Here is a 57,671-nt window from a genome sequence, read left to right as displayed (position 1 = left end):
CCATGCTCGTTCCGCCAGCGGTAATAAGCGTGGATAAATCATATATTCCATTTGTTCATCGGTACGCACGGTTTCACTCCATGATAGCCCTGACATCCCATAAGCCCCCGGCCAATGTTTATTACTATGGGTATTAAAACGGTTGCCATCACGATCCACCGAGGTCTCAGCATTTTGTGGCATGTTATTCGGAGCAAAGCTGAAAATTTTCGCTTCATCATTAAAGCGAGTTGCCCAATAGTAGCCCCGCTCTTTCGGATTAACTTCATATGGCATATCCAGATAGACATAATCAGGGCTGGAAACAATGACTGGATATCCCTTATTCGCCCAATCATTGGCGGAATCATAGCCTCCCCAATAAAGGGTATCCCAGAAATTCACTGCAACATGTTTAGTAGCAAAATCCTTTGCCGATTTAGCGTGTTTCAAACCATCCTGCCATGCCTGCATGGTGCTGATACCGTGGGCATTGACGATTTTGCTGACTTCCATGGCAAAATAACTGGCAAGTTCATCAACATCTTTAATGACGCCTTGCGTTATCATCTTTTGGCAAACCTGAGATTTGGCCCACGGTTTATCCTCAATTTTTTGGTTGATAATCCCCTTGCCCGGCACAATCGGTCCATCTTTGTCTTGATATCCTGCGCCCAAACGGATATTTTTCGCTTCATCACCACCAAAATGCCATGTATCTAACGGCAGTCCGGCTTCTTTATGCATGGCAATGACTTCGCTGATAACTTTATCAATAAACCGTTTTGAGGAATCCATGCACGGATTAAGATAACTATGGCGATCATAGAACTGCACAGATGTTGTATTCGAGGTATCTGTCGGATCAAGCAAACGATATTCATTAGCTTCCTGCTCTTTGCCCTGTGCCATGAGTTTCTTATAACGCGCTTCCATCGACACAACGGCAGCACGAGCATGGGCGGGTATATCAATTTCTGGGATAACTTCTATTTGGCGGGCTTTGGCATAATTCAGAATATCAATGTAATCCTGACGGCTAAAATAGCCACTTCCCATATTATTGCTATCCGGCCCTGATCCCAATTGTGGCAACAAACACTGAGTTTCACTTAAATCATGACAACGTTGACTGCCGATTTCTGTCAATTCCGGTAAACCGGGTATATCCAAACGCCAGCCCTCATCGTCACTCAAATGGAAATGGAATTTGTTCAGCTTATAGTTGGACATTTGATCGAGCAGGCGCAGAACAGCTTCTTTGCTATGAAAATTTCGCCCAACATCAAGGAACACGCCACGATATTCAAACCTTGGCGCATCTTTTGCCGTCAATGTAGCAATTTTTGGAGTGTCATTAGCAGAAAGTAAGGAAAACAGTGATTGCAGACCATAGAATACGCCAGATTGATCAAACGCGACGATTTGTGTTCCCTTAGTGGTAATCTGCAACGAATACGCCCCCTTGACTCGCCAAGGTCCCGTAAATTGGTTTGCGTTTATTTGCGTTGCTATACGATAACCGCTATCTGTTAAATTAATATCATGAGCTTTGAAACGTTCCTTGATCACTTTAATAGATTCGCTGCTCAATCCTCCCAACTCTAGTTTCACTCCGCGGGATAAATCCACATCCTGTGAATGAATGGAAAGTTCTTTCGGTGTCGGAATAATCTGTCCACGGAGTTTATCCTCGTGGATTATTGCCACCTGCTGGTTTTTTACAAAACGGTTTTCAGGTGTCATCAGGATATTGTTATCTGTTGTAGTACGTTTCCACTGTTCACCTTCCAGATCAAATAAAAATTCACTGATGTTTTCAGTATCAGTATTCACCAATACTTTGGGTGTAGCATCACCGGAAGTCGCATACCAACGTGGCATAAAATCAGTACTGAAAATCTGCCAATATTCACCAATAATCGGTAGCACGACCTTTTCATTGGCCTTGATGCCTTTGAATTTCTCGGTCGGTTCTAGCTTATGTAAATCCCCCGTGATATGGGTGATTTTGTACTGATCATTATCCAGTTTAAGGATTTGACGAATACTGTGAAAATAGAGTGCCCAATCAGAAGAATCGATCGCCTGATTGCCATTGCTCAAGATAATGTTAACCCGATTACAGACAGCCGAATCCGCACCAAGAATGGCGCAATCTATACCATGTGAACCAGCTTGATTATCAATGACTTTGAAATTGACCTTTAACTGACTCAATAAATCCACAGTCTGTTGTGGTGACATTGATTGCTGCAATGGCACTAATGATGCTGTTTCTGCATAGATACTGCCTATAAATCCAACTGTCGTGATAAGTGCTGCCAAGGTACGTAATTTAATGATTTTCATAAATTACCTCGTCTGAATTTATTATTTTTTCGATGGGCAAATTCTTGGGTGAATAATGTACAGATTTGGCCAGCCAATAACCCTACACAATATGTGACTATAAGGCAATTTCTAATCTTAGCTGTAAGAGTTAATTTTCATTACGATTCTATTAAGCATAAAAAAAGCGTGAAGATAATCACGCTTTTTAGTGTATGAATTAATAACGTATGGGTTAAATAACCTGAGTCACATTATCTTTATGAGCTTGTTATTCTTGTGAGATCTTTGCCCAGGTATCACGCAGACCAACTGTACGGTTAAAGACCAGACTTTCAGCACTTGAGAGGCGGCTGTCAGCACAGAAATAACCTTCACGCTCAAACTGATAGGTTTTTTCTGGCAAGGCATTTGCCAACCCTGGTTCTACAAACCCTTTACGAATCACCAGCGACTCTGGATTGATCGTAGACAAAAAGTCATCTTCTGCCCCCGGATTTGCCCCGCTGAACAGACGGTCATACAGATAAAATTCTGCTGATACACCGTGTGCAGCACTTACCCAGTGAATGACACCCTTAACCTTGCGGCCATCGGCTGGATCTTTGTTCAGGGTTTGCTCGTCATACTGGCAATAAATCGTAATAATATTGTCTTCCGCGTCTTTTTCAACACGATCAGCTTTAATCACATAGGCATTGCGCAGACGTACTTCTTTGCCCAAAACCAAACGCTTATATTGACGGTTTGCTTCTTCACGGAAATCAGCACGGTCAATATACAGTTCGCGACTGAACGGTACTTCACGGCTGCCCATTTCTGGTTTATTCGGATGATTAGGCATCGTCAGAATAACTTCACCTTCCGGCATGTTTTCAATCACCAGTTTTACTGGATCAAGAACCGCCATAGCGCGCGGTGCATTTTCATTCAAGTCATCACGGATACAGGATTCCAATGCCGCCATTTCAACATTGTTATCCTGTTTAGTCACTCCAATGCGACGGCAGAATTCGCGGATAGAAGCTGCGGTATAACCACGACGACGTAACCCCGAAATAGTTGGCATACGTGGGTCATCCCAACCATCAACGATGTTTTCTACCACCAGCTGGTTAAGTTTACGCTTTGACATCACCGCATATTCCAGGTTCAGACGAGAAAACTCGTACTGACGCGGATGGCAATCAATTGTAATGTTATCCAATACCCAATCGTACAAACGACGGTTATCCTGGAACTCCAGCGTACAGATGGAATGGGTGATCCCTTCCAGCGCATCGGAAATGCAGTGGGTAAAATCGTACATCGGGTAGATGCACCATTTATTGCCTGACTGGTGATGCTCTGCAAATTTGATGCGGTAGATTACCGGATCACGCATAACAATGAATGGGGATGCCATATCAATTTTGGCACGCAGACATGCCTTACCTTCAGCAAATTCACCGGCACGCATTTTTTCAAACAGAGCCAGGTTTTCTTCTACGCTGCGATCACGATACGGGCTGTTTTTACCTGGCTCTTTTAAAGTGCCGCGATATACACGAATCTCTTCAGGACACAGTTCATCTACATACGCCAGACCTTTATTGATTAATTCAATGGCATATTGATACAAGGTATCGAAATAATCAGAAGAGTAGCGAATATTCCCACTCCACTGGAAGCCCAACCACTGTACGTCAGTTTTAATCGACTCAACGTACTCAATATCTTCCTTGACCGGGTTTGTATCGTCAAAACGTAGGTTGCATTGTCCCTGATAGTCTTGAGCGATGCCGAAATTCAAGCAGATCGACTTAGCATGACCGATATGCAGATAACCGTTAGGTTCAGGTGGGAAACGGGTATGTACGGATGTATGTTTACCCGTTGCCAGATCTTCGTCAATAATCTGACGAATAAAGTTTGTCGGGCGGGCATCTGCCTCACTCATCGTTTTTTTCCTCAATGCAAAAAATGCTTCAACATAACCTTCTATAATCCAATAAGCTGAACCGAGAAACAATACTTTGTTAGCGGGAAATGGTGGAATGGGTAAAGATAGTGCGGAAAAGCGGGAAACAGCTTTAATCTTATCCAACTGAAGAAATCAAATAAAAACATGCTCCAACAAAGCTAGAGCTATCCCAGTAAGCCACTATCAAAATAAGTCACTATCAAAGTAAGCACAAACGCAATTGGCTAATACACTGGAAGGCCTACAAATGGCAGGTTGAATTTGTCCTCGCTATTGAATGTAAGGCTATAAATTAACCGATATTGAAAATCTATAATCGTAAAGACTGGCATATTGCTTGCGATTATGCAGATGCCATAAAACCTCATACCAAACAAGAAGATTGAACATTGACTTCACTCTCATGATCCCGAAAAGTAAGTTACTTATAAAAGATAACATACTCTTTATATATAATATTATTTAATTTTATTGATTACATGAGTATATATTAAAGACATCAGATCCCCGAGCACATAATGAATAGTGTAGAGAGTTGATTAAAGAGAAAAGATCATTATCTGGTTTAACTTCATTCAGAAAATGAAGAGCGACTACTTGATTCTTATACCTTTCAGCATACCCACACGACTGGAAATTTTGCCTTTTCTATTATCACCACATCAATATCAAAATATATCTTATATATCAACAGAGAATGAAAATGAATAATCTATCATCAGACAATAAAAAGATGATTATAGCAATAGTCATTAATGAAAAATATATATCAAATCACTATACAGACGGATTTAAGGTAGGAGCAACATCATTCACATTAAAAATGGCTAACTACTTTATCAAACAGCAGATTTTTGCTGGATTTATCTTATATAAAAGAGATGAATCACTATTGGCTCCCAAAATTGAACAATTAGAAACAAATGAAATAAAATATATAAAAATTTTCTTTAATTTTTCAATGAATCCAGAAGATACCAGAGAAGCCTTAGCTAAAAGTTTATCATTACTTTCTATAAATAACAACCAAAAATACAATATTTTCGCTTATTATCAAACAGATACACTCCTGTCTTATCATCCATCAAACATCCCATGTGCTGTAACACACCATGGACCTTTTGTTGAAGATTTTCAGAGAAATTATTCACAAGAAGGGGCTTATCAAGCATTTGAAAATAAAGATAAAGCGATTCATCTTTATAAGCAACAATCTATAGGAATTAATACCTTGATTAATAAAGGGTATTTTGTTATACAACACTCTAAACTACAAGGTGATTATCTAGTAAGCAAAGGCGTCCACCGAGAAAAAATAAAACAGGTTAATCCACCTATGTTTTCCTGTGAAAATCACGAATGCAGTTCATTAAATTCCAATATAAGTAATTTTATAAACACGAATAAAGATGAAATCTTGTTATTCACTGCTGTTGCTAGATTAGATTACTTTAAAAATATCGAATTATTAATTAATTCTTCAATTAGTTTATTAGAAAAAGGCATTCCAATAAAAACATTAATTTTAGGTGATGAAGAAAAACATGACCACAGAAGAGATATATTAAATTTCATGATCCCTGTGGAATATAGAAAATACTTTTTGATCTCATGTAAACTATCGCACACTGAACTATTTATAATTTTTAATGAGATGAAGAAAAAAGCTATTTTTGTATGTACGTCACGTTATGAAACATTAGGAATTACTCCTTTAGAGGCAGCACTAAATGGGATCTATACAATTGTTCCAAATTTAAGCTCAGTAGAAGCTTCAACTTATTTTTCCTCGGAAGATAAGTTTAATTATGACATAGCGTCACTGACGAAAAAAATAATTTCCATATATGATAAAAATTTATTTATATCCGATACACAACAACAAAAACTCAGAACGCTACTGTCAAAAGATATTTTCGAAGAAAGTGTCAACAAAATTTATAATGAAATTTCAGAAAGTTACATACTTCCACTTCCATCCGCTATCTAAATAGCGTTTATAATAACATATATAAATAATTTCAAGTAAATGAGTACAGCAATGTACTCATTTTAATTCTATCAATATCGTTACAATGATCACAATTACTTATTTAACTGTGGCTTTTTCTTATTTTTCAATTAAAAATAAGTCATGTCAATCGTGAAAAGTCTCCAATAATATTTACTACAATAGGTGAGTGCCATGGATATATTTAATTATTTACAGCGTTTGGGAAAAGCACTCATGCTTCCGATCGCTTCGCTTCCAGTCGCCGCGTTACTACTGCGGCTCGGTCAACCAGATGTATTCAATATCGCTTTTATTGCCAGTGCAGGTGGAGGAATTTTTGAAAATTTGCCTTTATTATTTGCACTGGGAATCTCTATCGGCTTGGCAAAAGATAATGGCGGAGCCGCGGCACTCGCTGGTGTTGTTGGTTTTTTCATTCTGACAAAAGCAACCGCCGTTATTGATCCTAAAATCAATATGTCATTTTTTGCAGGTATTATTTCGGGGATCGTTGCCGGCCACTGCTATAACCGCTTTTCTGAAACCCAATTACCCGAATTTTTAGCATTTTTCGCTGGTAAGCGTTTAGTACCCATTATAACCGGAATTATTTGCCTTTTCCTTGCATGGGTTTGTGGGCATATCTGGCCATATATACAGCATGGCATTGATAATTTCAGCCTTTTGGTATCAAAAAGTGGTATGGCTGGATGGTTTACTTATGGTGTTCTTAATCGTGCCCTGATTCCGTTCGGCCTACACTATATCCTGCATTCCGTTTTCTGGTTCAGCTTAGGTGATTGTATAAAAATTACTTATGATCTGGCAGGATCAATACATAATATCTGTTTGGCTCCTGATGTAGCGCGTTCTCTCACTATTGGAGTAGCTATACCCGGAATAGAAGGTTCAAACATTACTCAAATAGCGAGTGACCTCGCTCGTGGTGATCTAAATCGCTTCTTTGCTGGTGATCCCAACGCAGGGGTCTATATGGCATGGGCCTATCCAATCTTTATGGGTGGTCTACCTGGCGCTGCTTTAGCCATGTATTTGGCTGCACCAAAATCACGTCGTTCTCAAATTGGTGGGATGTTATTTTCTGTCGCCTTAACATCATTCCTGACAGGTATCACTGAACCAATAGAATTTTCATTCTTGTTTTTAGCACCCGCATTATATGTTTTACATGCAATTCTTGCGGGCGTTAGCATGGTAATTACTAACTCTTTAGGTGTCTTACACGGTTTTGGCTTCTCTGCTGGTCTTATCGATTTAGGATTAAGCTGGGGATTGGCAACAAAACCATGGATATTGATCCCACTTATTATTCTATTCTTTATTATCTATTTCGTTGCCTTTACCTTAATAATTCGCATTTTCAATCTGAATACGATAGGCAGAGAAGAGACAAATTCAGACAAAGCAACTTCTGCATCTCAAGATAAAGAAGCTATTATACATTATATCAGTGCTCTCGGCGGACCTAACAATATTCGTACAGTTGATGCTTGCATCACTCGGCTCCGTTTGACTGTAGAAGACAATACCCAATTAAATGAGGCTCAATTGAAGAAATTAGGAGCTAAAGGAGTCCTAAAAATAGGTAAACAGAGTATTCAAGTCATCCTCGGCCCACAAGCTGAAAGCATCGCTGAACAAGTAAAAGCTCAGTTGAAATTAAGTCACGCAGATAAAACTGAATAATTTAGACTGCTCAAGATAAAAAGGAACGTAATTACGTTCCTTTTTAATTAAAACAAAAATCATATCTATCTATTTTTAAACAAAAAAACCGCAAAAAACTTATTTAGAAATATAAAAAAACATCTTTTAACATACTATTTTTTAGCTATAAAATGCACTAATTTAGCTAAAAAACTAGCCATTACACCAATCTTATTTTAGAATTAAAAATATCTTCCTGTATGAAATGGAACGAAGCCCCATGCAGGACAAGTATAATGCGCAATTTTACCCTACTGCTTTCACGTATCACATTGAGATATCAGGCATCGCATATACGTGAATAGCCTTACATAATTAAATTATTGAATGATTTTTAAGAGGTAATCATGAGGCTGATCCCCCTAACTACAGCAAGTGATGTCGGTCGATGGTCTGCTCACTATATTGTGAGTAAGATCAAAAAGTTCAATCCAACTATTGATCGCCCTTTCGTGTTGGGGCTTCCTACCGGTGGCACACCACTGGCAACCTATAAGGAACTTATTTCGCTATACCAAGCTGGAAAAGTAAGCTTCAAGCATGTGGTGACATTTAATATGGATGAATACGTCGGTCTGCCGGAAGTTCATCCTCAAAGCTATCATTCATTTATGTACCAAAATTTCTTTAATTACATTGATATTCCAAAAGAAAATATCAATTTGCTAAACGGAAATGCAGAAGATATTGATGTTGAGTGCCAACGTTATGAAAATAAGATTAAGGCATATGGCAAGATCCATTTATTTATGGGAGGTGTCGGTAATGACGGACATATTGCCTTTAATGAGCCGGCATCTTCTCTTTCTTCACGCACGCGAATCAAGACACTGACCATTGAAACACGGACTGCTAATTCCCGTTTTTTCAATAATGATGTGGAACAAGTTCCCAAATATGCGTTAACCGTTGGTGTAGGTACTTTAATGGATGCTGAAGAAGTCATGATTCTGGCAACCGGAATGAATAAAGCACAAGCTCTGCAAGCTGCCATAGAAGGAAACATCAACCATATGTGGACAGTAAGTTGCCTCCAGATGCATCCAAAAGCACTCATCATTTGTGATGAGCCTGCTACCATGGAATTGAAAGTGAAAACAGTGAAGTATTTCCGCCAGTTAGAGGCCGGCATTATCAATGAATTTGCCAGCTAAACTGATTTAGGAGTTAAGATCTCAATGTATGCATTAACCAATGGAACTATTTATACAGGATATGACAGGCTCGATAACCATGCAGTCATCATTGCAGATGGTTTGATTAAACAAGTTTGTCCGATAAGCGAGTTGCCAGAAAAAATTGAAAAACACGATTTACACGGCACAAACCTCGCACCAGGGTTTATTGATCTACAAGTCAATGGTTGCGGTGGAGTTCAGTTTAATGAACGATTGGAAGATATTTCAGAAGAGACTCTGCATACCATGCAGAAAACCAATCAGCGCTATGGTTGTACCAGTTTCCTGCCTACCCTCATCACCAGTCCCGATGAATTAATGATAAAAGCTATTGAAGTGATGCGCACCTACCTGAAAAAAAATCCCAATCAGGCATTAGGATTGCATCTGGAAGGGCCTTATATCAACCCAATAAAAAAAGGGACTCACAATACAGCTTATATCCGTAAACCTACTCCCGAAATGGTTAATTACCTGTGCCTGAATGCTGATGTCATAACCAAGATCACCCTCGCTCCTGAAATGGTAGAAAGCAAATATATTCAGCAATTGGCCGAAGCGGGTATTACTGTTTCTGCTGGTCATTCCAATGCTACTTATGAAGAAGCTCGCCATAGCTTCCAAAATGGCATTACATTCTCTACCCACTTATATAATGCCATGCCTCCGATTTCAGGCCGCCAGCCCGGGCTGGTCAGTGCCATTTATGATTCATCAGAAGTCTATGCCGGCATTATTTGTGATGGAATGCATGTATCATGGCCAAATGTCCGTAACTCAAAGAGATTAAAAAATGAAAAACTTATCTTGGTAACGGATGCTATTGTTCCTGCCGGTCTTTCCCCCGATGCTATAGAGCAATTTACCTTTGCTAATAAAACAATATATTATCGAAACGGTTTATGTGTTGATGAAAATGGAACACTGAGCGGCTCATCAATCACAATGATTGATTGTGTTAAAAATAGTGTGGAACATGTTGGTATTGCTTTGGATGAAACGTTGCGAATGGTGACGCTTTACCCAGCCAGAGCAATCGGTGTTGATAAATACCTCGGCACGATTGAATCCGGCAAGGTAGCGAATCTGACCGCATTTACTCACGATTTCAAAATCTGCAAAACCATTGTTAACGGGAATGACGTCAAACTATCGTGAGTATACAGACTGATGAGTAATGAGAACGCACAGAAGCAAATTGGTAATATTGATCTAGTCAAACAGCTAAATAGTGCTGTGGTCTATCGGTTGATTGATCAGCATGGGCCAATATCACGTATCCAGATTGCAGAAGAGAGCCAGCTTGCTCCTGCTAGTGTAACCAAAATTACTCGCCAGCTGTTGGAACGTGGCCTGATAAAAGAAGTCGAATATCAGGCTTCCACCGGAGGAAGGCGCGCAATCTCCATCATTACCGAAACACGCCATTTCCATACGATTGGAATCCGGCTTGGGCGCCATGATGCAACCGTGGCACTGTTCGATATGAGCGGCAAAACGTTAGTGGAATCGCACTATCCCGTGCCGGAAAATACTCAGCAGGAAGTCGAGAAACGGATTATTGACGCCATTGAAAGCTTTATCGACAAAAACCAGCGTCGAATCCGTGAATTAATCGCAATTTCAGTCATTCTTCCCGGTCTGGTTGATCCTGACCAAGGCGTCATCCACTATATGCCACACATTAAGGTGGATAACTGGCCTCTGGTTAAGAATCTCAAAGAACATTTCAATACCTTCTGTTTTATCGGGCATGATATTCGCAGCCTTGCATTGGCTGAAAATTATTTCGGGACTACTCGCGATTGTGAAGATTCTATTCTGGTACGTATCCATCGCGGTACAGGGGCTGGTGTCATCGTTAGCAACAATATCCTGCTCAATAAACGGGGCAATCTGGGTGAAATAGGTCACATCCAAATCGATCCTCTGGGTGAACGCTGCCATTGCGGTAATTTTGGTTGTCTGGAGACCATTTCTTCCAATTCAGCCATAGAAGCCCGAGTACAACATCAGCTACGTCAAGGTTTCCCAAGCCAACTTGCTTTGAACAATTGCAATATCCATGCAATTTGCCTTGCAGCCAATGCGGGCGATCCTCTTGCAACAGAAGTCATCAGGCAAGTAGGACACTATCTTGGTAAAGCTATTTCAATAGCAATTAACTTATTTAATCCTCAGAAAATAGTTATTGCAGGAGAAATCACAGAAGCAGAACAGGTATTACTGCCTACTATTAAGAGTAGCATCAATACCCAAGTACTACAGGCATTCCGCGAAGATCTCCCTGTAGTAGTTTCAGAGTTAAATCACTGCTCAGCGATTGGCGCATTCGCACTAACGAAACGGGCAATGCTTAATGGTGTACTGTTGCAACATCTTCTTGGAGGATAATTCCAACTATTTTTGCCGAGTTTGTCGACAAAATGATTACGAGACGAACAAACAAACGATTTTGTGCATATTTATTTAAAAAAGCAGTTGACGCATCTGTCTGATATACGCATAATGCGCCCCGCACCGCCGATGAAGGCAAAGCGAAAAAAGATGGCTACGTAGCTCAGCTGGTTAGAGCACAGCACTCATAATGCTGGGGTCACAGGTTCGATTCCCGTCGTAGCCACCATCTTTGCGGGAGTGGCGAAATTGGTAGACGCACCAGATTTAGGTTCTGGCGCCGCAAGGTGTGCGAGTTCAAGTCTCGCCTCCCGCACCATTTTATTTATCGGGTTGTACTTAGAATGTGTTTTAGTGACGATTTTAAGTTTTAGTATGTTATTTCAGGTGGGGTATCGCCAAGCGGTAAGGCACCAGGTTTTGATCCTGGCATGCCCTGGTTCGAATCCAGGTACCCCAGCCATTTAACTGAAACAATAAGTTAAAACGATATAAATTTAACTAAGCATTCTCAGGATAACAAAGGTCGCAATGGTAACACTCAGTTGGGGTATCGCCAAGCGGTAAGGCACCAGGTTTTGATCCTGGCATGCCCTGGTTCGAATCCAGGTACCCCAGCCATATCACTGAAAGTTATCACACTTCTTACGCTTATCGTAAATGGCTACGTAGCTCAGCTGGTTAGAGCACAGCACTCATAATGCTGGGGTCACAGGTTCGATTCCCGTCGTAGCCACCATTTACAAATCCAGTTGGGGTATCGCCAAGCGGTAAGGCACCGGATTCTGATTCCGGCATTCCCAGGTTCGAATCCTGGTACCCCAGCCATATTTGTCAATGTGTTATATAAAGTGTAGAAGAATGGAAAAAGAATATACAGGAAGAATATTCCTGATTAAAGGCCACCAAAAGGTGGTTTTTTTGTTTTCGGAATATCCAAAATATCCCCATAAAAACCATGCCAACGATTACCAAGCAAGCATTCGGTCATCTACATTTCCAATTAAACGACATTAGTTGGATGAAAATAATACTCTTACTTGTATAAGTCCCAAATCGGAACACCTGAATTTGATTACATGGAACAATCAGGGTTAACCATGCAACCAAACTACACAAACAACAGGGCATTGCTCTATACCCAATAATTGCACCTACCCAATAGAAGGAAACTTCAATCACAATCCCAATGCATATTTCAGAGCAAGATTTTTCATCACTCCTGAGCGTTGCGCGGCCATCAATGCCAGATTTCGTACCGCCTTCAATCCCGGCAAATCGTTACTGAATGCAGTATGGAAAAGATCCATTCCCGCTTGCATCACCAAATTATCCGGCATCCTGCGACGCTGATAACGCATCAGGACTGTCAAAGAATCCCACTCCTCCAATAACTCTTCAGCATTGATCAATACCTTGAGTAAAACATCAACATCCCGATAGCCTAAATTCACCCCCTGCCCTGCCAATGGGTTGATGGTATGAGCTGCATCCCCTAACAGAACCATTCCTTCTTGCACATAACGGCTGGCATGATGACGAGCCAGTGGGAACGAACCTACGGCAATCGGAGTAACTTTCCCCAAACGAGTGGGAAATGCCTGAAAAATTTCTCGTTCAAGCTGTGTCATTGTCATCGACTGCAATTGGCGAATGCGAGCAGGAGAATCATACCAAACCAATGAAGCCCATTGATCAAACAACGGCAGGAAAGCCCTGGGACCAGAAGGAAAAAATTGTTGCCATGTTATATCTTGTTGAGACTGGTTAGTCTTAACGGTTATCAGCATACACGATTGTCGATATTGCCACCCTTTACTGCCAATACCTGCCAATTGGCGAACTTGAGAACGGGCACCATCTGCACCAATAATCAGCCGAGTATCAATTTCCGTGCCATCAGCCAATGCCACCAGCCATGTTTTATCCTCATGCTGACGCTGCATAGATTTCAATGTGGTAGGACAAAACAAGGTCAGGTTTGGATAACGCTCAAACTCCTGCCACAATGCCAGTTGCAAGACACGATTTTCAATCATGTACCCTAACTCTGGCACTCCCAAGCTTTCAGCGTCGAAAATGACGTTAGAATCATTTTGCTCCCATGTTTCTAACTTCCGATAAGGGGCACTACGCATCCGTAGTACGTTTTCCCATGCCCCCAATTGTTTCAATAAATCCACCGAAGCGCAGCTGATAGCAGAAATGCGAACATCGGGTTCACTATCCGCATCGTAAGGTGCAGGAAGCTGATGCTCCAATAATGCAACTCGCCAACCTTCTTGTGCTAATCCCAATGCTGTCGCTGCGCCAATCATACCCGCTCCAACAACAACAATATCGAATTTTTGTTGTGAATTATTCATATTCATCATGTCATTAACTTATTGATTAAAATAGTGTACCGGAATTTTCCCTTTCCGGCTGTGAATATCCGGTGTTACAGTCTGGTCACTGGTGCCTCAAATGACTACAATAGCCAACAATATTATGCTAAATACACTATGTGCAATACATTGCGCTTTTCAGTGTTGAAGCATCATTCCACTGGAAACACCGGATACACAAAAAATGTCGACGATAAAAAAACTGTACATCAAAACCTGGGGCTGTCAGATGAACGAATACGATTCATCCAAGATGGCCGACTTGCTGGAAACCACACACGGTTATCAGTTAACCGATGTCGCCGAAGAAGCAGATATCTTACTCCTGAATACTTGTTCAATCCGTGAAAAGGCTCAGGAAAAAGTCTTTCATCAACTTGGTCGCTGGAAAGGTCTGAAAGATAAAAACCCTGAAATCATAATTGGTGTAGGTGGTTGTGTTGCTTCTCAGGAAGGGGATTACATTCGCCGGCGCGCGCCTACTGTCGATATTATTTTCGGGCCACAAACCCTGCACCGCCTGCCCGAAATGATTAATCATGTAAAAGGCACCCACAGCCCAGTCGTTGACATCAGTTTCCCTGAAATTGAAAAATTCGACCGGCTGCCAGCCCCTCGTGCAGAAGGCCCAACAGCCTTCGTTTCCATTATGGAAGGCTGCAATAAGTACTGCACATTCTGCGTTGTACCTTACACCCGCGGAGAAGAAGTCAGCCGCCCTTGTGACGATATTTTATTCGAAATTGCTCAACTTGCTGCACAAGGTGTACGTGAAGTTAATCTGCTCGGTCAAAACGTTAATGCTTATCGTGGTGCAACGTTTGATGGAGATATTTGTACATTTGCAGAACTGTTGCGTCTGGTTGCGGCTATCGACGGCATCGACCGAGTCCGCTTCACTACCAGCCATCCAATTGAGTTTACTGACGATATTATTGCAGTCTACGAAGATACGCCTGAATTGGTCAGCTTCCTGCATCTGCCAGTCCAGAGTGGTTCTGATCGTATTCTTACCCTGATGAAACGTGCCCATACTGCGCTGGAATACAAAGGTATTATTCGCCGTTTGCGCAAGGCTCGCCCTGATATTTTGATCAGCTCTGACTTCATCATAGGTTTCCCGGGTGAAACACAGGATGACTTTGAAAAAACCATGAAACTGATTGCCGATGTTAACTTCGACATGAGTTTTAGCTTCATCTATTCAGCGCGTCCAGGAACACCAGCAGCCGATTTGCCAGATGATGTAAGTGAAGAAGAGAAAAAACAGCGTTTGTACCTGCTCCAACAGCGTATTAACCAACAAGCCATGAGCTTTAGTCGCGCAATGCTTGGCAGCACACAACGTATTCTGGTTGAAGGTCCATCACGTAAAAATATCATGGAACTCTCTGGCCGTACTGAAAATAACCGCGTGGTTAACTTTGAGGGAACGCCTGACATGATTGGCAAATTTGTGGATGTCGAAATTGTTGACGTATACGCCAACTCCCTGCGTGGAAAAGTCATCCGTACTGAAGATGATATGGATCTGCGTGTCCATGAGTCACCTGAATCAGTCATTGCCCGTACTCGCAAGGAAGATGAAATCGGCGTTGGCTTTTATCAGCCTTAACAGGCCCTAACATAGAGATAATCAGTGATACAAATAAACCAACAAGTAGCAACACAAGAGATTTTTCTGGAACCCGCAGATAATCAACGTCTGATGAGCCTGTGTGGACCACTTGATGACAATCTGAAACAACTTGAGCGTCGTTTGGGTATTGAGATCAACCGCCGCGATAACCGTTTCAAACTGGTAGGTAAACCACTATGTGTTAGTGCGGCAGCAGGAATTTTACGTCACCTTTATGTCGATACTACCCCTGTACGCGGCGTGATACCTGATCTTGAGCCTGAACAGATTCATCTCGCCATTACCGAAAGCCGGGTATTGGAACAAGCAGCAGAAAGCGTTCCAGAATACGGGAAGGCCGTGAATATCAAAACCAAACGGGGTGTTGTAAAGCCCCGTACTCCCAATCAGGCACAATATATTGCCAATATCCTCGATCACGATATTACATTCGGGGTTGGGCCTGCGGGTACAGGAAAAACTTATTTGGCCGTTGCCGCTGCGGTTGATGCACTAGAGCGCCAAGAGATCCGCCGGATCCTGCTGACCCGCCCTGCGGTCGAAGCCGGCGAAAAGCTGGGCTTCCTGCCCGGCGACCTAAGCCAGAAAGTCGACCCTTATCTACGTCCGCTTTATGATGCCCTGTTTGAGATGATGGGATTTGAAAAAGTTGAGAAGCTGATCGAAAGAAACGTTATTGAAGTGGCACCACTGGCTTATATGCGTGGACGTACTCTCAATGACTCTTTTATTATTCTTGACGAAAGCCAGAATACCACCATCGAACAGATGAAAATGTTCCTGACCCGCATTGGTTTTAATTCGAAAGCAGTCATTACGGGTGATGTGACTCAGATTGACCTGCCAAGAGGCCAAAAATCTGGTCTGAGTCATGCAGTAGAAGTTTTATCTGATGTTGATGAGCTAAGTTTTAACTTCCTATATAGTGAAGACGTTGTTCGCCATCCGGTGGTTGCAAAAGTCGTTATCGCCTATGAAGCATGGGAAGTAGCAGAGCAAAAACGTAAAAAAACGCTCAATGAGAAACGCGGACAGGAAGTAAAATGAGTTCAGTTATATTAGATTTGCAAATTGCATGTGAAAACCCCGAAGGGCTTCCCGAGGAAGCCTTTTTCCAACGCTGGCTGGAAGGTGTTTTGCCACAATTTCAGGCAGAAAGTGAAGTCACCATTCGCTTGGTCGATGAAGCAGAAAGCCATGATTTAAACCTCACTTATCGTGGGAAAGATAAACCAACCAATGTGTTATCCTTTCCATTTGAAGCTCCACCCGAAGTTGAATTACCCTTACTCGGTGATTTAATTATCTGTCGTCAAGTTGTTGAAAAAGAAGCCGAGGAGCAACAAAAAACTGTCGAGGAACACTGGGCACACATGGTGGTTCACGGTAGCCTCCATCTTCTGGGATATGATCATATCGAAGACGATGAAGCGGAAGAAATGGAATCTTTGGAAACAGAGATTCTAGAAAAAATGGGTTATCCTGATCCCTACCTAATGGAAAAAGAATAACCGTTGCCAACATTTTTATGTTAAACATAACAATCTACGATTTTATTAATGGGGAATTTTCATTAAAACGCCATGAGCGACGACCATCCTTCAAGTAACGATAGCCCTGGCCCTAAGAAAGGCTTCTTTGCGCTTCTTAATCAGCTTTTTCACGGTGAACCGAAAAACCGTGATGATTTGGTTGAACTGATCCGTGATTCTGAGCAGAACGACTTAATCGATCCCGATACCCGAGAAATGCTCGAAGGTGTAATGGATATAGCTGATCAACGCGTGCGTGACATCATGATTCCACGCTCACAGATCGTTACCTTAAAACGCAACCAATCTCTGGACGAATGTCTGGATGTTATTATTGAATCGGCTCATTCACGCTTTCCTGTGATCAGCGAAGACAAAGATCACATTGAAGGCATATTAATGGCGAAAGATCTGCTGCCTTTTATGCGTACAAATGCAGAGCCTTTCAGCATTGATAAAGTACTTCGTCAGGCCGTTGTAGTGCCGGAAAGTAAACGTGTTGACCGTCTGCTGAAAGAGTTCCGTTCCCAACGCTACCATATGGCGATTGTGATCGACGAATTTGGCGGTGTTTCAGGGTTGGTCACCATTGAGGATATTCTTGAACTGATTGTGGGTGAAATCGAGGACGAATACGATGACGATGACGATAACGATGTTCGTGCTTTAAGTCGCCACTCCTATTCAGTGCGGGCATTGACTCAAATTGAGGATTTCAATGACATTTTTGGCACCAACTTCAGCGATGAAGAGGTTGATACCATTGGTGGGCTAGTCATGCAGGCATTTGGGCATCTGCCTTCCCGTGGGGAATCCATCACTATTGATGGTTACCTTTTCAAAGTGGCAATGTCTGATAGCCGTAAAATCATTCAGGTGCATGTAAAAATACCTGATAATGCTGACGTTCCTAGCCTTGATAAACCATAATAGGATCTAGATGAACAAAGCCTCATTCATGAGTTGCCAGCGGCTGCGTGCTGTGCTGGCACTTTTCTTCGGAGCCAGTGGAACGCTGGCTTTTTCACCTTTTGATTTCTGGCCAGCAGCACTTGTTTCTCTTTTCGGCCTGCAAATCCTTTCCTTGCACAGAACAACCCGTCAGGCTTGCTTTATCGGTTTCTGCTGGGGTCTTGGCTTGTTCGGCAGTGGCGCAAACTGGGTTTATGTCAGTATCGCCGACTTTGGAGGTATGCCTACCACCATTAACATCTTTTTGGTGATTTTGCTTTCTGCCTATCTTGCTCTTTATCCTGCGCTATTTGCCGGTTTATTAAACCGCTTTTTCCCAAGTACCAACAGCATCAGACTGGTTATTGTCAGCCCGGCACTATGGCAAGTCACCGAATTCTTGCGTGGTTGGGTACTAACAGGATTTCCTTGGTTACAATTCGGCTATAGCCAGATTGATGGTCCGATGAAAGCCATTGCGCCCATTCTGGGTGTAGAAGGCATTACCTTCCTGCTTATGATGATTAGCGGGTTACTGGTGATTGCCACTGTTCACAAGAAGCTATCAACTCACAAAAAATTATCAGCTCACAAAAAACTGTCAGCGGCCATTATTGCCATTCTTCTGCTGCTGTCACCGTGGACAATGAGACACTACCAGTGGTACACCTTACAGCCGGAAAAAACGACCGATATCGCACTGGTTCAAGGCAATATTCCCCAGTCCATGAAATGGGACCCCGCCGTTCTTGATAAGACACTGGATATCTATTTAGATAACAGCCGCCCTTTCATTGGTAAAGCGCCAATCATCATCTGGCCGGAATCTGCCATTCCTGATAACGAACATAATCAAAGTTATTTCCTGACTCAATTGGACACTCTGCTAAGGAAGCACAATACTAGCTTGATCACTGGCATTGTAGATGTCCGACCAACGTTGGAAGGTTATAAATTCTATAACAGCATTATCGTCTTAGGGGATAAGACACCTTACCAATATCCAGCCCTCACCCGTTATGACAAACACCATCTTGTACCTTTTGGTGAATTTGTTCCGCTGGAATCGATATTGCGCCCATTGGCACCTCTCTTCAATTTGCCGATGTCTTCTTTTAGTCGTGGGGCTTACATCCAGCCGCAGCTTTCTGTTGCAGGGCACAATATTACCGCTGCTATCTGCTATGAAATTATTCTGGGTGAGCAAGTACGTGATAATTTCAAGCCTGATACAGAATTCCTCCTAACCGTTTCTAATGATGCTTGGTTTGGGCGTTCCATTGGTCCGTGGCAGCATTTCCAAATGGCTCGAATGCGCTCTCTTGAACTGGGTCGCCCTCTACTAAGAGGAACAAATAATGGTATTACAGCGGTAATCAACCCAGACGGTTCTATTCAGGCGGAACTTCCACAATTTACTCGTCAGGTATTAGAAGCCAAAGTAACACCAGCCACAGGAGTAACACCTTATTTTCACTTCGGAAATTGGCCAATATGGGGAACCAGCGCTCTGTTTTTCATCTTTGCTTTTATGAGAAAGCATCAAAAAACTTAATTCCCCATAATTGATAAGATATTGATAAGAGTCAGGATATATTATTTATACCCTGACTTTTTATATCTTTTATCTAATCCCATAGACAAGTTCAGTAATCCCCCTTAATCATCGCCTTCATCACTAAAATAAAGAAAATTTACAATATATATAACCAAGGACAGAGCAAGATAATAGAGAATCACTCCAAAAAGTGCAAAGTGTGAACAGCGCTCAATATTATTCACTCTTTGATCACACATAAATGAAGTTGTTTATTTATAGTGCGATGCAAGTCCCGAAATTGAAACATTATGGTTTCAAAAAAGTAACATTTTGAATTATTTTTTTACGACATATAAACAAAACAACTCAGAAAATCGTTTCTACAGACAGTTTTTTTCATCCAAGTAGAAATATAATTCTCTGTAAAAAATCTAATTTCACAAATAACAACCAGATACAGGAGCTGTATATGCGTAAGTTACTATTAACCATGATGTTGCTTAGCGCGGTTGGAGCTGCCCATGCTGAGGAATGGACTGGAACACTGAAAAAAATTAAAGATAATGGCATTATCGTTGTTGGACACAGAGAATCTTCTGTTCCATTCTCTTACTACGATAATCAACAAAACGTCGTTGGTTATTCTCAAGATTATTCCAACTTGATTGTCGATGCTATCAAGAAAAAACTGGATATGCCTAACCTACAGGTCAAGTTGATTCCAATTACTTCCCAGAACCGCATTCCCCTGCTGCAAAACGGTACATTCGATTTTGAATGTGGATCTACAACCAATAATCATGAACGGCAGAAACAGGCAGCATTCTCCAATACCATCTTTGCCGTCGGCACTCGTCTTTTGACCAAAAAAGATTCAGGTATCAAGGGATTTGATGATTTGGCAGGAAAAAATGTCGTTGTCACTTCTGGCACAACTTCTGAAATCTTGTTGAATAAGCTCAATGATGAGAAGCAAATGAAAATGCGTATCATCAGTGCCAAAGACCATGGCGACTCATTCCGTACTCTGGAATCAGGCCGCGCTGTCGCCTTTATGATGGACGATGCCCTGCTCGCTGGTGAACGCGCAAAAGCGAAAAAACCCGATCAATGGATCATTGTTGGTAAACCACAATCAGAAGAGGCGTATGGCTGTATGCTGCGCAAAGATGATTCCCAATTCAAGACATTGATTGATGACGCCATTGTCAAAGTACAGACCTCCGGTGAAGCAGAAAAAATGTTTGATCGCTGGTTCAAAGAACCAATTCCACCTAAAAACCTGAATTTGAACTTTGCCATATCAGATGAGATGAGAGCCTTGTTTAAATCGCCAAACGATAAGGCATTGAACTAAGCAAGGAGCTAAAAAATCCCGGTTTTATTGGCACGACGGGTATGAGGTAGTCGTTCCCTACCTCATTTTTTTAGATCGTTTTGGATTCAATAAATTACAACAAATGAATCATTTTTAAGTATTACCGACAACCCCATTTCAGGGAGCATGTTTATGTCTGTTGATTGGAATTGGGGCATCTTTTTACAAGCTGCCCCTTTTGGTAATACCACCTATCTGGGGTGGCTTATTTCTGGCTTTCAAGTAACGGTTGCCCTTTCCGTCTGTGCATGGATCATTGCTCTCGTTGCCGGTTCATTGTTCGGTATTCTCCGTACCGTCCCGAATAAATTCCTTTCTGGGCTTGGAACCTGTTATGTCGAGTTATTTCGTAATGTTCCTCTCATTGTCCAATTTTTTACATGGTATCTGGTGGCTCCCGAATTCCTGCCTAAAAACCTGAGCAATTGGTTCAAAATGGATCTGGATCCCAACATCCAATTTTTTATTTCCTCCGTCATTTGCTTAGGGCTATTCACTGCTGCCCGTGTATGCGAACAAGTTCGTGCAGCAATCCAGTCACTCCCAAGAGGGCAAAAAGCCGCAGGACTGGCAATGGGCTTAACCCTGCCACAAACCTACCGCTACATTCTGCTGCCAAATGCTTATCGAGTGATAATTCCCCCAATGACTTCGGAAATGCTCAATTTGGTAAAAAACTCTGCCATTGCTTCCACAATCGGGCTGGTTGATATGGCTGCCCAAGCAGGTAAATTGCTGGATTATTCCGCACACGCCTATGAATCATTCACAGCAATCACGTTGGCTTATGTGGGCATTAACCTCGTGATCATGATTGCCATGAGCATATTGGAGAAAAAAGTACGTTTACCGGGCAATATGGGAGGGCGATAAAAAATGTATCAATTTGACTGGAGTTCGATTATACCAAGTTTGCCCTTTCTTCTGAACGGGTTGATGATAACGGCAAAAATTACCGTGATAGCCATTATCATCGGCATTGTCTGGGGAACCATTCTGGCGATTATGCGCCTCTCATCCATCAAGGTATTGAGTTGGTTTGCGGCCCTGTATGTTAACCTTTTTCGCTCAGTTCCATTAGTGATGGTATTACTGTGGTTTTATCTGATTGTGCCTAACTTATTACAAAATGTTCTAGGTATATCACCAAAAACCGATATCCGTTTGATTTCTGCAATGGTAGCGTTCTCGCTCTTTGAAGCAGCTTACTATTCCGAGATAATTCGAGCAGGTATCCAGAGCATTTCCCGTGGGCAGTCCTCTGCTGCGCTGGCATTGGGTATGACTCATACACAAAGTATGCGTCTGATCATACTGCCACAAGCATTTCGGGCAATGATCCCATTGCTGCTGACACAAGGCATTGTATTATTCCAAGATACTTCTCTGGTATATGTACTTAGTCTGACGGATTTTTTCCGTACAGCGACGAATATTGGTGAGCGCGACGGAACTCAGGTTGAAATGGTTCTGTTTGCCGGCTTTGTTTATTTTGTGATTAGTTTTTCCGCTTCTATGCTGGTTAACTATTTGAAGAAAAGGACTGTTTGATGATTTCCCTGAAAAATGTATCCAAGTGGTATGGCCAATTTCAGGTTCTTACTGACTGCTCGACTGAAGTCAAAAAAGGCGAAGTAGTCGTGGTCTGTGGGCCTTCTGGTTCCGGCAAATCCACACTGATAAAAACGGTCAATGGCCTTGAACCTGTCCAGCAAGGTGAAATTCGGGTAAACGACACAAAAGTCAATGACAAGAGCACCAATCTGGCACAATTGCGTTCCAAAGTGGGAATGGTGTTTCAGCACTTTGAGCTTTTTCCTCATCTATCCATCATTGAGAACCTGACGCTGGCTCAAATTAAGGTACTAAAGCGCAATAAGAAAGAAGCTACCGAAAAAGGCGTGAAACTTCTGGAGCGAGTTGGGTTATCCAGCCATGCTGATAAATTCCCCTCACAACTTTCTGGTGGCCAGCAACAACGTGTCGCCATCGCCCGCGCACTCTGTATGGACCCTATCGCCATGCTGTTTGATGAACCCACTTCCGCACTTGATCCCGAAATGATTAATGAAGTGCTGGATGTCATGGTTAAACTGGCGAACGAAGGGATGACCATGATGGTTGTAACCCATGAGATGGGATTTGCCAAAAAAGTGGCACACCGGGTTATTTTCATGGATGAAGGCAAAATTGTCGAAGACAGTAAGAAAGAAGATTTCTTTGCCAACCCAAAATCAGAACGTGCACGTGATTTCCTAGCTAAAATCCTGCATTGATTTCTTTTCGTCGGCGGATGGCAAAACTACCGCCGACCTTAAATTTCTCCTTAAAAAGAAGTAATTTTCCATATTCCTCCTTTAACAAGAGTTGTTGCGCCTATCCCTTATCAGCTATGCTATGGAATCTTTGATTTCATAAACAAACTATGCACGCTAAAGGCGTAGCTTTATTACTCACCATAGGATTATCGGTGCCATGCAAGAACAATATCGTCCAGAAGACATAGAACAACAAGTCCAGCTTCACTGGCAAGAGAAGCAAACGTTCAAAGTGACAGAAGACAGCAGCAAAGAAAAATATTATTGCCTGTCCATGCTACCTTATCCTTCTGGCCGACTACATATGGGCCATGTCCGTAACTACACCATTGGTGATGTGATTTCCCGTTATCAGCGCATGCTGGGTAAAAACGTACTCCAACCTATCGGCTGGGATGCATTTGGCCTGCCAGCAGAAGGGGCTGCGGTCAAGAATAATACCGCTCCTGCTCCATGGACTTACTCCAATATCGAGTACATGAAAAACCAGCTAAAAACACTGGGCTTTGGCTATGACTGGGATCGTGAAGTCACTACCTGTGCGCCAGAGTATTATCGCTGGGAACAGTGGTTTTTCACTAAACTGTATGAAAAAGGTCTGGTATACAAAAAAACTTCCGCAGTTAACTGGTGTCCACATGACCTGACTGTTCTGGCTAATGAGCAAGTTATTGATGGCTGCTGCTGGCGTTGTGATACCCAAGTTGAACGTAAAGAGATCCCTCAGTGGTTTATTAAGATCACGGATTACGCAGAAGAACTGCTGAACGATCTGGATAAACTGGAAGACTGGCCTGAGCAGGTCAAAATCATGCAACGTAACTGGATTGGCCGTTCTGAAGGTGTCGAAATCACGTTCAATGTTGCCGACAGTCAAGAAAAACTCACCGTTTACACTACTCGCCCAGATACATTCATGGGAGCAACCTATGTCGCTGTAGCGGCTGGTCATCCTCTGGCACAACAAGCCTCGGAAAATAATCCGGAATTGGCAGGATTTATCAACGAATGCCGCAATACCAAAGTTGCCGAAGCTGAGATGGCAACTATGGAGAAAAAAGGCATGCCAACAGGCATGTTTGTTATTCATCCATTAACCAACGAAAAGATCGCTATCTGGGTTGCTAACTTTGTCCTGATGGAATACGGCACAGGTGCTGTGATGGCTGTTCCTGCACACGATCAACGTGATTGGGAATTTGCTACCAAGTACAACCTGCCAATAAAAGCCGTTATTCTCGACAACGATGGCAATGTACCAAGCGTTCAGGAAGCTGCTGTCACAGATAAAAATGCACTGGTTAATTCCGGTGAATTCAGCGGCCTTAGCCATGAAGAAGGTTTCAATGCTATCGCTGACAAGCTGGTTGCAATGGGTGTCGGTCAACGTAAAGTCAATTACCGCCTACGTGACTGGGGGGTTTCCCGTCAACGTTATTGGGGCGCTCCAATTCCAATGGCAACATTGGAAGACGGTACTGTAGTTCCTGTTCCAGAAGATCAATTGCCGGTTATTTTGCCAGAAGATGTCGTGATGGATGGGATCACCAGTCCAATCAAAGCTGATCCTGAATGGGCAAAAACAACTATCAATGGTCAGCCTGCACTGCTTGAAACGGATACCTTTGATACCTTCATGGAATCTTCATGGTATTACTCACGCTATACCTGCCCGGATTATGATAAAGGCATGCTAGATCCGGCTGCGGCCAACTATTGGCTGCCTGTGGATCAATACATCGGTGGTATTGAACACGCTATCATGCACCTGATGTATTTCCGTTTCTTCCACAAATTGATGCGCGATGCTGGCATGGTCAACTCTGATGAACCCGCCAAGCGCCTGCTGTGCCAAGGCATGGTTCTGGCTGACGCCTTCTATTACACTGGCAATAGTGGTGAGAAAGTCTGGGTATCTCCAGCTGATGCTATTATTGAGCGTGACGAAAAAGGCCGCATTGTGAAAGCGACGGGTCAAGACGGTCATGAACTGGTTTATACCGGCATGAGCAAAATGTCGAAATCCAAGAATAACGGTATCGACCCACAAGTTATGGTCGATAAATATGGCGCTGATACTGTTCGTCTGTTCATGATGTTCGCAGCACCACCAGAACTGACACTGGAATGGCAAGAATCTGGTGTGGAAGGTGCAAACCGCTTCCTGAAGCGTATTTGGCGTCTGGTTTACGAGCACAGTAACAAAGGTGCAACCCAGCCACTGGATGCCAGCAGCCTGACCACTGAACAAAAAGATCTGCGCCGTGACTTGCACAAAACCATAGCAAAAGTCACTGATGATATTGGCCGCCGCCAAGCGTTCAATACCGCCGTTGCAGCAATCATGGAACTGATGAATAAACTGACTCGCGCTCCACAGGAAACTGAGCAGGATCGTGCCCTGATGCAAGAAGCAGTCACTGCGGTTGTACGTATGCTGTCACCTATCACGCCACATGCTTGCTTCGTCATGTGGAAAGCGCTTGGCAATGAGAACGACATTGATACTGCGGCATGGCCACAAGCTGATGAGCAGGCAATGGTAGACGATACTAAACTGGTAATTATCCAGATTAACGGTAAGGTTCGTGGTCGCATTACTGTACCGGCAGATGCAACAAAAGAGTATGTCCAAGAGATGGCGACACAAGAGTACAGCGTGACGAAATATCTTGAAGGTGTCAGTATCCGCAAGGTCATCTACGTTCCGGGTAAATTACTGAATCTGGTTGTAGGTTAATAACAGTAGACTGATAATAGGAGACCATGTTTGTGGTAAAACGTGTAGCAAGAAGTGTGGTAGGAAATAATCTACGACATCGTATTTTCACGTTGTTGCTCGGGTTAGCGGTGCTAGTCACCGCTGGCTGCGGTTTTCATCTTCGGGGCACAACACAAGTACCAAAAGAGCTTCAAACATTGCAGTTAAGTTCTGGTGACCCATATGGGCCTCTGGCACGGGCAGTACGTCAACAACTTCGTCTGAATGATGTCAAAATTATTGAACATGGCGATGCTTCAATCCCTATCCTGAAACTTGTTGGTTCTGATGAAAACAAAGAAACAGTTTCTGTCTTCCAGGATGGTAAATCAGCTGAACGCCTGTTAGTACTGAACGTGGATGCTCAAATTCTGATGCCAGATGGTAGTATCTATCCATTGCGGGCAAAGGTTGATCGTTCTTTCTTCGACAACCCATTGGAAGCACTGGCAAAAGATGCAGAAAATGAACTTGTTCAACAGGAAATGCGTGAACAGGCTGCCCAGCAGCTTATGCGCCAATTGCTGACCGTTCATAGTGCAGAACTCCAGAAAGCCGAAGAAAAACAAAAAACTGCGGCTATACAGAAGCAATGATCCGACTTTATCCTGAACAACTTCTCTCGCAACTTAATGACGGGCTGCGAGGCAGCTACCTGTTATGGGGCAACGAACCATTACTATTGCAGGAAAGTCAGGACAGCATCCGCAAAGTGGCTGAACAACATGAATTTCTGGAGCATTTCACCTTCACATTGGATAACCATACCGATTGGGATGAAATCTTTAGTCTGTGTCAGTCACTTAGCCTGTTTGCCAGCCGTCAGACTCTTATCCTGCTGCTTCCAGAAAATGGCCCAAATGCCGCAATGGCAGAACGGCTGACCAAGCTGTCGGGGTTACTGCATTCAGATATCTTGCTGATATTGCGTGGACATAAACTCACCAAAGCACAGGAAAATAGCCCTTGGTTCAAAGCGATTGGGCAAAATGGGGTATATGTCAGTTGTTTGACACCTGAGCAAAATCGTCTGCCACAATGGGTGGCACAACGCGCTAAAAATATGGGCCTATCACTGGAAGATGAAGCCAATCAATTACTGTGCTATTGCTATGAAGGAAACTTATTGGCACTGGCTCAGGCTCTGGAGCGTCTTTCCCTACTTCATCCCGATAACCGATTAACACTTCATCGCGTAGAAGAAGCCGTTAACGATGCGGCTCATTTCTCTCCCTACCATTGGATTGATGCTTTGCTGGCAGGAAAAATAAAGCGGGCATGGCATATACTGAAACAGCTTCGGCAAGAAGATATCGAGACCGTGATTTTGCTTCGTACTATACAGAGGGAGTTGATGCTGCTTCTGGTATTTAAGCGCCAATATACGACGGTCCCTTTGAAGACCTTGTTTGATCAGCACAAGGTTTGGCAAAATCGCAGATCATTGCTATCAACCGCACTACAGCGTCTGTCACAGCGAGAACTGCAATCTGCTATACATTTATTGACCCAGATGGAGCTGCGTGTCAAACAGGATTATAGCCAATCCATTTGGGCTGACCTGGAAACGCTTTCCATGCTGTTATGCGGAAAACCATTACCAGAGAGCTTCTTAAATGCGTGATTCTATTGTTCCAACCAATATTGATCTCCAAGACATTGATAACAAAGAGATTGATCTCAAAGGCATTAATCTTCAAAATATTGGCTCAGAAAATACGGCTCCGATAAATGCCATTGATTCTGCAACCAATGTGGACTCTCCGGTTATTCAGGCTCTATTTGGTGGTACATTCGATCCTATCCATTATGGTCATTTGCGTCCTGTAGAAGCATTGGCTCAATTAGTGGGACTCAAGCAGGTTATCTTATTGCCTAATCACGTTCCCCCGCATCGCCCTCAACCAGAAGCAAGCGCCCAGCAACGGCTGGAGATGGTTCGTCTGGCTGTACAGGATAACCCTCTGTTTACCGTGGATACCCGCGAACTGGAACGGCAAACGCCATCTTACACAGTAGAAACACTCAAATCCTTTCGTCAGGAAATCGGTGAGCAATACCCGTTAGCATTTATCATTGGACAGGATTCATTACAAACTATCCATACATGGTATAAATGGAAAGAATTGCTCGATATTTGTCACTTGTTGGTCTGCTCCCGTCCGGGTTATCAAAGTCAGCTTTCCGCCCCAGGAATGCAACAATGGCTTGAAAAATACCAGATTGTTTCTCCACTCCCATTGAGCCAAAAATCACACGGTTATATTTACTTGGCTGCTACTCCGCTATTAAACATTTCGGCAACAGATATTCGTCAACGCCACCAGCAAGGGATAAGCTGTGATGATTTACTTCCTCCAACGATAAAAAAATATATCGATTCACATAGGCTATATAAGAAATAGCGAAATCATGTGGTTATTTGCAGCTAACTCGCTTACTTTTATAGAGATTGGCGTGCTATTATTCTGCGTTACTTAACCAATTTTATGAAATAAAGGTGATCCTTTTGCAAGGCACAGAACTACAACAATTTGTTATTGATAAACTTGAAGATTCCAAAGCACAGGATATTGTTTCTATCGATGTTCGCGGAAAATCCAGCATTACTGACTGCATGGTTATCTGCACCGGAACATCAAACCGCCACTTGATGTCTGTGGCAGATAACCTGGTAGATGATTGCCGCCAAGCAGGCATCATGCCTCTAGGCGTTGAAGGGCAAGGTATTTCAGACTGGATAGTCGTGGATCTCGGCGAAATCATGGTCCATGTTATGCAAGAAGACAGCCGCCGTATGTACGAACTGGAAAAACTCTGGAGCTGAGTTTGAAGTTACAACTGGTTGCTGTAGGAACAAAAATGCCGGACTGGGTACAGACCGGCTTCATGGATTATTTGAACCGTTTTCCCAAGGATATGCCTTTTGAGCTCATTGAAATTCCAGCGGGAAAACGAGGCAAAAATGCTGACATCAAGCGAATTCTGGAAAAAGAAGGTGAACAGATGCTAGCCACGGTTGGTAAAGGCAACCGTATTGTGACATTGGATATTCCAGGCTCTCGCTGGGATACTCCGCAGTTGGCACAACAGCTTGAACGCTGGAAGCTGGATGGCAGAAATGTCAGTCTGTTGATTGGTGGCCCTGAAGGTTTGGCACCAGCCTGCAAAGCAGCAGCGGAACAAAGCTGGTCACTTTCTCCTTTAACCATGCCACATCCTCTTGTCCGGGTTCTGGTTGCGGAGAGCCTTTATCGAGCATGGAGCATCACTACTAACCACCCTTATCATCGGGAATAAATTGGGTAATCTAATACCGTGAATTCTGGTAATGGGATGAAGAATAAACGAACGCCTTTTCGCGATCACTCGGCTGAATCGGCTCTATTTATACGCCGCGCACTCGTGGCGTTTATAGGCATTATTATTTTGACCGGCATCTTAATTGCCAATCTCTATAATCTCCAGATCATACGCCACGAAGATTACCAGACTCGATCGAATGGAAATCGCATTAAGATCGTTTCCATAGCCCCAAGCCGGGGCATCATTTATGACCGCAATGGCACAGCACTGGCAACTAACCGAACCATTTATCAGTTAGAAATTGTGCCACAAAAAGTTGCTGATCTTGATAAGACATTAAATGAACTGCGCTCTATCGTTGGACTCACTGATGAAGACATTGAAACTTTCAAAAAAGAACGTCAACGCGCACGTCGTTTTGCTGCTGTTCCTCTTAAAACTTCACTGACCCCAGTTCAGGTTGCTCGGTTTTCAGTCAATCAATACCGCTTTACAGGGCTGGAAATCAAAGGTTACCAACGTCGCTATTATCCTTATGGTTCCGCCCTCACCCATGTGATCGGCTACGTTGCCAAAATCAACGATAAGGATGTAGAACGATTGGAAAAAGAAGGAATTTTTTCAAACTACAAAGCTACCCATGATATCGGGAAACTGGGCATTGAACGTTATTATGAATCTATCCTGCATGGTAAACCGGGTTATGAAGAGGTCGAAGTCAACAACCGAGGTAAAGTGATCCGCCAACTACAAGAACAATCACCACAGGCCGGAAAAGATATTTACTTGTCAATCGATTTAGAACTGCAAAACTATATTGAAGAGATACTGACAACCAGCCGTGCAGGTGTTGTTGTTACCGATCCCCGTACCGGAGAGGTTTTAGCTATGGTATCCAACCCAAGCTACGATCCGAATCTATTTGTCGATGGTATTTCGAGCAAGGACTATAAATTCCTGCTCAACGACCCAAATCGCCCCTTAATTAACCGGGCTACGCAAGGTGCTTATCCACCTGCATCAACAGTGAAGCCTTTTATTGCCGTTGCAGCTCTCAGCAGTGATGTCATTACAAAGAACACCACGACAAATAATCCCGGTTGGTGGCAGCTACCAAACTCAGAGAAACGTTACCGTGATTGGAAACGCTGGGGACATGGCAAGCTGAATGTACATAAAGCGATTGTCGAATCAGCGGATACTTTTTTCTATCAAGTCGCCTATGAGATGGGCATCGATAAAATGTCCGAATGGATGACAAAATTTGGTTATGGTCAATTTACAGGTATTGATTTAAAAGAAGAAAATCAGGGCAATATGCCCACCCGTGAATGGAAGTCCAAACGCTATAAAAAACCATGGTATCAAGGTGATACGATCTCCGTTGGTATCGGTCAAGGATACTGGACTGCAACTCCGATGCAGATGGTAAAAGCCCTAATGATCCTGATTAATGATGGCGAGGTGAAAACACCCCATTTCTTGCTGAATACTCGCGTAAATGGCGAAATGCAACCTTATCATCCCCCAGTCAGTGAACCTATCGGAGATATTCACTCTGGGCATTGGGAAATTGCTAAAGATGGCATGTATGGGGTTGCCAATGCCCCAAATGGTACAGCTCGCAGGTCCTTTGCTGGTACACCTTATAAAGCAGCCGCGAAATCAGGTACTGCTCAGGTTTTCAGTTATGAAACCTATAATGCAAGCAAACTTGCTGAGCACTTACGTGACCATAAGCTGATGATTGCCTTTGCGCCTTATGATAACCCGACAGTTGCCATTTCTATTATTCTTGAAAATGGTGGTTCCGGGCCGCCTGTCGGCACTATCGTTCGTCAAATTTTGGATCATATTTTGCTCAGGGATAACAAAAATATCTCCCCTGCCGCAACAGGAGTAAACACGATCCGAACACAAGCCATTAGGACACCAGCTAATTGAATAAAGCCATGACAGACTCACAAAATAAGGTTCCTTTCTGGACCCGACTACATATAGATATTCCATTACTACTGTGCGTTCTGGCATTACTGGCTTACAGTCTTTTCATTATGTGGAGTGCCAGTGGTCAAGACATTGATATGATGGAACGTAAAATCGGACAGGTCATCATAGGCCTCATAGTGATGTTCGTTTTGGCTCAGATTCCTCCACGCATATACGAAAATTGGGCACCTTATCTCTATATTGGCTGCGTCATCCTGCTAATCCTCGTTGATGTTTTTGGGCAGATTAGTAAAGGCGCGCAACGCTGGCTGGATTTGGGTATTGTTCGCTTCCAGCCATCAGAAATTGCCAAAATCGCCGTTCCCTTGATGGTGGCTCGTTTTATGAATCGGGATCTCTGCCCACCTTCACTGAAAAACACGGGTATTGCGCTGGTTTTGATCTTTGTCCCTACTCTATTGGTAGCAGCACAACCCGATTTAGGAACATCTATTCTGGTTGCCGCTTCTGGGTTATTCATCCTGTTTTTGGCAGGAATGAACTGGAAGTTAATTGGCGTTGCCGTTTTACTGCTTGCCTGTTTCATTCCAATATTATGGTTCTTCCTGATGCATGACTACCAACGCGCCCGCGTTATGATGCTATTAGATCCAGAAAGTGACCCATTGGGTAAAGGCTACCATATCATTCAATCTAAAATTGCCATTGGCTCAGGTGGGATATCTGGAAAAGGCTGGCTACAAGGCACTCAGTCACAGTTAGAATTCCTGCCGGAGCGACATACCGACTTTATTTTTGCTGTTCTGTCTGAAGAATTAGGGATGATAGGCATTCTGGTGTTGCTCGGACTCTACTTACTGATCATTATGCGTGGTTTGTTTATTGCAGCCAAAGCGCAAAATACCTTTGGCCGGGTAATAGTCGGAGGGCTGATACTGATTTTATTTGTTTATATCTTTGTAAATATCGGCATGGTAAGCGGTATCCTACCAGTAGTCGGCGTTCCCCTGCCATTGATTAGTTATGGGGGCTCAGCACTAATTGTCTTAATGGCGGGGTTCGGCATTATTATGTCAATACACACGCATCGTAAGTTATTGTCCAAAAGTTTATGAGGAAGAAGTTTCATGCGTCAACAGTGGCTTATACTTAGCATCGTAGCAATACTGATTTCAGGTTGTACTACAACAGGCAATAATCAGACATCTTCTCTTCCCCCAATTCCAACTCGTGATGTTTTGGGTGCAGAGCCTCAATATGAACCTTATCATCCAAGCGCCAATCAAGACTATCAGCGGGATGGGCAAACATATCACATAGTGCAAAACCCTGCTCACTTTACCCAGACAGGTTATGCCAGTTGGTTCAGTGAAGAGTCCAATGGAAAACTGACAACAATTGGTGAACAAGCCAGTCCTTATGCTTTAACCGCCGCACACCCGACGTTACCTATTCCAAGTTATGTTCGTGTCACCAATTTAAGCAATGGACGCATGATGGTTGTCAGAATCAATGATCGGGGCCCTTACAATAAGCAAGGAAAAATCATTGAATTATCTCGTGCAGCAGCAGAACGACTCAATTTGATGCCACAAAGTAAAGTGAAATTGGATGGTATTCTGATTTCACCTGATGGTTCACTATCTGGTTTGGGAACGGTTGGCTCAACGATTGTTAAACAGAGCTTTGCTTTACCTGACAGACCCGATATTGGTTCACAATCATCGGCTGAAAAAAACCTTTCTGGAAATATAACAGGCCAGTCTGTCACGTTACCTCCTGCAACTACATCACCTGCTCCTGAATCGACAAATGGTTATATGGTACAAGTAGGAGCAGTCAGCGTTGAACAAAAAGCCAAAGAGTGGCAACAGTCATTGAGCCAGCGTTTTAACGTACAAGGGCGTATCATCCAATTTGGTAATATCTATCGCGTCCAATTAGGGCCATTCAATAGCCGCCAGCAAGCTACGGAACTACAAAAAAAATTAACGGATCAGATGCACCAATCCTCTTTTATTGTTGCTCCCTGATTCAGGAAATACCATCGATTCATGAAATACCATCGCGATAAATAGCACCATTGCCTGCTGATATTGACATATTTCATTACTGTCAGCAGGCAAATAAAATTTGCTGCGAACATTTGTTGCGAACATTTGTTGCGAACAGAAGACGGGTGAAAAAGTGTAAACCTTCATCCCCCTCAATTTTGTTTAATGTCAGCTTTTTTTGCATTTGTTATTATGTCATTTATTATCAATCCTTCGCTCACGGATGTTATCTAATCAATCATGAAATACATAGTTACTAAATACGTAGTTACTAAATACATAGTTACTTCCCGTTTTATTAAAAGTGCCACTTTAGGCCTTGCTCTGACCGCCAGCGTTTCCACATTCGCCAATGCTGGTGATAATTTCAAAACCATGATCCCCGGTGTACCAGAACTGGATTCAGAAGCCTATATTCTGATTGATTACAACTCAGGAAAAATATTGGCTGAAAAAAATGCAGATATCCGCCGCGATCCCGCAAGTCTGACCAAAATGATGACCAGCTACGTCATTGGTCAGGCCATTAAATCAGGGAAAATCGGCCAGAATGATATTGTTACCGTAGGTAAAGATGCTTGGGCTACGGGTAATCCAGTGTTTAAAGGCTCATCCTTAATGTTTTTAAAACCCGGCGACCAAGTTTCTGTTGCCATGCTCTCCCGTGGTATCAACTTGCAATCTGGCAACGATGCCTGTGTCGCCATGGCAGACTATGTGGCAGGTAGCCAGGATGCATTCGTCAACTTGATGAATAAATATGTGCAAAGCTTAGGGCTACAAAATACACATTTTCAAACTGTTCATGGCCTTGATGCCCACGGCCAATACAGCTCTGCCCGTGATATGGCATTGATTGGTCAGGCACTAATCCGCGATGTGCCGGATGAATATTCTATCTACAAAGAAAAAGATTTTACTTACAACAATATTCGCCAGCCTAATCGTAATGGCTTGCTATGGGATAAGAGCCTGAATGTTGACGGTATTAAAACAGGCCACACCAGCGGCGCGGGATACAACCTTGTTTCTTCAGCGACCGAAGGCAATATGCGTCTGGTTTCTGCTGTAATGGGCAGCCCAACCTTCAAGGGTCGTGAAACCGACAGCAAAAAATTACTGACGTGGGGCTTCCGTTTCTTCGAAACTGTCTCACCATTGCAAGTCGGTAAAGAATTTGCATCAGAACCGATTTGGTTTGGTGATACCGATAAAGTTCAACTGGGCGTTGACAAAGATGTTTACCTAACAATCCCCCGTGGCCGTTTGAAAGATCTGAAAGCCAGCTATGTATTGAACAATACCGAACTGCATGCACCACTCACTAAAAACCAAGTTGTTGGAACTATCAACTTCCAGCTTGATGGTAAAACCATTGAACAACGTCCATTGGTCGTAATGAACGAAGTGAAAGAAGGTGGCTTCTTCAGCCGCATGATCGACTATATCCGACTGATGTTCCATCACTGGTTCGGTTGATCTCTTGAAAGCTAAGTTAGCTTGAAAACCAAGCATTGAGCCTTATATTAATTAAATATCGTTAGAAAATTATCACGCCACGGCAAATCAATCATATGCCGTGGCAATTATATTTTAGGAGCGCCCATGAAAACAAAATTAAATGAACTGCTTGAGTTTCCTTGCTCATTCACCTACAAAGTAATGGGGTTAGCTCAACCTGAGCTAGTGGATCAAGTTATTGAAGTAGTTCAGCGCCATGCCCCGGGCGATTACTCTCCTGCCGTTAAACCAAGCAGCAAAGGCAATTACCACTCTGTTTCCATTACCATCAATGCGACGCACATTGAACAAGTTGAAACTTTGTATGAGGAATTGGGAGCACTGGAATTGGTACGCGTTGTGCTGTAATTCATCAACCGTATCGATAGCTCCAGAGTTATGCAATTGGCTGATGTATGGCTGTCGGTTAAACAGACAGCCACACATCATAACATTTGTTCTTAAGGTAATTCAGGAATGGCTATCTCTCGGAGATCTGGCCCAATACGCCATAAAATTAATTAATGTTCGATCTAAATGACGCTCCTGAAGCAAATAACGGCGCAGATTATTTACAGCAGATGATTCTGTTGCAACCCAAGCGTAAAAATGGTTAGCCTGATTTCCATTTTCAGCTCTTTCTCCTCTTTTACCTGTAGTGAAGGATTATTTTGCTGGGGAAATAATAGCTTTATACGTTGATCCGGTGCGTATCGTCGCCTTTTATGCACCTCTGAACCTTCAAAAACACAACGCAACATAGATGGTGATACAGTGATTCGTTCTTTCAAGAACAAGTTAAAAATAGAGTAAGTTGAAGACATAATATTATATTAACAAACAGGTTTGTCATTCTCTTGATTGATAAAATATTATACAAATTAAATCAATCAATAGCCCAAACCAATATAATAATGAGAATTATTATTAATAACACCAATAATGGAACTTTATGCCAAAAGGCTTTGCAAGGATGTTCAAAAACGTGCCCGTTTATCTATTATTATTCGATTACATATTGATTTAATTATGTTTTTAATTACCAATCACTCAAAAACGCCAAAATGCTTTTGAGCACAAAATAAGTATTGGGTAAATTTCCAGTCGCCCCATTAACATGGCGGCACACATCATCCATTTTGCTATAGGTTTAAGATTACCAAAACCTTGTGCTGTATCACCGTATCCTATCCCCATGTTATTAATACAAGCCGCAACGGTAGCAAATGAAGTCACCAAATTATATCCCAGCAGGCTCAGTGCCCAGATAAAGAAACAGCTGAAAAAAACATAGAGGAAGAAGAATCCCCAGACAGAACGCAGCACTCTTTCCTGAACCACAGATTTGCCAATTTTAATCGTTGAGATGGCGTTTGGGTGAATGAGCTGGTTAATTTCACTGGCGCTCTGTTTTGCCAATATCATGAAACGGAGAGCCTTAATACCTCCACAAGTTGATCCCACACACCCCCCAAAAAAGCTCACTGCCAACAACAACAACATTGTATGGTGAGGCCACTTTTCATAATCAGCAACCGCCAGACCATTATCAGTCATCATGGAACTGGTCATGAAAAAACTATGAACAAACGCATTTTTTATGCTATATATGTTCAAACGGTATAATTCTAACCAAATAATGCCAATTACCACCGCCAGCACCAGCAAAAAAAATCGCAGTTCAGCATTTTTGAGTAATGGTTTTAAGCTCCAACGCGTTAGTGCAATGAAATAGAGTGTAAAGTTGATTGCCGACAATATCGAAAAAATTCCTCCCACCATTTCAATAGCAGAGCTATGGTAATAACCAAGACTTTCATTGCGGGTAGAGAATCCCCCTAAAGCAACTGTTGAGATCCCATGACAAATAGCATCAAACCACGACATTCCCGCGATCCAGAAACTAATTGAACATAGAGTTCCCAACAACAAATAGATTGTCCACAAGCTTTTAGCACTGTCCGCAAGACGTGGAGTCAATCGTTCTTCTTTGAAGGGTCCGGGCATTTCGGACTGATAAAGTTTAGCTCCACCAATTCCCAGTAAAGGCAGGATAGCAACTGCAAGGACGACTACACCCAATCCACCGATAAAATTGAGCTGAGCACGATAATAGAGCACGGATTTAGGCAAGCTTGAGACATTATCCAGTGCTGTGGCACCTGTAGTAGTGATACCTGAAATCCCTTCAAACATCGCATCTACCAAATTGATGTTTAAATTTTTATCGAGTATAAAAGGCAATGCACTGAGTAACGAGAACAACAGCCAGAATAATACAATGATAAGAAATCCATCTTGCGTACTGGGCTGGGCTTTAGATTTACGGGTAAGGTACCAACCAATACCTCCTGTAACCAATCCGATGATAAATGTATCAAAAAAAGCAAAAACATTTTTTTCTTTATAAAACAAAGCCACAAAAATAGGCAACAACATTGAGAGACTGTAAAGGAGCACCAGAAAACTACAAAGATGCCCAACAATCAGGAATTGGTTTTTTTTGACCATCTGTTAGCTCAAACAGAGATTAAAGGAAATATTATCGAAATATATAACTATGATAACATAAAATAAAAATACATTCGTCTAATGAACAATATTATTATTTTAAGGTATTCTCAAACTGGTGGGAATCATCTTACGGCGTTATACTGGCGGGCACTTTTTGTTAACAAATGATGAAATTCCCATTGCAACATAACACCGTTATTTTACGCCAGTTAGGTATACAACCCTACAAACCGGTTTCTGATGCCATGCACCAGTTTACCGAACAGCGTACTGCGGAAACACCTGATGAAATCTGGCTTGTCCAACATGAAAAAGTGTTTACGCAAGGTCAGGCCGGTAAAGCCGAGCATGTACTTGCATCCGGTGATATCCCTGTCGTCCAGTCAGATAGGGGAGGGCAAGTCACCTATCATGGCCCAGGACAACAGGTCATGTATGTTTTGATTGACTTGAAACGGTCAAAAATTGGGGTTCGTCAATTAGTAACTTCAATCGAAAATACCGTGATCGAAACTCTGGCACATTTTGGCGTGGATGCGTATGCCCGTCCAGATGCCCCCGGAGTTTATGTCGCAGGTAACAAAATATGTTCCCTTGGGCTGCGTATCCGAAAAGGATGCTCTTTCCATGGTCTGGCACTGAACATTGCAATGGACTTACAGCCATTTTTGCGCATAAACCCTTGTGGTTATGCAGGAATGCAAATGATCCAACTCAGTGGCCTCGTCACGGGAGTGACCATTGAAGATGTACAACCCGTTCTGGTGGAAAAATTCTGTCAGATCTTGGGATTCCAACTACTCAATGAAAGATGATATAATTTTTTAACATTTTTCAAAAAAATTTGAATTGATTTATTTGCCTTGATGTTTTTCTTATAACCATCAGGCAGTAAGTCAAAATCTGAAGAATATAACTGGAACCAGCACGATTATGAGTAAACCAATTCAGATGGAACGTGGTGTCAAATACCGCGACGCAGACAAGATGGCTTTGATCCCTGTGAAGACAGTCGCCACAGAACGTGAAGCACTCTTGCGTAAACCTGAGTGGATGAAAATCAAACTTCCTGCGGATTCCAGCCGCATTCAGGGTATCAAGGCTGCAATGCGCAAAAATGGATTGCATTCTGTCTGTGAAGAAGCCTCCTGCCCTAACCTTGCTGAGTGTTTTAATCACGGAACCGCCACTTTTATGATCCTTGGCGCCATTTGTACCCGTCGCTGCCCATTCTGTGACGTAGCCCATGGCCGCCCGAATGCACCTGATGCGAATGAGCCGACCAAGCTCGCGCAGACTATTCAGGATATGGGGCTGCGTTATGTCGTTATTACATCTGTTGACCGTGACGACTTGCGTGATGGTGGTGCCCAGCATTTTGCTGACTGTATCGCCGCTATTCGTGAAAAAAATCCATCAATTAAGATCGAAACTTTGGTACCGGATTTCCGCGGTCGTATGGATCATGCACTGGAAATTCTAACCGCAACTCCTCCCGATGTGTTCAACCACAATTTAGAAAACGTGCCACGGATTTATCGTCAAATTCGTCCGGGAGCAAACTACAATTGGTCATTGAAATTACTGGAAAAATTCAAAGAAGCACATCCAGATATCCCGACTAAATCGGGCTTAATGGTAGGGTTGGGTGAAACTAACGAAGAAATTTTAGAGGTCATGCGAGATTTGCGTAGCCATGGTGTCACCATGCTGACCTTAGGGCAATATTTACAACCAAGCCGCCATCATCTGCCAGTGCAACGTTATGTCAGCCCTGCTGAATTTGAAGAAATGAAAGAAGCCGCGTTAGAAATGGGCTTTACTCATGCTGCCTGTGGCCCGTTTGTTCGCTCTTCTTACCATGCTGACTTGCAAGCTAAAGGCATGGAAGTCAAATAATCTATTGCCACCATCATGATGAATATTGTGTTTGCTGTATTTATCGGTGGTGGCTTGGGTAGCGTGTTACGCTGGCTCATCAGCCTCCGCCTGAACACCCCCTCTTCCCCAATTGCCGTTGGTACGCTGACGGCTAATTGTATTGGTGCATTTATCATTGGATTGTGTTTGGCCTATTTTAACAAAGCAACGCATCTCGATCCGGTTTGGAAGCTGATGTTAACTACAGGTTTTTGCGGTGGGCTAACAACTTTTTCTACCTTTTCTGCTGAAGTAGTTTATCTATTGCAGGTAGGAAAAATGGGTTGGGCACTGCTGAGTATTTTGATGAATGTAATCGGTTCATTATTGATGACAACATTTGCTTTTGCAGTGATGAACAAACTTTGATAATGCAGAGCAAAACAAATCTACTGTGGTCAAAATATTACTTATCTAAAAACTGAAATTTCTAAAAACTAATAAGATAAAAAAAACCCGTTATCAAAACGGGTTTTCAGAATACGGGATTCGAAATTAGATTGCGACAACGTTCGCAGCAGACGGGCCTTTCTCGCCCTCAGCAATATCAAACTCTACTTGTTGGCCTTCGGCCAGAGTTTTGAATCCGTTAGACTGAATGGCGGAAAAATGCACAAAAACATCTTTGCTACCATCCTGTGGAGTAATAAAACCGAATCCTTTGGATTCATTAAACCACTTAACGTTACCTTTAACTTTTGACATCAAAACTTACCTTCAATAAAAAAGACACAAACTTAGCGTCACGTACAGTACACCAAATAATATAGTCCACTGTCTGCAACATAGATCACGAAATATATAACAGAATGTAAAAAAAACGTACTTTTCGTTTAATTACATGGATTGATTTTATACGCTAATGGTGATTTCACAAATAAATTAGCGTTTTATTTCAACTCTGTTTACTTTTCGATTTTCTGTTCTTTTCATGCTCTAGTAGCCATCCTTTGATATCTAGCCCACCGGTATAGCCAACCAATTTACCATCATGCCCGATAACTCGATGACAAGGCACAATCAATGAAATAGGATTGCGTGAATTCGCCATACCGACCGCACGACAATAATTTACCGATCCCAACGTTAGTGCCAATTGTTTATAGCTCCACATTTCGCCATAAGGGATGTTACAAAGCTGCTGCCAGACGCGCTTTTGGAATTCAGTTCCCTGCATACTTAAAGGAACTGTAAAAGTTAGCCGCTTTCCTTTGAAATACTCCTGTAATTCTTTTGCACACTGCTTAGTAATAACACTTTTAGATTCTAATTTTTCCTTTTCGTTGACGAAATAGATGCTGGTTACTCCTTCATCGTCCGCACTGATATGTACATAAGGCTTGGGAAATCCTTCTGGAGTATTCAGGTAATGATGATACATAAACTACCTCCATTTAATTTATTATTGAAAATTTCTGTACTAGCCTAAATCTCTCGTTCATCAATTTGCAATGATGAATTCGGTTACACATCTGACAATTTGATAAAGAAACCATCGCGCCCTCTGACAATTAAAATTATGGCTCTGCCAATAAGTTATGACACTTTATTTTTAATGTCACCTATTTAAAAAAGATAAAAACACCATATATAGATAAAATCCATATTTTTATCGCCACATATAGTATTTATTTCAAAAATGAATTATCTCAATATAATATACGAATGTTAGTTTTTATTACTATTAATAATATATAACACTAAGAAATTTTACTAGAAGTGTTATCATTTATGGCAAACACTGTGGTATATACCCAGTAGATTTCAAGTTACAGAACAATAATCAGGAGGGGAAATCTCCCGAAAGAGATACACTACACCGGAACTCATTAATCTAATGGAGCAAAAAAGCCAGTTATATCCAATCATTAAAAGCGTTCACTACAAACTGTGATGAAAATCATACCTTAATTATGGCTCAGGCTTTTCTGCAAGGCACATACATAGAAATGCCCTCATGTTCTGTTCCTGAACAGTAAGCATTTTTTATCTTTCAAACTGTGGAATTACGAAACAGATCTAAAAGATTTCAACTTGGAGAGCAGTGGCAAAAATGAAAAACCCTACCGGCAGAATAGAAACTTAGAAGATAAAAGACAAAAGACGAAGGGTGCATACTCACTTACACAATCATTTAATTGTGTAATTATGGATAACTGCTGTAATTTTTGTTGATTGCTGCAATTTTCAGCCTATTTGGTATACAGTGAAATATTGAAAAAAAATAACTCAGGACTTACAATGAATTTGCTATTTTAGCAATCCTTATAAACTCATAACCATATGCATTAACATACTGTTTAATATAAAAATCTACTGACAACTTGGCAATAAAAAATCAAGACTCAGAAATAAATATTAATCTTTGAAATTCAATTTAGCGCTCCCATTAAATGAATCAGAACAAAAAATAAATATAAAAAACATATTCCATTGTTATATCAATATTTATATGCCACAAAAACACCATTTAAAATATTACACATATGATCATACCCAGCCACTCTATAAACATATTGCAATGATAATTCAAACTGTTAACCTATCAAATATTTTACTTTAGTTCATTAATAAATGAATTTATTAATGAACTAAATCCTATCTGAAAATCAGGCAATAAATCCTAAAAAATAGATAAAAACCAATGCAATATCACTCCTGAAAATAAATTAAAATAATTCATGGTGATAGTTTTTTGTTTTCTAAAAAATTGGGAAATAATCCAAATAAATGAATCTATTACACCATCAAATGCAATTGGATAAATATCATTTTTATTAATAATTCCAAATAATGTGTTGTCAGTACATTTCAATATGTTAGGGTATATGTTGGTAAAATAGTGTTGGAGCGATCGAAAACAATATATCATCATAAACAACAGGAAATATTTATTCCATGTCCATAAAACTTGAAGTTAAGAATCTTTATAAAATATTTGGCGATAATCCTGAACCTGCATTCAGGCTATTAGCATCCGGTCTCAGCAAAGAGCAAATATTCGAAAAAACGGGTCTCACCGTCGGTGTTCAAAATACCAATCTGGTCATTGAAGAAGGCGAAATATTTGTGATCATGGGGTTATCTGGTTCAGGTAAATCCACACTAGTACGTCTTCTCAATCGCCTGATAGAACCTACCAAAGGTCAGGTACTTATCGATAACGAGGATATTTCCACCATCACAGAGCCCCAGTTACGGGAAGTTCGCCGCAGCAAAATCAGCATGGTGTTCCAGTCATTTGCGCTGATGCCACATTTGAATATTCTCGAGAATACGGCGTTTGGCATGGAGCTCGCAGGCGTCCCAAAAGAAGAGCGCCATCAAAAAGCATTTGAAACGCTGAAACAAGTTAATCTGGAAAGTTATGCCCTATCATACCCCGATGAACTTTCCGGTGGTATGCAGCAACGTATTGGGCTAGCCAGAGCTTTGGCCAACAATCCCGATATTCTGTTAATGGATGAGGCCTTTTCAGCCCTCGATCCTCTAATACGTACTGAAATGCAAGATGAACTACTGCGTCTACAAGGAGAGCACCAACGTACCGTTGTTTTTATTTCCCATGACTTGGATGAAGCAATGCGTATCGGCGATCGCATTGCCATCATGCAAGGCGGCATTGTCGTTCAGGTCGGTACACCTGATGAGATTTTGAATAATCCCGCTAATGATTATGTCAAAACTTTCTTCCGTGGCGTGAATATCAGCCATGTCTTCTCAGCAAAAGATATTGCCCGCCGTCGGCCAGAAGTACTGCTGCATACCGCAGCAGGTTTTGGCCCCCGCTCTGCATTGAAAGTACTGGATAATGAGGACAGAAATTATGGCTATTTGATCGAAAGAGGCCAAAAGTTTATTGGCGTGGTATCTGTCAATTCTCTGCAACAAGCATTGACAGAAAAAAAGTCCATTGAACATGCCATATTGGAAGAACCAGCCGCCGTTTCAGCAGATATTCCTCTGAATGAATTGATATCCACCGTCGCACAATCTCCCTGCGCAGTTCCTGTCATAGATGACGATGGTCGTTATTTAGGCATCATTTCCAAAGGAATATTGCTACAGGCTTTAGATAAGGAGACACCCAATGAACAATAACTCTCCACAAGCAGTCACGGATCCTACTATCGGCAGTGATCCTTGGATAGACAGCGCTACCGCTTCTCCCTCATCAAACTATGATTGGCTGAATACATCTGCAACCGATATTCCTCCAGAACACTTTAATATTATGTCACCTTTTCAGCACAAGCTAATTCCGTTTGATTCATGGGTGACCAATATCGTTGATTGGGTTGTCGTACATTTCCGGCCAGTTTTTCAGGTAATTCGTGTCCCTGTAGATTTGATCCTCAGCGGCTTTGAACAATTCCTGATGACATTGCCCCCTCCCATCACCATTCTGTTTTTCGCATTGCTGGCCTGGCAACTTGCTGGTGCTGGGATAGGAGCGGTTTCCTTAATTTCATTGATCATGATCGGTGCAATTGGCGCATGGTCAGAAGCTATGATCACAATGGCTCTCGTGCTTACCGCCCTACTGTTCTGCATTATAATCGGACTTCCTCTCGGGATCTGGTTGGCCCGCAATGAACGGCTAGCCAAAATTGTTCGTCCCTTGCTGGATGCTATGCAAACCACTCCCGCTTTTGTTTATCTCATTCCTATCGTCATGCTGTTTGGTATAGGTAATGTACCCGGTGTCATGGTCACAATCATTTTTGCTTTGCCTCCCATTATTCGTCTGACAATTTTAGGAATAAAACAAGTTCCATCAGATTTAATTGAGGCCGCCAGATCATTTGGGGCAAGTCCACGACAGATGTTGTTCAAGGTTCAACTTCCGTTGGCGATGCCTACGATTATGGCTGGTGTGAATCAGACATTAATGCTAGCGCTTTCCATGGTCGTCATTGCTTCCATGATTGCGGTTGGCGGCTTGGGGCAGATGGTATTGCGCGGTATTGGTCGTCTTGATATAGGGTTAGCATCCGTTGGCGGTACAGGAATTGTTATGCTTGCCATTATCCTTGATCGCCTGACCCAATCTCTGGGAAAAAATAATCGAACCAAAGGAGGCTACTGGTATCATTCTGGGCCAATAGGGTTACTTCGCCTACTTTTTCTCTCAACTCTCCCAATCAGAAAAAAAGCTGCCCATCAAAATCAAAATAGTACCAATCAAAACAATCCTCTAAAAACGATATCCGATCCGACAAAAAAAGGAGGAAATAATCATGCGCATAACCGCCTTACGCAAAAAACTCATGAATAAGGGGATAATTTTTGGAGCACTCCTAATAGCATTCATGGGCTTTTCTTTATCATCTGCGGTATCTGCAACTGAACTTCCGGGCAAAGGAATCAGTGTACAACCTTTGCAAAGTACCATCAGCGAAGAAACGTTTCAGACTTTGATTGTCTGCAAGGCATTAAAAGAACTCGGCTATGATGTCAAACCGATCAAGGAAGTTGATTATAACGTCGCTTATGCTTCCATTGCTGCCGGTGACGGCACATTTATGGCCGTCAATTGGGTGCCGCTCCATGATGCCTCATACAAAGCGGCAGGGGGGGATAACATATTCTACCGCAAGGGAAATTATGTCGTGAATGCGGTTCAGGGATATCTGATTGATAAAAAAACGGCAGAAAAATACCACATTACCAATATCGCTCAATTAAAAGATCCTAAACTGGCCAAACTGTTTGATAGCAATGGAGATGGAAAAGCTGATTTAACAGGCTGTAACCCTGGGTGGGGATGCGAAAAAGCAATCAATAGTCAATTGAAGGCTTATGGATTGAAAAATACTGTGGAACATAATCAGGGCAATTATGCTGCCATGATGGCTGATACTATTGCCCGTTATCGGGAAGGTAAACCTATCCTCTATTATACTTGGACACCTTACTGGGTTAGCGATGTACTGAAACCCGGAAAAGATGTCGTCTGGCTTCAAGTGCCCTTTTCCGCCCTTGGTGATGGAGAAACAATCGATACCCAGTTGCCCAATGGTCGTAACTATGGTTTCCCTCCCAGTACCATGCATATCGTGGCAAACAAAGCATGGGCAGATAAAAATCCTGCTGCGGCAAAACTTTTTGCTGTTATGACTCTACCCATTGCTGATATCAATGCTCAAAACCAATATATGCATAGCAATAAAATTTCTGAAGCTGATATTGAACGCCAAGCTGAAGGCTGGATCAAGTCACACCATAAAACAGTAGATCATTGGCTAAAAGCAGCAAGAAAATCTGCGAATTAAAATGTAAATTGACCTTAGCCCCCACTCTGTGCTAAATAGCCATGAAAATATTAATAAAATTCATGGCTATTTAGCACATGTTCTTCATATCACCGCTAAATTCTTTGTTCCCAATGGAATTATTTAAATAATTTATATATTTCATATTTTCACTTTCATAATATTTTGTTAAGGTTGTTTTATCTATTAACAAAAAAACAAAATACTCCATGCCAATGCCTGATAAATCTGCACCTGATATGCCAATATCTGATGCATCAGAATCCGAGACGGCTCAACCACACAAGGTTTCTTCATTTAAAGAAGGTATCTTTGATAGTCTCCCTATCGCCATTGGCTATATTCCTATCTCTTTTGCATTTGGCTTAAGCGCTATTAAACTGGGATTTACTCCCATAGAAGCCATCTTTTTTTCATGTGTCATTTATGCTGGAGCCAGCCAGTTTGTTATTACTGCCTTACTGAGCGCAGGAATGTCATTGTGGATTTCGGCTCTGACCGTAATGGCAATGGATATCCGCCATATTTTGTATGGCCCTGCCTTACGTCATCGCATCAAGCAAACACTATCGGAAAAGAAAACCGTGATTTGGGCCTTTGGCCTGACAGATGAAGTTTTTGCCGCAGCTACAACTAAACTGATTGAAAACCAACGGAGTTGGAGTGAAAACTGGATGGTCGCTATTGCAATATGCTCCTGGCTCTCTTGGGTATTGGGTACCGTAGCAGGCGCCATATTAGGCAATGGTTATCTGAATTCTTATCCCGCGGTTGAAGCTGCCATGGCATTTATGCTTCCAGCTCTGTTTTTGAGTTTTTTATTAGCTTCATTCAAAAGACAAAATAGCTACTGTGTTACCGCTGCCTTATTAGGCGCTTTAATGGGCATTACATTTTTTTCAATACCCGTCGCCATTCTTGCGGGAATTATCAGTGGATGTGTAGCAGCACTTCTGCAAACTAAAAATGCACAGTTGAATACAAGCACAACACATGGAAAGTAAATTATATGATTGATAATAAAATATTTTTCATTGGAATTGTTGTAGGCGTAGCCAACTTTTTATTCCGCTATCTTCCTCTGCGCCTAGGAGGTAACCGCTCATCTACAGGAACAACAGGGAAAATGGGAGTCATACTCGATAGCATTGGTATTGCATCAATTTGCTCACTCCTCATCGTCTCAAGCATTCCTAACGTAATGGAAGAGCACAACAAATTTTTTCCGACTTTAATTGGATGCCTAACCATTTGCCTTTTTTTCTATAAAACACGAAGCATCATCATCTCTACACTATCTGGTGCCGTGGTTTTTGGTGTAATATTCAAGGTATTTATGAATTAGGTATCAATATTAAAAGAATTATGATGATAACAAATAACTATAATTGCTAAATTTAACTTTTAATATAGTATTTGTATGGTTTTTAACAGAAGTTACTTTACCGGTTGAAACTAATAAGGTATCTAAACAATGGAAAGTTCATTCACTCCCACAGAAGAGTTACTTAATTGCCGTGTAGCACAGCAAAAGAGTTTACCCTATCAAGAGATTTTACTCACTCGCTTATCTATGCATGTCCAGAGTAAACTTCTGGAAAATCGCAATAACATGCTGAAAGCACAAGGAATCAATGAAACCTTGTTTATGGCTCTGATGATTCTGGATACCAAAGACAGTCGTAGCATTCAGCCATCAGAACTTAGCGCTGCATTAGGCTCTTCCCGTACAAATGCAACCCGAATTGCAGATGAATTAGAAAAGCAAGGTTGGATAGAGAGAAAGGAGAGTCATAACGATCGTCGTTGTCTCCATCTTCATCTTACAGATAAAGGTTCAAATTTCTTGAATAGTTTGCTCCCACCTCAGCATGAATGCCTGATCAAACTTTGGTCTATTCTTGATTTAAATGAGAAAGAGCAATTAGAGAAATTGATGAGAAAAATTTTGGGGCAATTAGATAATATTGGGGATTGTTTAAGTAAGTGATTTCCCTTCTTCTAAACAGTTTTGAACCAAGAAAGCATGTTATAGCAACATGACCTAAAAAACTTTTCTACAAGCCTGTATCATCTGATACTCCATATGGCTGCTATTATCTTCAGATAATATTTCAATCCATACCGTTCACCCTTCCAGTAGTGTAAACACGCACTACTGGAAGCGTGTTGTATCCAGCAAAACTATACAAGCAATAATCAGTTATGAACAAATACGGGGACTCCCTATGAGTGTTAGTGAGAAAACACCACTTCCGTCGAGCGCAGGGCCGCTTCCTATGAGCGAAAAAAATGATACTGAAAAACCAGATCCTGAAAAACATAGCGCTGAAAAACATGGTGCTCAAAAAAACAGTGCTAAAAAAAGTAGCGCTAAAAAACGAAAACGCCGCAGCATCATTACGTTATTGACGTTACTCTTCCTTTTACTTGGCGCCAGTTATACCGTTTACTGGTTTATCACTTTACGTTATCAACAAGAGACCGAAAATGCTTATGTCTCTGGCAATAAAGTACAAGTGATGTCGCAAATTGCAGGCAGCGTCGTGACTGTTAATGTTGATGATACTGATTTTGTGAAAAGTGGTCAGCCCATCGTCCAGCTCGATCCCCGTGACGCCGAATTGGCCTTGAAACGAGCCGAAAATGAATTAGCCAATACTGTCCGGGCTACTCACCAGCATATGGTCGATAGTAAAAGATACCAAGCTATCATTGAGCTGAAAAAAATTGCTCTCAGAAAAGCCCAGAATGACCTTAACCGAAGGGAAGTACTGGGAACTCGAGATTTAATCGGTAAAGAAGAGTTGCAACATATGCGTGAAAACGTTGCTGCTGCTCAAGCCGATCTGGATATCGCAATAGCCCAATATAAAAGTAATCAAGCTATTATTCTGGATACCCCTCTGGAAAAACAGCCAGCCATCGAAAAAGCAGCTTCAGGTGTTCGTGATGCATGGCTCACTTTACAGAGAACCAACATTGTCAGCCCTGTTGATGGTTATGTTGCTCGCCGTGGTGTTCAGATAGGCTCCCGTATCAATTCAGGAACACCATTAATGGCGATCGTACCTGCCAATAATATGTGGATTGACGCTAATTTCAAAGAAACTCAGCTTGCAAATATGCGTATTGGTCAGCCCGCTAAAATCATCAGCGATTTCTATGGTGATGAAGTTATCTATACTGGCAAGGTTGTCGGAATCGATATGGGAACCGGTAGCGCCTTTTCCATATTACCAGCGCAAAATGCCAGCGGAAACTGGATTAAGGTAGTACAACGCCTGCCAGTCCGTATTGAGCTTGATCCTGAACAATTAAAACAGCATCCCCTGCGGATTGGGTTATCCACAAAAGTTACTGTAGACACTGTGAACACCAATGGAACAGTACTGGCAACAACTGAACGCACTCTCCCTGCCTACCACACCAATGCCTTGACGATCGATATGGCTCCTGTAAATAAAATAGTTACTGACATTATTAACAGTAATTCAGGAAATCAACCTTAAGGGGGAAGCATGGTAACAAGAGAACCGTTTACAGGTGCGAAACTCGCTCTTCTGACCATTACTCTTTCAATGGCGACTTTCATGCTTGTTCTCGACTCTACCATTGCCAACGTCGCCATACCGACGATTGCTGGTAATCTAGGTGCATCGAGCTCACAGGGAACATGGGTGATTACCTCCTTCGGTGTCGCAAACGCTATTTCCATTCCAATTACCGGTTGGCTAGCGAAGCGCTTTGGTGAAGTGAGATTGTTCATCTGGTCTACCGCGATTTTTACTCTTTCATCTTGGCTGTGTGGTCTTTCCAACAGCCTCAGCATGTTGATTTTCTTCCGTATTATTCAAGGATTGGCTGCTGGCCCCGTACTTCCTCTTTGCCAAAGTTTGCTACTAAATAATTATCCAATAGCTAAACGAAACATGGCATTGGCGTTGTGGTCGGTAATGATCGTGGTTGCTCCCATTTGTGGTCCTATCCTTGGCGGCTATATCAGTGACAACTATCATTGGGGATGGATTTTTTTCATCAATATTCCCCTTGGTATCGCAATTATCTTTGTCATCATGCAGTTATTGCGCGGCCGAGAAACAAAAACAGAAATACGCCCTATCGATATTACTGGACTGTTTTTACTGGTGATTGGTATAGGCAGCCTGCAAGTTATGCTTGACCAAGGCAAAGAACTTGATTGGTTTCACTCCACGGAGATTATTGTTCTTACTATTATTGCGATTGCCGCACCCATTTTCCTGATTATATGGGAACTAACTGATGATCATCCGATAATCGATCTATCTCTATTTAAACAACGCAATTTTTCCATTGGTACACTGAGTATTAGCCTTGGTTTCATGATGTACTTTGGTTCGATTGTTTTACTGCCACAACTGCTGCAAGAAGTTTTCGGCTATACCGCAACTTGGGCTGGCTTTGCAGCCGCACCTGTAGGATTGCTGCCACTATTGCTGTCCCCCGTCATTGGTAAATTTGGCCACAAGATAGATATGCGCTATATTGTGACATTCAGTTTCGTCACTTATGCTATTTGTTTCTATTGGCGAGCATATACCTTTGAGCCCGGCATGGATTTTGCCGCCGTTGCATGGCCTCAATTTGTTCAGGGTCTTGCCATGGCATGTTTCTTTATGCCACTGACAACCATTACATTATCAGGGCTAGCACCAGAGCGAATGGCCTCGGCTTCCAGCTTGTCAAATTTTACCCGCATACTGTCGGGTTCAATCGGAACATCTCTCACAACTACAATATGGACACAGCGTGAATCCATGCACCATGCCAATTTTGTAGAAAACATCAACCCATATAACCCCAATTATCAGCAAATTCATCAGCAGCTCTCTCAACTGGGTATGAATGATGAACAAATTTCAGCTTATCTGGCAAAAGAGATCACACATCAAGGGTTAATTATCTCAGCCAATGAAATCTTTTGGCTTTCAGCAGGAGCATTCCTTGTCTTGATCTTATTGATCTGGATGGCAAAACCACCTTTTTCTGCCGGTGGCAAAGATCAGGGAGGAGCGCATTAAGCTTATGAAATTAAATTTATTTCATTAAATATACTGGTTTTAACGGGAGTACTTACTCCCGTTACAGACCGCTGACTAAATAGTCAGGGCCAATTAATAATGGAGATTAAACTATCTCTTTCTGTTTTCAAATCACTCATTTTTAACTAAATAGCAACTTGAGAACTGATCTATATAAAAATCACACTTTATTCTGGCGCCACCATTCCGCCAGCATAATACCTGTTGCAACAGAAACGTTCAGGCTCTCCACGCGACCAGTTCCACCGATGGAAAGGCGGATGTCGCCATCTTCCCAAGTACTGTCACTTAACCCGTCACTTTCCTGACCCAATACCAAGACCATTTTTTCCGGTAATGTTGCTTGTGCCAGTGTTGTGCTACCTTTATGACTTGATGTAGTCACAATGGTGTAACCTTCATTGCGGAATTTACTCAGCGTAGCCGTAAATCCATCTGCATCAATACCTTTGATGTGTTCAGCTCCACCCTCTGCTGTACGAACAGCCGCGCCTGATTCCAGCATCGACGTATCCTGCAAAATCACACCCTGCACGCCAAAATGCGCACAACTACGCATAATTGCACCAAGATTATGTGGATTGCCTACGTTTTCCAATGCCAACACACAATCTTTCGCTGGGGTCTGCTGCAAATAAGTTTCCGCATCCAAGCCATTACGTTTCTTAATCAGGAAACATACGCCACCATGGTGCTCTGTGCCTGATGCCTTAGATAATTCTTCATCGTCAACCACATGATAAGCTTTGCGATTTGCCGCCATCCATTTCAGTGCATTGCGAAAACGCGGGGTGACTGATTGAACAAACCAAGCCCGAACAATCGCATCAGGGCGGTTCTGGTACATTGCCTGACAAGCATTTTCCCCATAGATACGGGTTTCTTCCAAACGCTGGCGGCGGAGCTGTTCAGGATCAATATGACTTTTGCCACTGATACCACTATGCTCTAGCTTTAAAGATTCGCCCTCAGGGCGAGAGATCGTTTTCCACGGAGAACTATCGCCTGAACGTGCCGGACGATCATAGTCACGACGACGGTCATCTTGCTCACGCCCTTTACCAAACGGACGTTTATCATTTTTACGGTTGTCACTGTTTTTACGACGATCACCGCCTTTACGGCTATCGTTATTGTCCTCATTGCGGACATACATTACTTTGACTTTGCCGCTCTTACCACTATAGGAATCGTTCATTTATTTCTCCAACTACGTTATGGCGCGAAGATTACCCGATGTACGCGCCCGAAGCTACCTCTGGCAACGACAATCCATTAAAATATCCGCTAATTTTTTATTGGCTTTATCCACAGACATGTTTGAGTTCTTAAATGAGAAATAACAACGCCGTTTATCAGCTTCGCCAACATCGCCTTGCCCGTTCTACCCGCCCTTTTCAGGCAAGGGGTTGCCGGGTGCAGCGTTGCCTGCATTGTTTATTACCCCAAAAAAAATGCCTGTGTGAAATGATTTCACCAGCAAATGCGGCAAGCCGCTTCTGTCTCATCATGTTTGATACTGAGCCAATGAAACCCAGTAATACCGGAAAGTTGATTGCAGATATTCTGCCCGATACACACGCTTTTCTCTGGTCCAGAACCGAGCCAGATCAACAACTGCTTGAAGTGTTGCGCGATCCAATCCGACAACCCTATCTGATCTTCCCGGACAGTTATGCCACGCCTCCTCGAACGGTGTATCAGAAAATCCCTGATAACCAGAAATCACCTCTGTTCATTATATTGGATGGTACTTGGCCCGAAGCAAGAAAAATGTTTCGCAAAAGCCCATATTTGGATGATATTCCGCTGTTATCCATTAATGGCCTTGCCAAAATGGACTATTTGCTTCGGGTGCCTTCCAGAACAGAGCAGCATTGTACCGCCGAAGTCGCAGCTGCGGCATTAGAATTGGCAGGGGATGTTAATGCATCACAATCATTATTGGGCCATTTCAATCATTTTCGTGAACAATATCTGGCAGGAAAATCTAATCATCTGTAGGAACAAATCACAGTAGTGCTTGACAATCCGCGCTAAAGTGACTGATGGTGGTCAAAGTTAATCATGGTAATTTTTAATCAACAGTGATTGTTTATTGATGTGATAACTGATGAGGAATCCCCAAAATGAGCCAGCGCGGACTTGAAGCATTATTACGCCCTAAATCTATCGCCGTTATTGGTGCTTCTGAAAAGCCAGAAAAAGCCAGCTCAATGTTGATGCGGAATTTGCTGATGGGAGGGTTTACGGGACCTATTCTTCCCGTCACACCAAACAAATCTGCCGTTTTAGGGGTGTTAGCTTATCCTTCAATCGATAAATTACCATTGACTCCGGATTTAGCGGTGATCTGCACTCATCATAGCCGCAATTTGTCTTTGCTGGAACAACTGGCTCAACACGGATGCAAAACCGTGATTATTTTATCCTCTCCACCAACACAATTTACTGAATTGAAACAATGCAGCCAAAAACATCATATCCGAATTCTGGGACCAAATAGCCTTGGCATTCTGGCACCTTGGTATGGGCTGAATGCCAGTTTTTCACCCATCCCTATTCTTAAGGGGAAACTGGCTTTTATTTCGCAATCAGCAGCAATATCAAACACAATCCTGGACTGGGCAAATCATCGTAATATTGGTTTTTCGTATTTTATTGCTTTGGGAGACAGTGTTGATATTGATATCGATGACCTGCTCGACTTTCTGGCAAGAGACAGCAAGACCAGTGCCATTTTGTTACACCTCGAACACATCAGCGATGCCCGACGTTTTCTTTCAGCCTCCCGAAGCGCTTCGCGCAATAAACCTATTCTGGTCGTAAAAAGCAGCCGTACCCGAAAAGCTCAGCAGTTATTGGGAGAACAACAAAATTTTGATGCTGCTTATGACGCAGCTATTCAACGTGCCGGATTACTACGTGTACAGGATACGCATGAAATGTTTTCCGCAGTGGAAACATTAAGTTTTATGCGCCCATTGCGCGGGGAACGTTTATTAATCGTCAGTAATGGTGCAGCACCAGCAGCAATGGCGCTGGATGAGTTACTCAGGAGAACTGGCAAACTCGCTATGTTAGGAAAGGAAACGCTCAATGGATTATCTGCTATCTTACCCAATATGTTTATTTTGCGTAATCCATTAGATATTGGTGATGACTCCTCAACCGAACAGTATATTGCTGCACTCAAACTACTTTTGGATAACCACGATTATGATGCCTTGCTGCTAATCCATTCTCCTTGTGCCATATCCCACAGCCAAACGACAGCAGTTCGGGTCATACAGACCATTAAAGAACATCCTCGTGGAAAATGGATCACCATTTTTACTAATTGGTGCGGAGAATATTCTTCATTAGAAGCTCGACGTTTGTTCAGTGAAGCCGGCATCCCGACTTATCGGACACCTGAAGGAGCTATTACCGCATTTATGCATATGGTGGAGTATCAACGAAACCAAAAACAGCTAAAAGAAACACCATCCTTACCAATTGGCATTACATCAAATACGGCACGAGCCCATGAATGTATACAACATGCCCTTGATAACGGGCATGTCCGGCTGGATACCCATGAAGTACAACCTATCATTGATGCTTACGGTTTAAATACTTTGTCGACTTGGATCGCTCATACCAGTGATGATGCAGTCAATATTGCAGAAAAAATTGGCTATCCTGTGGCATTAAAACTCCGCTCACCAGATATTCCACATAAATCAGAAGTTCAAGGAGTAATGCTTTATTTACGCAATGCCGATGAAGTAAAGACAGCAGCACAAGCGATTATTGAACGTGTCAAACAAAACTTTCCACAAGCCAGAATTCATGGATTACTAGTACAAAGCATGGCTAACCGGGCTGGTGCACAAGAGCTGAGAATTTCTATTGAGCAAGACGAGATATTTGGTCCCTTAATCATGCTGGGAGAAGGGGGAATTGATTGGGTACATGAAACACAGGCAGCAGTCGCCCTTCCTCCCCTTAATATGGCATTAGCCCGTTATCTGGTTATTCAGGCAATTAAAAGTGGCAAAATAAAATCTGGTGGCTCAATTTTACCTCTGGATATTCTCGCCCTAAGTCAGTTATTGGTCAGAGTATCCAACCTTCTGATCGACTGCCCTCAAATTATTCGTATGAATATCCATCCACTGCTTGCATCAGGCAATGAATTCACTCTATTGGATGTAGCAATGGAATTGACGCCAGTAACTGGCGATCCTCGCAAAAGACTTGCTATCCGGCCTTATCCCAATGAGCTGGAAGAAACTATCTACATAAAAGACGATTTTGAGTGTTTACTACGACCAATCCTGCCGGAAGATGAACCTTTGTTGAAAGAATTTATCCGGCAAGTGACGAAAGAAGATCTTTATTATCGTTATTTCAGTGAAATCAGCGAGTTTACTCATGATGATCTCGCAAACATGACCCAAATTGACTACGACCGAGAAATGGCATTTGTGGCGATCCGCCATCCAAAAACAACACCTGAAATTATTGGTGTCGCTCGTGCCATGGCCGATCCTGATAATATCGAAGCAGAATTTGCGATATTAGTTCGATCAGATCTCAAGGGAATTACGTTAGGCTATCAGCTTATGACTAAGTTGATTCACTACACAAGAGAACATGGTATTCAGGCACTAACAGCCATCACTATGCCTGAAAACCGTAACATGATTCAATTGGCGAAAAAACTTGGATTTACCATTGATATACAGTTAGAAGATGGCATTGTTAATCTTATGTTGAAACTCTAGCAACAATAAATTCAGCCTATATCTCATGATGAACATCACGGATAATAATATATTCTCACTTAGTGATAAATCGCACAGAATTAAACCAATCATCTCAGGAGAGTTAATTCATACTCACAATGAACGAAACTAATGGTATTATCGTCAGTTCATTTTTATTCATACACCTTATGATGGTATTGATTCCATCTAAACTAAGAGAAAAAACGCACTGTGATGTTGTCCATATTTAAGCAAGCAAAACACCAACAACACCTTGCACAACTGCCTAAGCTACCGCAGTCAGTTGCTGACATTGAGACTCTTTATCAAACTAAAGTGTTTCGCAGCGCCTTACTAGAGCACATTGCAAATGCCCAAAAACATATTTATATCGCTGCATTATATTTAGAAAATGATGATGCCGGATGGGATATTCTGATTGCGCTATATGTTGCAAAAAAAAATCACCCCGAATTGGATATCAAAATTCTGGTTGATTGGCATCGTGCTCAACGTGGTCGGATTGGTGTAGCAGCTGCGGCAACAAATGCAGATTGGTACTGTTCCATGACTGAAAGATATCCTGGTGTTAATATTCCTATTCTGGGTGTTCCGGTGAATACACGTGAAGCGCTGGGAGTTTTACATCTAAAAGGGTTCATCTTTGATGATACGGTTATTTATAGCGGAGCCAGCATTAATGATGTCTATCTGCACCGTTATGAAAAATATCGTTATGATCGTTATCATATACTGCATAACGCAAAACTTGCCTCAGTCATGAAGCAATTTATTGATGACAGTATTATTAGTGCTGAAGCCGTAAAGAATTTGGCCAGCTACAATCGTCCTCGTAGTCTTGAAATTAAATGTTTTATCCGTCAATTTCGTGCTTCATTGAGAAATTCCGAGTATCACGTTGAAAATCAAGCATCAAATGAAGAATTGGCGGTAACTCCTCTTGTTGGGTTGGGGAAAAAGAATCTACTGAACAAAACCATTTATCATCTCATGTCTTCTACCGAAGATAAGTTGGTTATCTGTACACCTTATTTCAATTTACCGGCAGTGCTGGTGCGAGTAATATCTCGGCTACTTCGTCAAGGAAAACAAGTTGAGATTATCATTGGAGACAAAACAGCCAATGATTTTTATATTTCACCAGAAGAACCATTTAAGATCATCGGTGCATTGCCTTATCTGTATGAAATTAATTTGCGTCGTTTTGCTAGTCGACTGCAAAAATTTATCGATAGCCAACAATTGACTATCCGGTTATGGAAAGACCAAGATAATACTTATCACTTAAAAGGGATCTGGATTGATAATAAATGGCAATTAATTACTGGTAATAATCTTAATCCTCGTGCGTGGGGATTGGATCTGGAAAATGCCATTCTTATTCACGATCCCCATCAAGAAATGAAAGAACAACGTACAATGGAGCTAGATTGCATTCGTACTCATACCAAAATTATTTATGATTATCAGGAACTGGAAAGTATCCAGCTCTATCCGGTTAAGGTACGAAAACTGATACGACGTTTGCGCCGTATTAGAGTGGACCGACTAATCAATAGGATACTGTAAAATAGACAATTATTTGATAATTATTGTTTTTCTGATCCCCTCTCGCTATTGCCTGAGGGGATTTTTTGTATATTATTTATCAAACAGCTATGATTTTAAGAAAATAAATCATGGCGTGAATTACGATGAAAAAAAACATCATCATCTTAATAAGAAATATATTAATAATTTTCCCTATTCTATTAACTACTTCTTGCTCTAATCTGCGTCAATCAAATGATAACTGGACAGGAAAAGATAAAGCACAACATTTCTTATTTTCTGCAATTGTAGCTGTCGCAGGAAATGCTTATGGTGATCGTCAAAATTGGGGACATCGTGAAAGTGCACAACTTGGTGTATTACTATCAATCAGTATTGGCGTAGCAAAAGAACTTTATGATAGCCGACCATTAGGAACAGGCTGGAGTTGGCATGATATTGCTTATGACATAGCAGCAGCAGCTGGTTATAGTCTATACCAGTCCATGAAATAATTTTCTAATTCCCAAACGCAAAAAAGCCATCCGGACCCGGATGGCTTCTCTGGCTGATTAGTTGTCTGGCAGTGTCCTACTCTCACATGGGGAGACCCCACACTACCATCGGCGCTACGGTGTTTCACTGCTGAGTTCGGCATGGGGTCAGGTGGGACCACCGCGCTGTTGCC

Annotated in this window: 48 protein-coding genes, 6 tRNA genes, 1 rRNA gene and 1 pseudogene (1 of these 56 running past the window's edge); 46 read left to right on the top strand and 10 right to left on the bottom strand. The window is 42.1% G+C overall.

All coding sequences use genetic code 11. The features are described 5' to 3' along the window. Positions 1–2,331, bottom strand: partial view of a beta-N-acetylhexosaminidase gene (locus PSI23_RS13160; RefSeq protein ID WP_273555507.1) — the 5' portion only. It extends 375 nt beyond the left edge of the window; 2,331 of the gene's 2,706 nt are visible here — the first part of the coding sequence; the start codon lies at positions 2,329–2,331; its stop codon lies beyond the left edge, outside the window. A 250-nt stretch (positions 2,332–2,581) separates the two neighbouring features. Next, positions 2,582–4,249 (bottom strand): glutamine--tRNA ligase, encoded by a 1,668-nt coding sequence (gene glnS, locus PSI23_RS13155; protein WP_273555519.1) that lies wholly within the window; start codon positions 4,247–4,249, stop codon positions 2,582–2,584. 727 nt (positions 4,250–4,976) lie between these two features. Here glnS and PSI23_RS13150 point away from each other — a divergent pair. From PSI23_RS13150 to PSI23_RS13100, 11 genes are all read left to right on the top strand, one after another. Next, positions 4,977–6,263, top strand: coding sequence for a glycosyltransferase (locus PSI23_RS13150; protein WP_273555506.1), 1,287 nt, complete (start codon positions 4,977–4,979; stop codon positions 6,261–6,263). Between the two features lie 195 nt (positions 6,264–6,458). Continuing rightward, positions 6,459–7,973 (top strand): N-acetylglucosamine-specific PTS transporter subunit IIBC, encoded by a 1,515-nt coding sequence (gene nagE / locus PSI23_RS13145; RefSeq protein ID WP_273555505.1) that lies wholly within the window; start codon positions 6,459–6,461, stop codon positions 7,971–7,973. Between the two features lie 368 nt (positions 7,974–8,341). Beyond that, positions 8,342–9,148: a glucosamine-6-phosphate deaminase gene (gene nagB, locus PSI23_RS13140; RefSeq protein ID WP_273555504.1), complete on the top strand. Its 807-nt coding sequence runs from the start codon at positions 8,342–8,344 to the stop codon at positions 9,146–9,148. Between the two features lie 24 nt (positions 9,149–9,172). Then, positions 9,173–10,330: an N-acetylglucosamine-6-phosphate deacetylase gene (gene nagA / locus PSI23_RS13135; RefSeq protein WP_273555503.1), complete on the top strand. Its 1,158-nt coding sequence runs from the start codon at positions 9,173–9,175 to the stop codon at positions 10,328–10,330. Between the two features lie 12 nt (positions 10,331–10,342). After that, positions 10,343–11,566 (top strand): DNA-binding transcriptional regulator NagC, encoded by a 1,224-nt coding sequence (nagC, locus tag PSI23_RS13130; RefSeq protein ID WP_273555502.1) that lies wholly within the window; start codon positions 10,343–10,345, stop codon positions 11,564–11,566. Positions 11,567–11,721: 155 nt separating this feature from the next. Then, positions 11,722–11,798, top strand: a tRNA-Met gene (locus PSI23_RS13125). A gap of 5 nt (positions 11,799–11,803) precedes the next feature. Continuing rightward, positions 11,804–11,888: transfer RNA gene (locus PSI23_RS13120), tRNA-Leu, on the top strand. Between the two features lie 69 nt (positions 11,889–11,957). Next, a tRNA-Gln gene (locus tag PSI23_RS13115) sits at positions 11,958–12,032 on the top strand. Positions 12,033–12,115: 83 nt separating this feature from the next. After that, positions 12,116–12,190: transfer RNA gene (locus PSI23_RS13110), tRNA-Gln, on the top strand. A 41-nt stretch (positions 12,191–12,231) separates the two neighbouring features. Next, positions 12,232–12,308 (top strand) — tRNA-Met (locus PSI23_RS13105). Positions 12,309–12,322: 14 nt separating this feature from the next. Continuing rightward, a tRNA-Gln gene (locus PSI23_RS13100) sits at positions 12,323–12,397 on the top strand. 350 nt (positions 12,398–12,747) lie between these two features. Here the strand turns inward: PSI23_RS13100 and ubiF are convergent. Next, positions 12,748–13,935 (bottom strand): 3-demethoxyubiquinol 3-hydroxylase, encoded by a 1,188-nt coding sequence (gene ubiF, locus PSI23_RS13095; protein WP_273555501.1) that lies wholly within the window; start codon positions 13,933–13,935, stop codon positions 12,748–12,750. Positions 13,936–14,140: 205 nt separating this feature from the next. Here ubiF and miaB point away from each other — a divergent pair, with 205 nt between their 5' ends. The 20 genes from miaB (at position 14,141) to ybeD (ending at position 35,254) form a co-directional block, all read left to right on the top strand. After that, entirely contained in the window at positions 14,141–15,571 is a 1,431-nt protein-coding gene (gene miaB / locus PSI23_RS13090; protein WP_273555500.1) for a tRNA (N6-isopentenyl adenosine(37)-C2)-methylthiotransferase MiaB, read from the top strand. Positions 15,572–15,664: 93 nt separating this feature from the next. Continuing rightward, positions 15,665–16,642: a PhoH family protein gene (locus PSI23_RS13085; protein WP_273555518.1), complete on the top strand. Its 978-nt coding sequence runs from the start codon at positions 15,665–15,667 to the stop codon at positions 16,640–16,642. After that, a complete protein-coding gene (ybeY, locus tag PSI23_RS13080) occupies positions 16,639–17,106 on the top strand; it encodes an rRNA maturation RNase YbeY (RefSeq protein ID WP_273555499.1) in 468 nt (155 codons plus the stop codon). The genes PSI23_RS13085 and ybeY overlap by 4 nt, the downstream gene beginning before the upstream one ends. Positions 17,107–17,178: 72 nt before the next feature. Continuing rightward, a complete protein-coding gene (gene corC / locus PSI23_RS13075; RefSeq protein WP_273555498.1) occupies positions 17,179–18,057 on the top strand; it encodes a CNNM family magnesium/cobalt transport protein CorC in 879 nt (292 codons plus the stop codon). 10 nt (positions 18,058–18,067) lie between these two features. Then, positions 18,068–19,633 (top strand): apolipoprotein N-acyltransferase, encoded by a 1,566-nt coding sequence (gene lnt, locus PSI23_RS13070; protein ID WP_273555497.1) that lies wholly within the window; start codon positions 18,068–18,070, stop codon positions 19,631–19,633. Between the two features lie 454 nt (positions 19,634–20,087). Further along, a complete protein-coding gene (locus PSI23_RS13065; RefSeq protein ID WP_373567327.1) occupies positions 20,088–20,975 on the top strand; it encodes an amino acid ABC transporter substrate-binding protein in 888 nt (295 codons plus the stop codon). Between the two features lie 153 nt (positions 20,976–21,128). Further along, positions 21,129–21,869, top strand: a complete 741-nt coding sequence (locus tag PSI23_RS13060) for an amino acid ABC transporter permease (RefSeq protein ID WP_273555496.1) — start codon at positions 21,129–21,131, stop codon at positions 21,867–21,869. A 3-nt stretch (positions 21,870–21,872) separates the two neighbouring features. Then, positions 21,873–22,547 carry a glutamate/aspartate ABC transporter permease GltK gene (gene gltK, locus PSI23_RS13055; RefSeq protein WP_273555495.1) on the top strand — a complete coding sequence of 225 codons (675 nt, stop codon included), beginning with the start codon at positions 21,873–21,875 and terminating at the stop codon, positions 22,545–22,547. Continuing rightward, entirely contained in the window at positions 22,547–23,272 is a 726-nt protein-coding gene (locus PSI23_RS13050) for an amino acid ABC transporter ATP-binding protein (RefSeq protein WP_273555494.1), read from the top strand. The genes gltK and PSI23_RS13050 overlap by 1 nt, the downstream gene beginning before the upstream one ends. A 199-nt stretch (positions 23,273–23,471) precedes the next feature. Beyond that, positions 23,472–26,054, top strand: coding sequence for a leucine--tRNA ligase (gene leuS, locus PSI23_RS13045; protein WP_273555493.1), 2,583 nt, complete (start codon positions 23,472–23,474; stop codon positions 26,052–26,054). Between the two features lie 32 nt (positions 26,055–26,086). Continuing rightward, positions 26,087–26,671: an LPS assembly lipoprotein LptE gene (lptE, locus tag PSI23_RS13040; RefSeq protein WP_273555492.1), complete on the top strand. Its 585-nt coding sequence runs from the start codon at positions 26,087–26,089 to the stop codon at positions 26,669–26,671. Beyond that, on the top strand, positions 26,668–27,699 hold the full coding sequence (gene holA, locus PSI23_RS13035; RefSeq protein WP_273555491.1) for a DNA polymerase III subunit delta: 1,032 nt from the start codon (positions 26,668–26,670) through the stop codon (positions 27,697–27,699). The genes lptE and holA overlap by 4 nt, the downstream gene beginning before the upstream one ends. Continuing rightward, a complete protein-coding gene (gene nadD / locus PSI23_RS13030) occupies positions 27,692–28,480 on the top strand; it encodes a nicotinate-nucleotide adenylyltransferase (protein WP_273555490.1) in 789 nt (262 codons plus the stop codon). Before holA ends, nadD begins: the two co-directional genes overlap by 8 nt. Positions 28,481–28,575: 95 nt before the next feature. Further along, positions 28,576–28,902, top strand: a complete 327-nt coding sequence (gene rsfS, locus PSI23_RS13025; RefSeq protein WP_074018466.1) for a ribosome silencing factor — start codon at positions 28,576–28,578, stop codon at positions 28,900–28,902. A 2-nt stretch (positions 28,903–28,904) separates the two neighbouring features. Next, entirely contained in the window at positions 28,905–29,375 is a 471-nt protein-coding gene (gene rlmH / locus PSI23_RS13020; protein WP_273555489.1) for a 23S rRNA (pseudouridine(1915)-N(3))-methyltransferase RlmH, read from the top strand. Positions 29,376–29,411: 36 nt separating this feature from the next. Beyond that, positions 29,412–31,325, top strand: coding sequence for a peptidoglycan DD-transpeptidase MrdA (gene mrdA / locus PSI23_RS13015; RefSeq protein WP_273555488.1), 1,914 nt, complete (start codon positions 29,412–29,414; stop codon positions 31,323–31,325). Positions 31,326–31,333: 8 nt separating this feature from the next. Beyond that, positions 31,334–32,446, top strand: a complete 1,113-nt coding sequence (gene mrdB / locus PSI23_RS13010; RefSeq protein ID WP_273555487.1) for a peptidoglycan glycosyltransferase MrdB — start codon at positions 31,334–31,336, stop codon at positions 32,444–32,446. Between the two features lie 12 nt (positions 32,447–32,458). Beyond that, positions 32,459–33,364, top strand: a complete 906-nt coding sequence (gene rlpA / locus PSI23_RS13005) for an endolytic peptidoglycan transglycosylase RlpA (protein WP_273555486.1) — start codon at positions 32,459–32,461, stop codon at positions 33,362–33,364. A 261-nt stretch (positions 33,365–33,625) separates the two neighbouring features. Continuing rightward, positions 33,626–34,864, top strand: a complete 1,239-nt coding sequence (gene dacA / locus PSI23_RS13000; protein ID WP_273555485.1) for a D-alanyl-D-alanine carboxypeptidase DacA — start codon at positions 33,626–33,628, stop codon at positions 34,862–34,864. Positions 34,865–34,990: 126 nt separating this feature from the next. Further along, complete coding sequence (ybeD, locus tag PSI23_RS12995) at positions 34,991–35,254, top strand: DUF493 family protein YbeD (protein WP_273555484.1); 264 nt, start codon at positions 34,991–34,993, stop codon at positions 35,252–35,254. 102 nt (positions 35,255–35,356) lie between these two features. On the opposite strand, the pseudogene PSI23_RS12990 reads toward ybeD, so the two are convergent. The 3 genes and pseudogenes from PSI23_RS12990 to PSI23_RS12980 form a co-directional block, all read right to left on the bottom strand. Continuing rightward, a pseudogene (locus tag PSI23_RS12990) lies at positions 35,357–35,527 on the bottom strand (SIP domain-containing protein); the annotation flags it as partial. After that, positions 35,458–35,646, bottom strand: coding sequence for a siderophore-interacting protein (locus PSI23_RS12985; protein ID WP_273555516.1), 189 nt, complete (start codon positions 35,644–35,646; stop codon positions 35,458–35,460). The pseudogene PSI23_RS12990 and the gene PSI23_RS12985, both read right to left, overlap by 70 nt. 289 nt (positions 35,647–35,935) lie before the next feature. Continuing rightward, positions 35,936–37,396, bottom strand: a complete 1,461-nt coding sequence (locus PSI23_RS12980) for a TrkH family potassium uptake protein (RefSeq protein WP_273555483.1) — start codon at positions 37,394–37,396, stop codon at positions 35,936–35,938. 170 nt (positions 37,397–37,566) lie between these two features. Here PSI23_RS12980 and lipB point away from each other — a divergent pair, with 170 nt between their 5' ends. From lipB to crcB, 3 genes are all read left to right on the top strand, one after another. Then, positions 37,567–38,214 (top strand): lipoyl(octanoyl) transferase LipB, encoded by a 648-nt coding sequence (gene lipB, locus PSI23_RS12975; RefSeq protein ID WP_373567330.1) that lies wholly within the window; start codon positions 37,567–37,569, stop codon positions 38,212–38,214. A gap of 118 nt (positions 38,215–38,332) precedes the next feature. Beyond that, the gene (gene lipA / locus PSI23_RS12970) at positions 38,333–39,298 is read left to right on the top strand and encodes a lipoyl synthase (protein WP_273555482.1); all 966 of its coding nucleotides are present in this window, start codon (positions 38,333–38,335) and stop codon (positions 39,296–39,298) included. 15 nt (positions 39,299–39,313) lie between these two features. Then, the gene (gene crcB / locus PSI23_RS12965; RefSeq protein ID WP_273555481.1) at positions 39,314–39,688 is read left to right on the top strand and encodes a fluoride efflux transporter CrcB; all 375 of its coding nucleotides are present in this window, start codon (positions 39,314–39,316) and stop codon (positions 39,686–39,688) included. A gap of 126 nt (positions 39,689–39,814) precedes the next feature. Here the strand turns inward: crcB and cspE are convergent, their stop codons facing one another. Together cspE and PSI23_RS12955 are read right to left on the bottom strand one after the other, a co-directional pair. Next, a complete protein-coding gene (gene cspE, locus PSI23_RS12960) occupies positions 39,815–40,024 on the bottom strand; it encodes a transcription antiterminator/RNA stability regulator CspE (protein ID WP_092518147.1) in 210 nt (69 codons plus the stop codon). Between the two features lie 190 nt (positions 40,025–40,214). Further along, positions 40,215–40,700: a methylated-DNA--[protein]-cysteine S-methyltransferase gene (locus PSI23_RS12955; protein WP_273555480.1), complete on the bottom strand. Its 486-nt coding sequence runs from the start codon at positions 40,698–40,700 to the stop codon at positions 40,215–40,217. 1,517 nt (positions 40,701–42,217) lie between these two features. Here PSI23_RS12955 and proV point away from each other — a divergent pair. The 8 genes from proV to emrB all read left to right on the top strand — a co-directional run bounded on the left by proV (position 42,218) and on the right by emrB (position 50,657). Next, a complete protein-coding gene (proV, locus tag PSI23_RS12950) occupies positions 42,218–43,420 on the top strand; it encodes a glycine betaine/L-proline ABC transporter ATP-binding protein ProV (RefSeq protein ID WP_273555479.1) in 1,203 nt (400 codons plus the stop codon). After that, entirely contained in the window at positions 43,410–44,597 is a 1,188-nt protein-coding gene (gene proW / locus PSI23_RS12945; protein WP_273555478.1) for a glycine betaine/L-proline ABC transporter permease ProW, read from the top strand. Before proV ends, proW begins: the two co-directional genes overlap by 11 nt. 34 nt (positions 44,598–44,631) lie before the next feature. After that, entirely contained in the window at positions 44,632–45,594 is a 963-nt protein-coding gene (gene proX, locus PSI23_RS12940; RefSeq protein ID WP_373567329.1) for a glycine betaine/L-proline ABC transporter substrate-binding protein ProX, read from the top strand. Between the two features lie 209 nt (positions 45,595–45,803). Further along, the gene (locus tag PSI23_RS12935; RefSeq protein WP_373567325.1) at positions 45,804–46,598 is read left to right on the top strand and encodes an AzlC family ABC transporter permease; all 795 of its coding nucleotides are present in this window, start codon (positions 45,804–45,806) and stop codon (positions 46,596–46,598) included. Positions 46,599–46,606: 8 nt separating this feature from the next. Next, a complete protein-coding gene (gene ygaH / locus PSI23_RS12930) occupies positions 46,607–46,939 on the top strand; it encodes an L-valine transporter subunit YgaH (protein ID WP_373567328.1) in 333 nt (110 codons plus the stop codon). A 129-nt stretch (positions 46,940–47,068) separates the two neighbouring features. Continuing rightward, a complete protein-coding gene (gene mprA, locus PSI23_RS12925; RefSeq protein ID WP_092518158.1) occupies positions 47,069–47,584 on the top strand; it encodes a transcriptional repressor MprA in 516 nt (171 codons plus the stop codon). Between the two features lie 289 nt (positions 47,585–47,873). Then, the gene (gene emrA, locus PSI23_RS12920; protein WP_273555512.1) at positions 47,874–49,106 is read left to right on the top strand and encodes a multidrug efflux MFS transporter periplasmic adaptor subunit EmrA; all 1,233 of its coding nucleotides are present in this window, start codon (positions 47,874–47,876) and stop codon (positions 49,104–49,106) included. A gap of 9 nt (positions 49,107–49,115) precedes the next feature. Next, the gene (emrB, locus tag PSI23_RS12915; RefSeq protein WP_273555476.1) at positions 49,116–50,657 is read left to right on the top strand and encodes a multidrug efflux MFS transporter permease subunit EmrB; all 1,542 of its coding nucleotides are present in this window, start codon (positions 49,116–49,118) and stop codon (positions 50,655–50,657) included. A gap of 181 nt (positions 50,658–50,838) precedes the next feature. Here the strand turns inward: emrB and PSI23_RS12910 are convergent, their stop codons facing one another. Further along, entirely contained in the window at positions 50,839–51,876 is a 1,038-nt protein-coding gene (locus PSI23_RS12910) for a tRNA/rRNA methyltransferase (RefSeq protein ID WP_273555475.1), read from the bottom strand. A gap of 134 nt (positions 51,877–52,010) precedes the next feature. Between PSI23_RS12910 and PSI23_RS12905 the strand changes: the two genes are divergently transcribed. From PSI23_RS12905 to PSI23_RS12890, 4 genes are all read left to right on the top strand, one after another. Then, positions 52,011–52,682, top strand: coding sequence for a tRNA-uridine aminocarboxypropyltransferase (locus tag PSI23_RS12905; RefSeq protein ID WP_273555474.1), 672 nt, complete (start codon positions 52,011–52,013; stop codon positions 52,680–52,682). 125 nt (positions 52,683–52,807) lie between these two features. After that, complete coding sequence (locus PSI23_RS12900; RefSeq protein ID WP_273555473.1) at positions 52,808–55,450, top strand: bifunctional acetate--CoA ligase family protein/GNAT family N-acetyltransferase; 2,643 nt, start codon at positions 52,808–52,810, stop codon at positions 55,448–55,450. A gap of 213 nt (positions 55,451–55,663) precedes the next feature. Further along, positions 55,664–57,022, top strand: coding sequence for a CDP-diacylglycerol--serine O-phosphatidyltransferase (gene pssA, locus PSI23_RS12895; RefSeq protein ID WP_273555472.1), 1,359 nt, complete (start codon positions 55,664–55,666; stop codon positions 57,020–57,022). 125 nt (positions 57,023–57,147) lie between these two features. After that, a complete protein-coding gene (locus PSI23_RS12890; protein WP_273555471.1) occupies positions 57,148–57,498 on the top strand; it encodes a YfiM family lipoprotein in 351 nt (116 codons plus the stop codon). Between the two features lie 63 nt (positions 57,499–57,561). Here PSI23_RS12890 and rrf read toward each other — a convergent pair. Beyond that, positions 57,562–57,671 (bottom strand): 5S ribosomal RNA (rrf, locus tag PSI23_RS12885); the annotation flags it as partial.

The organism is Xenorhabdus yunnanensis, assembly GCF_028598805.1.
Lineage (GTDB): Bacteria > Pseudomonadota > Gammaproteobacteria > Enterobacterales > Enterobacteriaceae > Xenorhabdus > Xenorhabdus yunnanensis.
Note: the sequence above shows the minus strand (reverse complement) of the source record. Positions and strands in the feature narration are given on the sequence as shown.

Coding starts and splice junctions, on each gene's coding strand:
- glnS (WP_273555519.1), bottom strand. CDS start 4,249: ATGAGTGAGGCAGATGCCCGCCCGACAAACTTTATTCGTCAGATTATT.
- PSI23_RS13150 (WP_273555506.1), top strand. CDS start 4,977: ATGAATAATCTATCATCAGACAATAAAAAGATGATTATAGCAATAGTC.
- nagE (WP_273555505.1), top strand. CDS start 6,459: ATGGATATATTTAATTATTTACAGCGTTTGGGAAAAGCACTCATGCTT.
- nagB (WP_273555504.1), top strand. CDS start 8,342: ATGAGGCTGATCCCCCTAACTACAGCAAGTGATGTCGGTCGATGGTCT.
- nagA (WP_273555503.1), top strand. CDS start 9,173: ATGTATGCATTAACCAATGGAACTATTTATACAGGATATGACAGGCTC.
- nagC (WP_273555502.1), top strand. CDS start 10,343: ATGAGTAATGAGAACGCACAGAAGCAAATTGGTAATATTGATCTAGTC.
- ubiF (WP_273555501.1), bottom strand. CDS start 13,935: ATGAATAATTCACAACAAAAATTCGATATTGTTGTTGTTGGAGCGGGT.
- miaB (WP_273555500.1), top strand. CDS start 14,141: ATGTCGACGATAAAAAAACTGTACATCAAAACCTGGGGCTGTCAGATG.
- PSI23_RS13085 (WP_273555518.1), top strand. CDS start 15,665: ATGAGCCTGTGTGGACCACTTGATGACAATCTGAAACAACTTGAGCGT.
- ybeY (WP_273555499.1), top strand. CDS start 16,639: ATGAGTTCAGTTATATTAGATTTGCAAATTGCATGTGAAAACCCCGAA.
- corC (WP_273555498.1), top strand. CDS start 17,179: ATGAGCGACGACCATCCTTCAAGTAACGATAGCCCTGGCCCTAAGAAA.
- lnt (WP_273555497.1), top strand. CDS start 18,068: ATGAACAAAGCCTCATTCATGAGTTGCCAGCGGCTGCGTGCTGTGCTG.
- PSI23_RS13065 (WP_373567327.1), top strand. CDS start 20,088: ATGCGTAAGTTACTATTAACCATGATGTTGCTTAGCGCGGTTGGAGCT.
- PSI23_RS13060 (WP_273555496.1), top strand. CDS start 21,129: ATGTCTGTTGATTGGAATTGGGGCATCTTTTTACAAGCTGCCCCTTTT.
- gltK (WP_273555495.1), top strand. CDS start 21,873: ATGTATCAATTTGACTGGAGTTCGATTATACCAAGTTTGCCCTTTCTT.
- PSI23_RS13050 (WP_273555494.1), top strand. CDS start 22,547: ATGATTTCCCTGAAAAATGTATCCAAGTGGTATGGCCAATTTCAGGTT.
- leuS (WP_273555493.1), top strand. CDS start 23,472: ATGCAAGAACAATATCGTCCAGAAGACATAGAACAACAAGTCCAGCTT.
- holA (WP_273555491.1), top strand. CDS start 26,668: ATGATCCGACTTTATCCTGAACAACTTCTCTCGCAACTTAATGACGGG.
- nadD (WP_273555490.1), top strand. CDS start 27,692: ATGCGTGATTCTATTGTTCCAACCAATATTGATCTCCAAGACATTGAT.
- mrdA (WP_273555488.1), top strand. CDS start 29,412: ATGAAGAATAAACGAACGCCTTTTCGCGATCACTCGGCTGAATCGGCT.
- mrdB (WP_273555487.1), top strand. CDS start 31,334: ATGACAGACTCACAAAATAAGGTTCCTTTCTGGACCCGACTACATATA.
- rlpA (WP_273555486.1), top strand. CDS start 32,459: ATGCGTCAACAGTGGCTTATACTTAGCATCGTAGCAATACTGATTTCA.
- dacA (WP_273555485.1), top strand. CDS start 33,626: ATGAAATACATAGTTACTAAATACGTAGTTACTAAATACATAGTTACT.
- ybeD (WP_273555484.1), top strand. CDS start 34,991: ATGAAAACAAAATTAAATGAACTGCTTGAGTTTCCTTGCTCATTCACC.
- PSI23_RS12985 (WP_273555516.1), bottom strand. CDS start 35,646: ATGTTGCGTTGTGTTTTTGAAGGTTCAGAGGTGCATAAAAGGCGACGA.
- PSI23_RS12980 (WP_273555483.1), bottom strand. CDS start 37,396: ATGGTCAAAAAAAACCAATTCCTGATTGTTGGGCATCTTTGTAGTTTT.
- lipB (WP_373567330.1), top strand. CDS start 37,567: ATGAAATTCCCATTGCAACATAACACCGTTATTTTACGCCAGTTAGGT.
- lipA (WP_273555482.1), top strand. CDS start 38,333: ATGAGTAAACCAATTCAGATGGAACGTGGTGTCAAATACCGCGACGCA.
- crcB (WP_273555481.1), top strand. CDS start 39,314: ATGATGAATATTGTGTTTGCTGTATTTATCGGTGGTGGCTTGGGTAGC.
- cspE (WP_092518147.1), bottom strand. CDS start 40,024: ATGTCAAAAGTTAAAGGTAACGTTAAGTGGTTTAATGAATCCAAAGGA.
- PSI23_RS12955 (WP_273555480.1), bottom strand. CDS start 40,700: ATGTATCATCATTACCTGAATACTCCAGAAGGATTTCCCAAGCCTTAT.
- proV (WP_273555479.1), top strand. CDS start 42,218: ATGTCCATAAAACTTGAAGTTAAGAATCTTTATAAAATATTTGGCGAT.
- proW (WP_273555478.1), top strand. CDS start 43,410: ATGAACAATAACTCTCCACAAGCAGTCACGGATCCTACTATCGGCAGT.
- proX (WP_373567329.1), top strand. CDS start 44,632: ATGGGCTTTTCTTTATCATCTGCGGTATCTGCAACTGAACTTCCGGGC.
- PSI23_RS12935 (WP_373567325.1), top strand. CDS start 45,804: ATGCCAATGCCTGATAAATCTGCACCTGATATGCCAATATCTGATGCA.
- mprA (WP_092518158.1), top strand. CDS start 47,069: ATGGAAAGTTCATTCACTCCCACAGAAGAGTTACTTAATTGCCGTGTA.
- emrA (WP_273555512.1), top strand. CDS start 47,874: ATGAGCGAAAAAAATGATACTGAAAAACCAGATCCTGAAAAACATAGC.
- emrB (WP_273555476.1), top strand. CDS start 49,116: ATGGTAACAAGAGAACCGTTTACAGGTGCGAAACTCGCTCTTCTGACC.
- PSI23_RS12910 (WP_273555475.1), bottom strand. CDS start 51,876: ATGAACGATTCCTATAGTGGTAAGAGCGGCAAAGTCAAAGTAATGTAT.
- PSI23_RS12905 (WP_273555474.1), top strand. CDS start 52,011: ATGAGAAATAACAACGCCGTTTATCAGCTTCGCCAACATCGCCTTGCC.
- PSI23_RS12900 (WP_273555473.1), top strand. CDS start 52,808: ATGAGCCAGCGCGGACTTGAAGCATTATTACGCCCTAAATCTATCGCC.
- PSI23_RS12890 (WP_273555471.1), top strand. CDS start 57,148: ATGAAAAAAAACATCATCATCTTAATAAGAAATATATTAATAATTTTC.